This window comes from Acinetobacter rathckeae, from assembly GCF_015627125.1.
Lineage (GTDB): Bacteria > Pseudomonadota > Gammaproteobacteria > Pseudomonadales > Moraxellaceae > Acinetobacter > Acinetobacter rathckeae.
Genome location: NZ_VTDO01000007.1, coordinates 1 through 57,671, shown reverse-complemented (window position 1 = coordinate 57,671; position 57,671 = coordinate 1). Strand labels below are relative to the sequence as shown.

The window sequence follows — 57,671 nt, the reverse complement described above, 5'->3', positions numbered from 1 at the left end:
AATTCTGGAATACCAAAAGTCAGCAAGCCACCAATTTCTGGGCGCTTATCAAAGACAGTCGGTTTAACACCACTACGAATTAAAATATCGGCACAGCCTAGACCTGCAGGGCCTGCACCAATAATAGCAACTTTTTTATTGGTCCATTGCACATGTGACATGTCTGGTCGCCAACCAAGTGCAAAGGCAGTATCGTTAATGTATTTCTCTGCATTACCAATGGTCACTGCACCAAAACCGTCATTTAAGGTACACGCCCCTTCACACAAACGGTCTTGTGGACACACACGACCACACACTTCAGGCAGTGTGTTTGTTTGGTGACACAGTTCAGCCGCTTGAAAAATACGCCCTTCAGAAATGAGTTTCAACCAGTTTGGAATGTAGTTGTGTACAGGACACTTCCATTCACAGTAAGGGTTACCACAACCTAAACAGCGGTGTGTCTGGTTTTGTGCTGTATCTGTACCAAATGGTTTATAAATTTCTACAAACTCAGATTTACGTACATCAATTTGTTTTTTTTCAGGGTCTTGGCGTGCGACATCGAGAAACTGGAAGTCGTTACTTAGGCGTTCTGCCATATTGTTCTCCGTGGGTCAGTGCAAAATGATTGGCTAACCATTTTGCACCTGCCTGTTCATATCAAGATTCGAGTTACTGTGGGTCGGCCTGTGTTGCTTTTAACAACGTGAGTAAGTTTGCTGCTTTAGGTTTAACCAACCAAAATTTTCGGCTATAGAAGTCAAACTCATGGCGAATCTTATATGCCCACGCACTTCCTGTTTCTTTGATGTGTTCATCTAAAATGCGTAGCAAGTTAGTTTGGTGTTCTTCCATAGATTCCGTTGAAATACGCGTCAAATCAATTAACTCATGGTTATAACGATCAACAAATTCATTTTCCAAGTCTAGAACGTAAGCAAAACCACCTGTCATACCTGCACCGAAGTTATAGCCCACTTTGCCCAAAATGGTCACCACACCACCAGTCATATATTCACAACAGTGATCACCTGCCCCTTCAATGACCGCAAATGCACCTGAGTTACGCACGGCAAAACGCTCGCCTGCTGTACCTGCCGCGTAGACTTTACCACCCGTTGCACCATATAAACACGTGTTACCAATAATGGCTGTGGTTTGCGTTTGGAATGGTGAACCTTTTGGTGGGAAGATCGCCAGTTTACCACCTGCCATACCCTTACCGACGTAATCGTTTGCATCACCCTCTAAGCGAATGTGTAAACCACCTGCATTCCACACACCGAGTGACTGCCCTGCTGTACCATTTAAGTTCACAACCACTGGGTTACTTTCCATACCCAAGTTACCATGACGGCTCGCGATTTCACCAGAAATTCGAGCACCAATAGAGCGGTCACAGTTACCTACATTAAAGAAGAACTCACCGCCTGTTGCTGCTTCAATGGTTGGCTTCATTTCTTCAACCATTCTTTCAGCCAACAAACCTTGGTCAAATGGTGGATTACCCTGTTGTACGCAGTACTGCGCCTTACCTTCGGCTGCAGGGTGTGACTGTAACAGTGGGCTCAGGTCAATATGACGATGCTTCTGTGTTTCACCCGGTAGCATTTCTAGTAAATCTACGCGACCAATCAGATCTTTCAGTTGGCTCACCCCAAGTGTGGCCAACCACTCACGCGTCTCTTCTGCAATAAATTTGAAGAAGTTAATCAGCATTTCCGGCTCACCAATATAGTGATCTTTACGTAAGTGGTCTTGTTGCGTTGCAACACCTGTTGCACAGTTGTTTAAGTGACAAATACGTAGGTATTTACAGCCTAAAGCGATCATTGGTGTAGAACCAAAACCAAAGCTTTCTGCACCTAAAATGGCGGCTTTCACCACATCTAGACCCGTTTTTAAACCACCATCGGTTTGTACACGTACTTTGCCACGCAGGTCATTAATACGTAATGCTTGATGTGCTTCTGCAAGACCAAGTTCCCACGGTGAACCAGCATGATGAATAGAAGACAACGGCGATGCAGCTGTACCACCGTCATAACCTGACACGGTAATAAAGTCAGCATAGGCTTTTGCCACGCCTGCAGCAATCGTACCCACACCCGGCTCAGACACCAGCTTTACCGACACCATCGCTTTCGGATTAACTTGCTTTAAGTCAAAGATAAGCTGTGATAAATCTTCAATTGAATAAATATCGTGATGCGGTGGTGGTGAAATCAGGGTTACACCCGGCACTGCATAACGTAAACGAGCGATTAATGGGTTTACTTTACCACCAGGTAACTGACCACCCTCACCTGGTTTTGCCCCTTGTGCGACTTTAATTTGTAGTACTTCAGCCGACATAAGGTATTCTGGTGTGACACCAAAACGGCCTGATGCAATTTGTTTAATTTTTGAGTTTCGAATCGTGCCATAACGTGCAGGATCTTCACCACCCTCACCAGAGTTTGAACGTCCACCCATGGTGTTCATGGCTGTCGCAATCGCCTCATGTGCTTCTGGTGACAATGCACCTATCGACATGCCTGCAGAGTCAAAACGAGGTAAGATTTGACTAATATCTTCCACTTCATCAATTGAAATTGGATGATCTGTTTTTACTTTTAGCAAATCGCGAATGGTCGCAACAGGACGATTATTCACCAATTCTGCATACGCTTTGAAGTCTTGGTAATCTCCAGAACGTACAGCACGATGTAATGCATTAATCACATCTGGATTAAAGGCGTGATATTCCTTACCAAATACAAATTTCAGCATACCCCCTTGGTCAATTGGCTTACGGGTTTTCCATGCCAATTCTGCCAAGATTTTTTGGTCATTTTCTAAATCTGTAAAAGTCGCACCTTGTATACGGCTTGGTACACCAGTAAAGCACATATCAACCACTTCACTCGACAAACCAACGGCTTCAAACAACTGCCCACCACGATAAGAGGCAACGGTTGAAATTCCCATTTTAGATAAAACTTTGAGCAAGCCTTTATCTATACCTTTACGGAAGTTGCTTTGTGCTTGTAGTGGATCACCCAACAGCTCACCTTTCGCCACAAGATCATTAATCACGTCATAAGCAAGGTAAGGATAAACTGCTGTCGCACCAAAGCCTAAAATCACTGCAAATTGATGTGGGTCACGTGCAAGTCCAGTTTCTACAATAATGTTAGCATCTGCACGCAAGCCGACTTTAATGAGGTAGTGATGAATTGCACCTGTTACCATTGCAGCATTTGCAGGTAAATAGCCTGCTCGGATTTTTTTATCTGAAATAATCAGTAAAGTTTTACCATCACGAATGGCCTGTGCCGACTCTTCACAAATGCGTTGAATCGCAACTTGCAACCCTTCAGAAGCTTCATAGTTTAAGTCTATTTCAGCCGCTTCATAGCCTGTACGACCAATGGTTCTGAGTTGGTGCATTTTTGAATTAGACAATACAGGGCTTGAAATAATCAAGCGGTCTGCATGTTCTGGCCCTTGCTCAAATACGTTTTGCTCACGGCCTAAACAGGTTTCAAGTGACATCACAATCGACTCACGCAACGGGTCAATTGGTGGATTGGTCACCTGTGCAAATTGCTGTCTGAAATAGTCAGTTACATGACGTACTTGTTTTGACAGCACTGCCATTGGCGTGTCATCGCCCATTGAGCCAACAGCTTCTTGGCCATTTTCAGCAATTGGACGTAACACTTGATCACGTTCTTCAAAAGTGACCATAAACATTTTTTGTGCAACTTTCAGCTGCTCACCACTTAAACCTTTATCAATCAAATGTTCTTCAAGCTGTGGACTGACTTGTAAACGTAAGGCATTTTCACGCAACCATTGGCGATATGGACGCATACGTTTCAGATGGTTACTCACATCTTCTGTTTCAAGAAGTTTTCCTGTAAACGTGTCGACCACTAAAATCTGACCAGGACCTACACGACCTTTAGACACAACATCTTCAGGCTTGTAATCCCACACACCAATTTCTGAGGCAAGGGTAATATAATCATTTTTGGTAATGACCCAACGTGCAGGGCGTAAACCATTACGGTCGAGCATACAAATGGCATGACGACCATCTTGAATCACTAAACCTGCTGGGCCATCCCATGCTTCCATGTGTTTTGAGTTAAACTCATAAAACGCACGTAAGTCTGCATCTAGGTTTTCAACATTTTGCCATGCAGGTGGTACCAGCATGCGTAAAGCACGGAACAAGTCCATACCACCGCCAATCAGAATCTCAAGCATATTGTCTAGGCTTGATGAGTCAGAACCTGTACGGTTGACAATGGGGTCTAGCTCAGACAACCCCGGTAGCAATGGGTTTTCAAATTTTGGAGTACGTGCACTCGCCCAATTACGGTTTGCCGTAATGGTATTAATCTCACCATTATGTGCTAAATAACGAAATGGCTGTGCCAATGGCCAACGTGGCAATGTATTGGTCGAAAAACGTTGGTGAAATACTGCAATATGTGACTTTAAGTCTTCGTTTGCTAAATCTGTATAAAAGTCAGCAATCGCTGCAGGCATCATTAAGCCTTTATAGCTAATGACCGTAGAGCATAATGTGGTGACGTAAAATTCTGTATCTTGACGTAACAGTTGCTCTGCTCTTCGGCGAGCTAAAAAGAGTTTACGGTTAAATTCAGGTTCAGTCACACCCATTGGGCAGTTCACAAAAACTTGCTCAAAACGCGGTAATGATTGTAGGGCAATTTCACCCAGCACATCTAGATTAACAGGCACTTCACGCCAGCCAATCACACGTAAGCCGTCTGATTCAATTTCTTTAGCAAGGATGTGGCGTGCATGTGCTGCAGTTGCTTCATCTAGACTTAAAAACACTGAACCCACAGCAAAAATTTCGCTGAGTGTAATATCACTCACTTTTTTGGCTTCACTACGGAAGAAGTCTTTTGGCATCGCCAAAAGTAAACCACAGCCGTCACCAGTTTTACCATCTGCGGCAATACCACCACGGTGTGTCATACAGCTTAAACTATGTATTGCTGTTTTTACTAAGTCATGACTTTCATTGCCTTTCATATGGGCAATTAAACCAAAACCACAATTATCCTTGAACTCATCAGGTTGATATAAACCTTGAGCGGGGGCTACAGTGTTTAGCGATGGCATATGCATAGCGGACCCTTTTTGTCAATTCGCTCTAAAGAGCAATACACTTAAGAAATTTTTTTGCGACTTTTATCGGCAGCTTGTGGCTTGTGAGAACAAACGTGGGCTAAATTTTAAAGCTCGTTTAAATAGCATATCTTGTTTTGAGCGCCACTCCATACATAAAATTGCAAGAATGTATGTAGTGAATCATGTTAACCGCAAAAAACGATGCTTATTTTTTTGGTTTCAATTTGGACCATACATCACCAAATTGAGGCTTCATGCACCAATATAAGCAAAATATATGCCAAACAATAAGATTTATTATATTCAAAATAAAAAAATAAATATCAAACACTTAAAAAACCATATAAACAGCTCAATTGTTTTAAGTTGGGTCTATTTTGGTGCAAAAATGGTTTTCCATGTTCAATTTATGAACATGTAATATATATGCTTTTTTAGCAGATCATCTGCCTTTAAATTTGCCAAAAGATGCGACTAAAGTTGTAGTGATTATGAGGCTATTTACATGTTTCACTGTATTGTTTTGATTTTAATTTCCACTCAAAGGCGTTATTTTTTGTACACTTGCTTCACTTATACTGCTTGGCAATTGTGTCTCTGGTTCAGGGTCCAATACAGGTAATACCACCTTAGGCAATGGTGCATTGGTCAAACGTATGTCATAAAGTTTGCCAGCATCTGAACCCTCATCTGCCCCCATATCGTTCACATATGCCGCATAATTTGCAATCTTTTCAACATTTGGCTTAATCGACGTAGGAAGGTTTAAATTCAGTCTAGACAACACTGCTTTCGCCTCTTGCTCTCCGTCATAAATACCATATAACAGTACATAACGTTCAGATTGGTTTTCACCACTGAGGCGAATATAAGTAAATTTCTTGCGATCTGCTCTGAGTTGTAGGAAGTTTTTAATAATATCTTCCTTACTCACTTGTGCAATTTGAATACTATAACGGTTACGATATTCATTAATAAATTTTGTGCCCCTAAATTCAGATTCATGAGCACCTGATGTCACCACACGTGTCGTTTGCTGTAATGGGCGTACTTGCTCTGTAAGTACCCCCAAATTGGGCACAGCTGCTACCTGTTCTACCTGAAATGTAGGATAAACCACATCTTCATCATCATGCGAGTGTGCAACAGGTGTAGGGGGGGGTGTTAATGACATAACCAATAAAGCACCCGCTAGACACACGCCACCTACAATGAACAATGACCACGGTTTTAAACGAGATTTTGTAGTCGCGTGATGACTAGACATATATGCGTCTCTATTGTTCTAAATGATTAAGAATAGCCTGTTTCATCATACCCAACTCAAAATCATTGGTAATAAATGCTTGGCCTACACTTTTCAGTAAAATTAAACGGATTGACCCATTAAGCACCTTCTTATCATGTGCCATATAGCTCAAAAAGTCATCTATTGGAATATTTGGGCACTGAATTGGCAGTCGAGCACGCTGAAAAATCACCTTAATACGCTCAACATCTTCTGCTGAAATAAATCCCATTTGATGAGATAGATCGGCAGCCATGACCATACCAACAGCAATCGCTTCACCATGTAGCCATGTACCATAGCCTAAATAAGATTCAATGGCATGACCAAAAGTATGACCTAAGTTTAAAAGCGCTCTTTCACCATGTTCTTTTTCATCATTGGCGACAATACGTGCTTTATGTGCGCAAGAGCGATAGACAGCTTCTGCTAACTTCTGCTCATTACCCATCACCAACTCATCCATATTTTGTTCTAGCCATGCTAAGAACTCAATATCACCCAATAAAGCATACTTAATGACTTCGGCAAGACCTGCAGATAACTCACGTGGAGGCAATGTTTTGAGTTGTGCCATATCTGCAAATACAATATTAGGCTGTTTAAATGCCCCAATCATATTTTTACCAAGCGCATGGTTAATGCCTGTTTTTCCGCCCACACTTGAATCTACTTGAGACAATAATGTGGTTGGCACTTGAATAAAGTCAACACCTCGCTGAAAACTGGCTGCAGCAAAACCAGCCATATCACCAATCACACCACCACCTAATGCAAGTACAGTACAGTCTCTATTAAACCCTTCTCTTAGCAACGCATCAAAAATAAGATTTAAACATTCAATATTTTTATACCGCTCGCCGTCTGGTAAAACACATGTAGCCGCTGTTTTACCCAACTGTGTCAATGCATCCTCATAGGTTTTTGCATATAGTGGTGCAACAGTATCATTGGTTACAATCATCACTTGTTTATTAGGTAAATATGGCGACAGCAACGGCGCAATATCAAGCTGACTACCAATGTATATAGGATAGCGACGTTCACCAAGTTCAACATATAATGTTTGCATCATTTCAACCAATTACTATTCATTATTAAATTCGTGGAGTTTCAAGAATTTTACTCAAGATTTGATAGGCCAAATCTCGAGCTGCTCCATTGTGGGTATCAACAATATGATGAGCAACTTCTTTATACAGAGGGTCTCTTATTTCTAAAAGCGCTTGCAGGCGTTTTTCAGGATAATCCACTTGTAGCAGTGGACGATTTTTGTCTCTATATGTACGTTGCAACTGTATTTCAACAGGTGCAAATAAATAAATCACAATTCCTGTTGATCGTAGCACATGACGATTTTCAGGTTGCGTAATCGCACCACCACCCGTTGCAAGGACTAAATTACCAAGCTGTGTAAGTTCACTTAAAACGTGTTGTTCTCGTTGACGAAAGCCTATTTCACCTTCTTTTTCAAAAATCCATGGAATTGAAGCACCTGTTTTCGCCTCAATTTCATGATCACTATCTACAAAATCCCGACCAAGAATTTCGGCAAGATGACGCCCAACTGTGGTTTTTCCAGCTCCCATAGGCCCTACCAAATAGATATTTGGTAGGGTGTCAATTGCTTGTTTTGGCAAGACGCCACCTATTGTTTTAGATCTATAACACTTATATTAATGATTTCTTTAAAATGTGTCATTAACAATTCGTGGTGTAATGAAAATCAATAGCTCTCGTTTGATATCAGACTTGGTATTGTTTTTAAATAAATGTCCAACGCCTGGCAAGTCACCTAATAAAGGAACTTTATTGGTTTGATTAATAGACGTATTTTCATACAGACCACCAAGTACAACCGTTTCACCATCTGCAACAAGTACATTCGTTTTCAACTCATTGGTATCTATGGCATAACCTGCTGTTGTTAGCACACCCAATGAGTCTTTAGAAATATTCAACTGCATCTGTATTTTTCCATCTGGCGTAATACTTGGCGTCACTTTTAGTTCAAGTACAGCATCTTGGAAAGTAATGGTTGTACCATTATTACCACTGGTGGTTGCATAAGGGACTTTCTGTCCTGAACGGATGGTTGCTTCTTGGTTATCACCAGTCATTACTTTAGGCGTAGATAATATTTCACTTTGACCATCACTTTGAGAGGCTGCGAGTTTCAAATCAAGCATATTACTCCCCAAGCGAAGTAAGCCTAAGGACAATGAACCGTAGTTTGTCGTTGTACCTAAATCTACACCCGCCGAAATAGAACGTGTAATTTTACCGTTATCCCAACCAGAAGTAGAGGTTTGTTGAGACAAACTCCAATTGACACCAAGGTCTTTACTGAAATTTGTTTCAGTACGTACAATACGTGCTTCTACCATCACTTGTTTAACCGCAGTATCTAACTGTTTAAACAATTTTCTGACTTCCTGAATCTTCTCAGGTGTATCTGTTAAAACAATAGTATTGGTTCTCGGGTCGAGAACAGCTGAACCTCTTGGTGTGAGCAAAGGGTTATTTTCTTTACGGTCTTGGCCTTTATTTTTTAAGTCAAAAATATCTTCAAGTTGTTTGACTTTAATGTAGTTTAATTGAATAAACTCTGTTTGTAGCGCAACATCTTTACGTTGTTGTGCTTTAAGTTTTGCTTCTTCTTCATCAGCTTTGATCATATCCATCGTTGGCATCACCCAAATCACTTCTCCAATTTGCTTCTTAGATAAGTTCTTGGCTTTTAAAATTAAGTCTAAAGCCTGATCTGATGGCACATCTTTGAGCCGTAAAGTAATATTACCTTGCACACTATCAGCAGCAATAATATTTACACCAGAAAAATCTGATAAAACCTGCAGTACACGACGAACTTCGATGTCTTGGAAATCTAAAGATAGTTTACGACCGGTATACTTTGATTCATTGAGTGATTTATTTTCTGTACTGTCTTTTCGAGCCACATTAATGGTCAGTTTTTTCTCAGTTTGGTAAGCTTTGTAATCGAAGGCACCTACATTTTTAATTTCAATAATGCCGTTTGCACCATCATTAAAACTATCTATGGTACTTACAGGTGTGGCAAAATCATTGACATCCATTCTCTGAATCAAATGTGTTGGAATTTTATTTCCAATCAGCCGAATCACAACATAATTACTGCGTTGTTGAATATCGACAGGTGTATGGCCATCTAATAAGTCAATGACAATTTGACCATCACCTTTTTCACTACGTTGAAAACCAATATTTGCAACACCTTGTGTCAATTGCTTAGCCGATGCTTGTGGCTGTTGTACCGTGTTTGTTGGTTGTTTTTCTACACTTGTGCTTACACTGACATTCGGGCTTTTAGGTGTAACACTTAAAATATACGTTGAACCTTCTATACGAGAAGAGAATTGTGCATTTTCTTTAAGGTCTAGACTTAAACGAGACTGTTGATTCTGTGAAAGCAATGCCACACGTTCTAGTTGGCTTGTATGTATTTTTGCGAGCTGTGCTGCTGTTACCTTCATTTCCGTTTTCGGAAAGTCTAGAATGAGCTTAGGCATTTGCCCAATTTGGTAGGCTTTAGGATCTACTGGTTTACCATCAAATACAATACGAACTTCACTGTTTTGGTTGCCTTGATCATTGGCAGTTACACTTGTAATTGCCAGTGCTTGTGCCAATTGCATCGCAGATAAACTACTGCTAAAAAGAACCGCCCCTAATACAAGTCGGCACACTCTTGAATACGTCATGCGTTTATTCCCCACAATATTTCGTTCTGTCCAATACGTTTACCTAACTTGCTAAGCATTTTGGCCAACTAAAACTAATGTTCTTGGTCGCTCTACATAGCCACCTTGGCCATCAGATACGATCTCAATTAACTGTATACGCTCTGGCGTTAATGCCACAACACGCCCTTGATTTAAGCCCATATAGCTACCCACAGTAATACGATAAACTTGCTTATCTGGTGCTTGTATTAAAGCAGACACCTTACCACCATCTTGTAATACACCACGCATAAGTAAAGACTCGAGTGGATATGCTTCAAGGGGCTGTGCAATATGTGCAAAGTTAGGCGACACTTTTTTACCAGCACGTACCTTAAGTTCGGTATATAACGAATTTTGTAAAAAAGGGCTTCTTAACGCCTGTGCTGCATATTCAAACTGTGGCACTTTTTCAAATACAGGGGCTGCGGGTAATGCCAATGCTGGTTCTTGTTGTATACGGCTCATTTCAGCTTCGACATGACTCACCCGTGAGTCACAACCAGATACCAACAACACAGCCACAGTAGCATAAATTAAGCGATGGTTCATTAGAAGTGGTCTCCCGCTTTCTGATTCGTCACTGGCTGTGTGCCACCTAAATAACGGTATGTCTTTGCTTTAATGACATAATTTAGTTCAGGTACATCCACCTTACCATTTTTATTTCCAACTGCAGTAATTGAAAAATCGCTGATCGTGACAATACGAGATAACACTGCAATATCACTTACAAAACGAGCAAAAGCGTGATAATCACCAATAGCTTCAATGGTAATTGGTTGTTCAACAAAGAAGTTTTGTTTAATTTCGCCCTCTAGACGAATATTTTTAAGTTTGAGCCCAGCCTTTAAGCCTGTGGTATTAATATCTTCAACCAATCCTGCAATTTCAGACTCTTTGGGCAATTGCTGTAATTGCTGTTCAAAGCCTGCTTGCATGGCAGTTAATTGTTTTTTATAACTTTGTGAGTTACGTAACTTAGAGTCTTTTTGTTGGTATTCATTGAGTAAATTCGCCTCTTGTGCCTGTGCAGTCGATGTATCTTCCATCACAGAGACAATCAATACGAAGTAGCCCAATATACAAATAAAGATGACAATAAATGTCCAGCTAGTAACCTTCACTGCTGTTGGCCAAGCACCGTAATTATTCGCATCTAATGACTTAAACTGATCAAGAAAACCTTGTAGAGAGCGTTTTTTCTTGATTTCTTTATCATCAAAGTCCACTAAAAAATCTTGATCAGACATTTTACTTTCCTCCCTTTGATGCATTGGCAGAAGTTGGCTGTGCAATACTTCCAATATTTGCAGTCACAACAAAGCTGCCATATTTTTCTTCAGCCCGAGGTAAAATAGACACTTGCTGGTTTGCCGCCATATCTTTGTCATTCGCAATAAATGAACTCATAAAAACGTTACGAAACCATACTGAGTTATCCATATTGCGAATTAACTCTGCAACAGTATTAGGGCTCTCTGCCTTACCTTCAATCACCAGTGATTCCCCTGTCCGAGAAAAACGGGTCAAATAAACTTGTGTCGGAATCACACGAACCAACTCATCGACTAAACGCACTGCAACAGGACGCTGAGCTTGTAAGTTTTGAATCAGCCCCATACGATCAACAATGGCTTGTCTTTGCTCTTGTAAACCATTCAAGGATTTCAGTTGCTCATCAATTTGTTGATTTTTTGCTAAAATGAGCTGATTAGCCTGCTCTTGATCAACTCTTTGTTGATTTAAAAAGAACCAAGTGACTGCAACAAGACTTAGGCCCACACACACCATCAGTACAGACACTAAAATAAACGCTTTTCTCTTTTGCTCACGAACGTCATCACGCCAAGGTAATAGATTTATCTTTGACATCAATCGAAACTCCGAAGGGCTACGCCTAATGCAAGCATTAATGCAGGTGAATCTTGTTCAAATTGCTGTACGTTCACTTGAGGAGAAAACGCCATATTTAAAAAAGGGTACGCGACAGTGACCCTATAACTTAACTCAGCTTGTAAATATTGTGCTAATCCAGTTAAATTCGCCACGCCACCTGCCAATAGCATATGATCAACTTGATGATAAGACGAACTAGAGAAAAATAACTGTAGTGCACGTGAGGTTTGATCCAAAACAGCTTTTTTAAACGGTGTTAAAATTGCATCTTCATAATCAGCATAACCACTATGGTCTGAAATTAATGCTGTTGCATCTGCATCTGATAGACCACCATAATGGTACTGTGCATCTAAGATAAGTTGTTTTCCACCCAACATTTGTTCTTTGGTATAGATCACACGCCCATGATTTAATACCGTAAAGTTTGTTGTTGTATGCCCGACATCCAGCACAGCAACAAGCTTGGCAGAAACAGGTAAAGTACTTGAAAAAATAGAAAATGCACGTTCTAAAACCAAATTTTCTACGTCAGCAACTTTCGGCGTTAAACCCGCATATATCAATGCATCAGTAATTGCATCTACATGCTCAGTTCTGGTCGCAACTAAGCGAACGTAGACTTGATCGGGTTGTTTTTTATTAGTGCCTAGTATCTCAAAATCTAAACTTACTTCATCTAAAGGAAATGGAATATATTGCTCGGCATCTAAACGAATTTGTACTTCTCTTTCTTCATCCGTTAGATCTTTATCCATTTCCAAAGTTTTATAAATAACTTGTGCATTCGGCAAAGAAAAAGCCACTAAATCAGCCGAAGGATTACCCACATCAACGGCTTCTTGCAAAGCATTTGAAAGTGCTTCAGCATCAAGAATATTATTATCTACAACAACGCCATCGGCTAAAGCAATATTGGCATAGCTTTCTACCTTATAACGCCCACCTTTTTGAGAGAGTTCCAACAATTTTACAGAGGAGCAACCAATATCTACTCCCACTAACCCCTTTTTTCGCTTACCATTCAATTTAAGCACAACACATCCTCATGATTTCTATGAGCGTAATAACTTTTGACGATACACTACTTTCAATATGATTTGCACAATAATCGTATATAATACGCCATAATATAACGACATAGATTATACTTTCACTTCGCCATCCCATTTTTTAACTATAGCTACAGCTAATATGAAAAAAACTTCTTGTTCTGGTCGAATTTACCCATTTTTCCTATTTATCTTGATGATTCTTGTCGCTATTCCGATGGGATTTTATGGCATGTATTTGTACATTGCACCATCACTACCAGACATGAGTACCATTAGAAAAGCACCATTACTAAAACCAATTCAAATTTATACTGCAGATCATAAACTCATTGCAGAATATGGCGGTAAACTTTCAATTCCAGTTGAATACAACCAAATTCCACCTCAATTTATTCATGCATTTTTGGCAGCAGAAGACTCCTCTTTCTTTGAACATAGTGGTATTAGTTTTAAAGGTCTTGGGCGCGCAGTCAGTGAAAGCGTGACCGGTTCAGATGTGCAAACAGGTGGCTCAACCATTACCATGCAAGTGGCAAAAAACTACTATTTAAGCCCCGAAAGAACCCTCAAGCGTAAACTTACAGAAGTATTTTTAGCACGAAAATTAGAAGAAAACCTAAGTAAGCAAGAAATTTTAATGCTGTATGTCAATAAAATTTTCTTAGGTAAAAATGCTTATGGCATTGCTGCCGCTGCAAAAATCTACTACAACAAAGACCGTTTAGATCAGCTCAGCATTGCACAAATGGCAATGATTGCTGGCCTACCCAAAGCACCTTCAAAATATAACCCTGTAGCAAACCCAGACCGAGCACTTGAACGTAGAAACTGGATTTTAGGTCGCATGTTACAATTAGGCTATATTAGTTCACAAGAATACCAAAAATCTGTGACAGAACCATTAAATTTAGATATGCAAGACCGCGGTGTCAATACCCAGTTTCCATATGTCGGTGAAATGGTTCGATCTGAAATTGTAAATAAGTTCGGAGAACAAGCCGTTGACTCTGGTTTTAAAATTTATACAACGATTAATAGTCAACGTCAGAAATATGCTGAAGAAGCTGTACAAGCGGGCCTAGAAGACTATGACCGTCGTCATGGCTGGCGTGGTGCGGAAGCCAATAATAAGCCACTTTCTCAGTTTTTCCCAATTGCAGATGCCTACCCTGCCAAAGTAACAAAAGTATTAAACACCACCTTTGATGCCGAATTGAAAGATGGCACAACGGTCACTGTTCCTTGGTCAAGTATGGCGTGGGCACACCCTTACAGAAATGCCAATAGCGTTGGGCCAATGCCAACGCGCGCAAACCAAATTGTCAAAGTAAATGATATTGTACGTTTAAGACCGAGCAATGCTAAAGACTCTTGGCTTTTGGTACAACTTCCAAAAGTTCAAGGGCAACTTATTGCACTGAACCCTAATAACGGTGCAATTGAAGCTGTCGTGGGTGGCTATAACTACTACCAATCTACATTTAATCGTGCATTACAAGGTTGGAGACAACCTGGTTCTACCATTAAACCATTTATTTATGCATTGGCATTAGAACGTGGCATGACTCCGTATACGATGGTCGATGATGCACCGATCACCATTGGGAAATGGTCACCGAAAAACTCTGATGGACGCTATTTAGGACTCATTCCCCTACGTAGAGCACTTTATTTGTCTCGTAATACAGTCTCTGTACGTTTACTACAAAGTGTTGGTGTAGAACATGCACGACAACTACTCATGGACTTTGGCCTACAAGAAAACCAAATTCCTCGTAATTTCACCATTGCTCTCGGTACACCTCAAGTGTTGCCTATACAAATGGCAACAGGCTATGCAACATTTGCCAATGGCGGTTATCGTATCGAACCTTATTTTATAGACCATATTGAAGATGCTTACGGTAAAACAATTTATCAGGCTAACCCTGAGTATGCCTGTATCTCTTGTATAGAGACACCATCTACTACTCCATCAAAGGTAGAAGGTACAAGCGATGATGCTGCATTCAGACAAAATATAGCCAACATTAATCAACCAGCCCTAAAACGTAGTGATTACCGCCAAGCACAGCGTATTATTAAGTCTGAATCTGCCTTTGATATGGCAAGTATTTTACGTGACGTGATTCAAGTCGGTACAGGTCGTGCCGCCCTTACTATTGGCCGTGATGATATCGGCGGAAAAACAGGGACAACCAACGATGCTAGAGATGCGTGGTTCTCTGGTTTCAATGGTAAATTGGTGGCTGTGGCATGGGTCGGCTTTGACCAACCCACCACATTAGGACGACGTGAATATGGTGGCGTTGCAGCACTACCGATTTGGTCAGGCTTTATGAAAAATGCATTAGCAGGCACACCATATGCATGGATCAACATAGATAGTAATGATCCAGTACCATCTCTCAGTAAAGACAAAAATACTGGTCGTATTGTGCCACCTACTGCAAAACCAATCTACAAGCCTGTAACCATTCAACCGATAGAAAATAACAGTGATTTTAGTGATCTGCCTCAACAAAATGACACAGACCATTCAGACAACATGCCTGCTCAACCAAGCACACAAAATACAGGCAAACGTGCAAACAATGGTGATGATATTGAAAATTTAATTAATCAAGTGCAATAAAATGACAGCAACATCTGCCCTTAATCTTTGCTAGGGCAGATTTCTAAATGAAGTTTACGGCGTTGGAACAAATAAATTTGAAAACTTGCAGTCACTTCAAATTGCTCAACCTGTTCTAATGTACAACGTCTGTCTAACTTCGCTTTGTAAGCATAAGGTGTCATCGCAATCAAATTTTTGAGTGCATCTTGTGTCAGATTAATTGTGTATTCAAGCTGTTGTTGCTTTACCAAATCAAAATAAGGCTCAAATTGTGCCAATATTTTATCAGGCTCATGCAGTGTCACTTGCTCAAAAAGAGCCTCTCGCATGGCATACAAATGATTCTTTGCAGGAGTGACCACCAAACAATATCCATCATCTTGTAACACTCGGCACATCTCATCTATGGGCAATGGGCTAAACAGACTACTACACAAGTCAATACTGCTGTCCATCACAGGTAGTACCGCTCCTGTACCAACAACCCAAGTCACTTCACGATTGGTTTTTGCGGCCCTTTGTACCGCATTTTTTGCAATATCTACCCCTATACACTGCTTTACATTTGGTTGCATTGCACTGGTGTAATAACCTTCACCACAGCCAATATCTAACACTGAATTGATTTTATGTTTTGTTATAATTTCAGTGACCGCTTGCTGTAAAGGTGCATAATGACCCTCTGCCAAAAATGCACGACGGGCCGTTACCGATTCTACAGTATCACCTGGGGTTTTACTGTGTTTATGCTGTACAACGTGTAAATTTACATACCCTTGCTTGGCCACATCAAAACTATGTTTTTGTTCGCACTGCCACGTTTGCTCAGATAAGTGAAGTTGATGCCGACACACAGGACACATCAAAGGTAAAGCTTTGGCTGTTTTCACAAGATTCTCCCATATAAAAAGCTGGCAATCGCCAGCTTTTAAGCAACACACATAATTAACGCAGTTTTAATGTCATGAGACCAATCACCACAAGGAAAATCGTGACAATCCAAAAACGTATCACCACTTGAGTCTCTTTCCAGCCACGTTTTTCATAATGATGATGCAGTGGTGCCATTAAAAACACCCGCTTATTTCGCATACGTAATGAGCCAATTTGTAAGAACACAGACACAGCTTCCATTACAAATACACCACCCATAATCGCAAAGACAATTTCTTGGCGTACCATCACTGCAATTGTACCGAGCATTGCACCAAGTGCTAAAGCCCCCACATCACCCATAAAAATTTGTGCAGGGTGAGCATTAAACCATAAAAAGGCTAAACCTGCGCCCACCATAGCAGAACAAATCACCACCAGCTCTGAGGTATATTTCACATACGGAATATGTAGATAACCCGCAAAACGTACATCACCAGACAAGTAAGCAAACACACCTAAACCTGCTGCAACCAATACCACTGGCATAATGGCCAAACCATCTAAACCATCGGTTAAATTCACGGCATTGGATGCCCCATTAATCACCAAATAGGTAAATGCAATAAATGCCAAGCCAAAAGGCACAGCAGACAACGGAATACTTAAGTGTTTAAAAAATGGAATCAGCAAGTCCAACATGTTATGTGTTGTGGTCATTGAAGGTTGTGCTTGAGCAATGCAATACAATGCAATCCCTGCACCCAACGAGCCCACAGAAGTCCAAAAGAATTTTTTACGTGCAGGAAGACCAGCATTGTCTTTATAACGGATTTTAATCCAGTCATCTGCCCAACCCACTGCACCAAAAATCACCATAACCGCCAAAACAATCCATACATAGGGGTTGGATAAATCGGCCCATAGTAAAGTACTGATTCCAATTGACATTAAAATGAGCACCCCTCCCATAGTGGGTGTACCCATTTTTTGTGCATGGTTTTCTGGGGCAAAGGTACTTACTGCTTGACCATATTTCAAAGCACGGAGTTTTTTAATCATGATTGGCCCTAAGCCCAACCCGATTAACAGTGAAGTGATTACACTCAAGAGTGTACGCAGGGTCAGATAGCGTACCACCAAAAAGCTACTATCAATCCCACCTAATCGTTCAAATAACCATAACAACATTTAAAGCGTCTCCATCAAATCAGCCATCAACGTCTCCATATGGGTAAATCGAGAACCTTTAAATAGGAAACTCATGGTCTGAGGTTGATGTTTTTTTATCATTTCAATTAAATACGGTAGTGCCTGTGCCTGTGTTTCAAAATGTGCGACAGGTACAGGCCCTGTGGCAGCAACACTCACGGCCTGTGCATACTCACCTACAGCCACAATCTGATCTATCGCAAAGTGTGACAACTGTTCACCCAGTTTCTGATGTTCAGAAGTTGCTGTGTCGCCCAACTCACCAATATCCCCCATCACCAAGACTTTTATGCCTTGTTGTTGGCTTAACACATGGCTTGCTGCCAGCATAGATGTGGGGTTGGCATTATACGTATCATCTATGCATAAGTATTGTTTTTTACGAATAAAATTCAAACGCCCTTTGGCTGCAACAGCAGAGGCTAAACCCTGTGCGATCACCTGTAAAGGCACATCAAGCGCTAAAGCAAATGCTGTGGCTGCCAAGGCATTATCCACATTATGAGCCCCTGCAAAAGGCAAATCTATTTGCGTAATACCTTTGGGGGTATGCAGTAAAAATATAGTCGATTCAGATTGTAGCTGTATGTCTGTTGCATAAACATCACCGCCTTCACCAAAACTTAAACACTGAAAAGATTGTGTTTTTTGTTCAATTTTAACAGTAAAGTCATCATTTTTAGGAACAATGGCACAACCACTTGCTTTTAAGTGCTGATAAATTTCCGACTTGGCTTGGCAAATACCTTCTCGGCCACCAAACTCACCTAAATGTGCTGTACCAATATTTAAAATACCTGCCACATCTGGTGCAACTAAGTGAGATGTGTAGTCAATTTCACCCTGATGATTTGCCCCCAACTCCATGACTGCATAACGATGCTGTTCAGTCAGTTCAAGTAACATCATCGGTACACCTAAATCATTATTTAGATTACCTCGTGTCACCAATGTGGGAGCTAATTGGCTAAAAATACTGCCTAACATTTCTTTGGTGGTGGTTTTACCACTGCTACCAGTCAGTGCCACCACTTTTAAGTCGTGGCATGACTTTCGACGAAACGCACCTAAGAGACCTAAAGCCAAACGTGTATCGGCCACCACCAGCTGATAAATCTCTACATCGTCTATTGGTCGCTCTACAATCGCAACCTCACAACCTTGGGTTTGCACTTGGGCGACAAATGTATGTGCATCAAAGCGTTCACCTTTGAGTGCTAAAAAAGCATCACCTGATTCTGCATGACGTGAGTTGGTTAAAATACGTTTAATTTGTGTATTTGGGGTACGTTCTTTATACCAACTGCCTTGCGTGGCTTGTGCCAAATCTTGTGCTGACCAAGGCATGAGTGCGTTGGTACTCGTGGTTGATGTATGCATATTATTATCCCAATGCCACGTATTTTTTTGAAAGAGATTCTTTTTGCTCTAAAGCAGTTTTGATTTCAACGGTATCATCAAAAAAATGTTTTACACCCTGTATATCTTGATAATTTTCATGGCCTTTTCCTGCAATAACAACCACATCTCCCGCCTGTGCATGTTGTGTAATATATGCAATCGCATCACGGCGATTATCAATTTTATAGGCCGTATGCGAGGTAAAGTCTAAGCCTTGAATCATGTCGTTAAAAATTTGCTCTAGACTCTCAGTTCTTGGGTTATCTGATGTGAGTACCACAACATCGGCTTGTGACAATGCAATTTTGGTCATGATCGGGCGTTTTGTACGGTCACGGTCTCCACCACAGCCAAACGCTACCCAAAGCTTGCCTGCCACATGTTTTTTAACACTACTTAATGCTTGCTCTAAAGCATCGGGGGTATGGGCATAATCAACAATAAATACTCTATTGCTGTCTGCAATCATTTGCATACGCCCCGGTGCACCCACCAATTCAGGAAGTCGAGAAATCACCTGATTGATATCAAAACCTAGAGCATATACTGTCGCTAAACTGGCCAATAAGTTATCAATATTAAACTGACCAAGCAATGGACTAGACACAGCCTTAACTCCTTGTGGGCTATGTAAATCAAAATTCACACCATGTAAAACAAATTCAACATTCGTCACGTAAAAATCTGCATCACTACGGTTTTCAGCATATGTAATAATTTTAGGCTGTGCAGGATTATTTTTTGCTGCCGTAAGCATCACATCGGCATAAGCATCATCTAGATTTATGACTGCCGCCTTGAGTGTAGAGAACTCAAAAAGTTTTGCTTTTGCTGCAGCATATTGCTCAAAAGTATGATGATAATCTAAGTGATCATGGCTTAAGTTGCTATAAATAGCCACTTCAATGTCACACCCAACCAAACGCCCTTGCTCTAAACCATGCGAGCTGGCCTCTAAAGAGACATACTCAGCACCTTGTTGTTTATATTGTGCTAGATATTTCTGGAGTTGCAAGGCATCAAGCGTGGTATGTGTCGATGGGGTTAAATTCGGCAAAATACCATGCCCTGTTGTCCCCATGATCGCAACTGTATGGCCCACAAACGTTAAAATTTCGGCCACCAACCGTGAAATCGTAGTTTTACCATTGGTACCTGTGACTGCAACCACTTTCGGGGGGGGCATATTTAAACTGTGTTGTAAATATTGTTGTTGCCACTGCCCTATTTTTTGGCGTACATCTGTAATGACCAAGCTACCCACTTGATCAAGTACAGATTCAGAAATCACACCTAAAGCCCCTTGTTGTCTTGCCTTTTGGGCAAATAAAACCGTTTTTTCTGGCTGTGAATAACTGTTGAGTGCAATAAAAATTTGCCCTTCTTTTAACTCACGACTGTCTAAACAAAAGCCTGTAAATGGCTGTGTGAGCCAAACTTGATCACTCGGTACATCACAGAGATCTTTAAAGCAAATCGACATAAAAGCACCTTATTTTTTAAAATTTGTGGGTTGCAATGGTTTATCTAAAGGTACATTTAACAAGCGTAAAGTTTCTTGCATAATGCGTGTAAATACAGGTGCTGCCACAACCCCCCCATAGTAAGCCCCTTGTGGATTTTCAACCACAACAATCATGGCAACACGAGGGTTACTAATCGGTGCAATCCCTGCAAATAAAGCACGGTATTCTGAGGTAGAGTAACTTTTACGGTCTGGGTTCAGTTTATGTGCTGTCCCTGTTTTCCCACCAACACGATACCCTGGGATTTGAGCTTGTGTTGCTGTACCACCGGGCTGTGTCACTTGCTCTAGCATGCCTACAATTTGGTCTGCAATCTTTGGAGACAACACTTGTTCACCCTCAGGTGGCTTATCTAAGCGATACAATGACAGTGGCATTTCTTTACCATGATTGGCCAACATGGCATAGCCTTGAGCCAACTGTAAAACTGTGGCATTTAAGCCATAACCATATGCCATGGTGCCAATTTCAGACACGTTTAAATATTTTTGTGGCAAAATCAAACCACCACTTTCGCCAGGAAAATGGACTGCCGATTTTGAACCAAAACCAAAGCGTTTAAACGTCGTTGGTAAAGTGGTCGGTGGCAAGGACAATGCAATTTTTGCAGCCCCGACATTGGATGACTTAATAATCACCCCTGCCAGTGTTAAAACACCATGGTCATGGGTGTCTCGAATGGTATGTGAACCAATACGCATTGAACCTGGGTGCGTATCTATAATTGACGCAGGTGTATATTTATTACTTTCTAAAGCTGCAGCAATGGTAAATGGCTTCATGGTTGAACCAGGTTCAAACATATCAATCGCACCACGGTTACGCATTGCATCTTTATTAGTTAAATCATTTTTATCATTTGGATTATAAGAAGGCCAACTGGTCATGGCTAAAATTTCACCTGTTTTGACATCTACCGCAATGGCAGTGGCAGAACGTGCATTATTGGCCACCCCTGCTGCAGTCAGCTCTCTATACATTACATACTGAATGCGTGAGTCGATACTTAAAGTAAAGTTTTTACCATTTGTCACAGGTCGAATAATTTCAGGGTCACGCACCCGATTACCAAATTTATCTCGAATGGTGGTTTGTAAGCCCGATGTACCTGCAAGCTCGGTATTGAGCTTCATTTCTAAGCCCTCTACCCCTTTGCTGTCATTATTGGTTAAACCAATAATCTGTGCATTTGGCTGTGGCTGCGGGTAGTAACGCTTATATGATTTTTCGGTATATACCCCTTGAAAGTTGTGTGCCATAATGACATCAGCTTCAGGTGGTGGTACTTCAGTTTTTAAAACCAAATATCTAGACTTCGGATGTGCCTGCATACGTTGCTTTAGATCTGTGGCATCTATACCTACAGCTTCAGCAAGTTCATCTAAGTTAAAGTCTTTATCTGGCAACTTTTGTTTAGCTTTATGTTTTTTACCATCCGCCGAAGGTGCAGTCATTTTTTCATATAGTTTTTTATTGTCATAATAGTCTGCGGTATCCATGACAATTTTCATAATTGGCGAACTAATGGCAAGTGGTACACCATTGCGATCACTAATCACACCACGCATGGGCTCCACCGTTTGGTCTCGCTGAATCACGGCATTGGCTTTATCTTGTAAAAAATCTTTATTAATGATTTGCACATAAAAAGCACGACCAATCAGTAGTAGAAAACAGGCCACGACAATCAGCCAAATAAAATAAAATCGCCCCTGACTCATGAAAGGGACTTTAGGTGTCACCGAAGGTGTGACTTTATTTTGATGCGTTGTTTTTTTATCAGCCATACCACAACCTTATTTTTTCTGCTCTAACGGCGGTAGAGCAATCACCACTGTTTCTGCTGCTGGTGGTGAGAACATACGTAACTGCGTCACTGCACGTGTGCCGATTTGAGACGTAGAGCCAAAGGTCTGTTGCTCAATCAGCAACCGTGTCCATTCGGCATTTAAATCATCTTGCTCTTTTAAGTAACCGGTCATTTGTCGGTAGTCGTGGCGGTATTCAAACACTTCAAATACCACCATAATTGCACTCACGCAAATCAAAAGTGCTAAAAACCCGTACAGCATGGTTTTTTTATAACCTTGGCTGAGTTGAGTCTCTACATTCACGTCTGCAAGATTTTTCTTCATACTTATTCTTCTATATCGTATTTCAACCCTGCCGCCACGCGTAACCATGCACTGCGTGAACGTGGATTCGCTTTAACTTCTTCTGGGCTTGCACAAATACGAGCGATTTTCTTTAAACGGCGAGTATCTTTAGGTACCACAGGTAGCCCCCAGCCATTATCTTCAGGCAAAGTTGACTCTTTTTGTATAAACTGTTTAATCATGCGATCTTCTAACGAATGAAAGCTGATCACTGCAAGTCTTGCCTCAGGCTTGAGCATATTTACCGCTTGGGGTAAAAATGTTTCCACATCTTCTAATTCTTTATTAATTGCAATACGAATGGCCTGAAAAGTACGGGTGGCCGCATGCTTATTTTTTTCCCACTTCGGATGTGCTCGCTTCACCAGTTCAGCAAGCTCGGCCGTGGTTTCTATATCCCCTGCCATTTTAATCGCTTTCGCAATACGACGACTATAACGCTCCTCGCCATATTTATAAATGGTGTTAGCAAGCGTTTCTTCATCAACCTCAAGTAGCCACTGTCTTGCAGTTTGTCCTTTAGAGTTATCCATACGCATATCTAAAGGCCCATTATTCATAAAGCTAAAGCCACGCTCGGCTTGGTCAAGCTGTGGTGAAGACACACCAAGGTCAGCCATAATACCATCGACTTTATAAATACCTTTACGCTGTAATTCAGCTTCTAAGTCTGCAAAACTGGCATGAATAATATGAAAACGTGCATCTTGTTGTGCCAACTCAGCTGCGGTTTGTAATGCTTGTGGGTCTTTGTCAAATGCATACACTTGGCTATGCTCATCTAACTTAGAGAGCAGTAAACGTGTATGTCCACCCCGACCAAATGTTGCATCCACATATATTCCTGTTTGACGATTCGCCAAAAGTGCATCTATTGTTTCGTTAAGCAGTACAGAAATATGTGACATAAAGTGGCATCAGAAAAAATGAATGATAGATTTTACTATTATCACCATGATCTTTGGCGCTGCCAAACAACTTTTTGTAGGAAAATATTAATTTTTAATATTTATTTCCATTTTTTTCATCTTTTTGTTCAAAAATGGCACATCAATGGCAAAATAGTCCGAAAATAATATAAAAAAACCATCACCTTGAATTAAAAAGTGACTTTAATTCATGATTACAACATACTTAAATCAATAAAATAAGATACAATATCTGTATAAAATCACTACATATAATATCACAAAGCATCTTCGTACATGTTTTTGTCGATTGCTGGAGCATTGAACATGTCTTTTGTACGTCCTGTCATCCTTACTCTTTCTTGTTTTGGCATGTGTGTGAATATTGCACAAGCCACAAACACTGCTGGCCAAGCAGAAGTAGATCATGGACTACAATCCCGTGTTTTGTTCATTCATCAAGACCTACTCAATCGACCACAGTTGAAAATTTCAGAACATGCCTTAGAAAAGCAAAAAGAAAATTTAAACAGCCAAGTATCAGATCATGACGATCTAGTCATGCTCAACACCATTCATGCTGCACCGACGCAAAACTTCTTTGCAGCACAACAGCAACGCTTTTCTCGTTTTTTACAAAACTTACTTGCACTGTGTAATTCATAAGCATATCGCAAGCAAGACAACTCACCCTATCGTCACAGTTATTTTTCGTTATAATGCATGTTAACTAAAAAAGCTTTAGACATGATTATGACCACTGTTCGTACACGTATTGCTCCTTCTCCAACAGGTTTTCCACATGTTGGTACAGCATATATTGCATTATTTAATTTATGTTTTGCCAAACAACATGGCGGTGAATTTATTCTTCGTATAGAAGATACAGACCAACAACGCTCAACCCCTGAATCTGAAAAAATGATTTTAGATTCAATGCGTTGGTTAGGTCTAACATGGAGCGAAGGTCCAGATGTTGGTGGCCCACATGCACCTTACCGTCAGTCTGAACGTATGGATATCTACAAGCAATATGCTTTAGAACTTGTAGAAAAAGGCCATGCATTTTATTGCTTTGCAACAGCAGCAGAGTTAGATGAAATGCGTGCAGCACAGCAAGCACGTGGTGAAACACCAAAATACGACGGTCGTGGTTTAAAGTTAAGCGATGCGGAAGTGCAACAACGTCTTGCCGCAGGTGAACCACACGTTATACGTATGAAAGTGCCTGAAGAAGGCATCTGTAAATTTAACGATTTACTGCGTGGTGAAGTTGAAATCCCTTGGGCACAAGTAGACATGCAAATTTTGCTAAAAACTGATGGCCTACCTACCTACCACTTAGCCAATGTGGTCGATGACCATTTAATGCAAATCACCCACGTATTACGTGGTGAAGAATGGCTACCATCTGCACCAAAGCACCAACTCCTGTACCAATATTTTGGTTGGGAGATGCCAACACTGTGCCACATGCCACTGCTTCGTAACCCAGATAAATCAAAACTCTCTAAACGTAAAAACCCAACGTCAATTAACTACTACAAAGACATTGGTGTACTGCCTGAAGCACTATTAAACTACTTAGGTCGTATGGGTTGGTCTATGCCAGACGAGCGTGAAGTATTTACCCTACAAGAGATGATGGATCATTTTGATGTAAAACGTGTGTCTTTAGGTGGCCCTGTGTTTGATGTAGACAAACTCAATTGGCTCAATGGGCAATGGATCAAGTCTTTAACCCCTGTACAGCTATTAGAACGTTTACTGGCTTGGCAAAATAACCCTGCCAAGTTGCAAGAGATCGCTCAAGCCATTCAACCACGTATTAACTTACTCTCTGAAGCCGTGAACTGGTCTAGTTTATACTTCAACCATATGCCAAGCTTAAATGCAGATATGTTTGTACATAAAAAACTCACACCTGAGCAAGTACGCCAAAGCCTGCAATTTGCAATTTGGCGTTTAGAAAAAACCTTTACATGGAATAATGACACAGTCAGTCAAATTCTCATGGACTTGGCTAACCAAATGGGCATTAAACTACGTGACTTCATGCCAACATTCTTTATTGCCATTGCCGGTTCAACCAGTGCCACGCCAATTATGCAAGCAATGGTCACCATTGGACCTGACTTAACCTATGCTCGCTTACGCAACGCACTAGAAACTGTAGGCTCACCAAGTAAAAAAGAGCTAAAAGTGTGGGAAAAACTCAATGAATCACTACAATTGCCGAAAAATAATGCAATTGATTCATAATGCTATATTTTTCACTTGACGTAACAGCAACTTCACCCTAATATAGCGCTCACACAGCAACTGGGGTCATAGCTCAGTTGGTAGAGCGCTACAATGGCATTGTAGAGGTCAGCAGTTCGATCCTGCTTGACTCCACCAAATCGCTTGTTCGTGTATATATGTCCCTATCGTCTAGAGGCCTAGGACATCGCCCTTTCACGGCGGTAACCGGGGTTCGAATCCCCGTAGGGACGCCAAGTTTACTCTCTCAAATACTCACCGTAGCGATGCACAAATTATAATTAAAAATGGTGCAAGTATACTCAAAATAAACCCACTGAAAATTGCAATTTGCACATCACTCGCAGTACAGTTCTTTTTTACAAATGGTAATGTTGAATCCATTGCAGTTGCACCACACACACCTAAAGCACTTAAAGAAAAACGACGACCAAATAAGTAAATAAAAATAATCGAAAATATTTCTCTAAATAAATCTGTAAGTAATGCAAAGCCCCCCAATTGATTACTTTGAGTCAACTCTGCAACCAATGAACCAGACAAACTAAACCAGCCCAATCCACCACCAAGCATCATAAGTGTTAAAGTGTCTTGCGAATAAAAAAAACTTAAAAACCATGCAACAACAGGCCAAACCAATAAAGCCATAAAAGGTACATAGAGGTGCTGTTTTGTTATTCTTTCAATTTTTACAGTTGAAAGCTCTGCCCCAATCATAAAAATGACTAAATATAACAAGTGCCCCGAAACATTCACTGAACGAATATCGTTGGGCAGTAAAAAATATAAAATTCCACCAATCACAACCATTAAAACAGCCAAACAACAGGCTTTTATTGGTGCAACAATATCTTTAAATGATGCTGTTGAGTCATCAGATGCATGCTTATCAAAAGACTGAAATGGTATAAGCACCACAAATGTAACCACAGATAATAGCCCTGCATATAACATAGCAGAGCCGACAAGACTTAAACCTGTTTTAGGATTAGCTAAAACCTCCCCAAACTGCATACCCACAGAAACCAATAACAACCAAATAAAATAACCAATGCTTTTAGAAAAATATTGATGTATACGTGTATTTATAGTTTTCCCAATCAGCCAACCCAGTAATAATGCACACGTAATCGGCCAAACGGCATTAAGAAGTAAAATCAACATAAATAAAAAGCCACGTTCATAGAAAATATATTTTGTAATCCGACATATAATTATAGCATTGCCAAGATTGAGATATAATTCTTATACAAAATCAATGCTGTAAAACGGTAGCTTTATCGGCTCAAATCTATAAAGTCACATATAATCAAATCACACTCTAGATAATGTCTTTAAGAAAAAATGAAAGTTATTTTTATTCATGGTATTAATCAACAAAACTTAGATGCGCATCGTTTTAAAAAGCATTGGCAAGAGGTGTTTTCACTCGGCCTAGATAAAAATAACCTTAAACTAGATAACGCTCAAATAACCCTCGAATTTCCATTCTACGGTGACATTTTAACCGAGTATAATTTTAAAAATGCGATTAATTTAGACACAATGAAACCACATTGGCATTTCCTAGATAAACTTAGACACTTACAGCCACAGAAGACCAGTACGCCTACACTGCCCATACTCCCGCACTACCAATACAATACCAAAATGACTTTACGAGAAAAATTTTTCCAATTTTCTCAAATTACAAAAGACCGTGCATTAAAGGAAATGGTAATTTTACTCAACCATTTTCCAGATTTACATGAATCACTGGTTGAAAAATTTATTGCTGAAGCGTACTTATATTGGTATCAGGCAACCTTTAAACAGGCAATTCACCAACGAATTAAATCATGCTTTGAACCAGATAAAAAACATATTGTAGTTGCTCACTCTCTTGGTACTGTAGTTGCTTATAACTTACTACATGAACTGTCTGGCGACTATCATATCGAGCGATTCATTACCTTAGCATCGCCCCTGCCTTTTAATGTGGTACAAAAACATATTGAACAACCTATGTCTCGACCTCATGGCTTACAAGGTGACTGGTATAACTTTTATTCTAAAGATGACTACTTAACCACCTTTCCAATGTCTGCTCCTTTATTTGACTTTGAACCAAATATTCATAACAAGCTGATTACAACTTTTGTAGATAAACCCCATGAAATTATTGGTTATCTACAACACCCCAGTGTAATTCGTTGCATTTTTGACCAAAATTTAATATTAGCCACCAGTTGACACATTTTTTAAGCAACCAAACCAAATTAGTACTAAAAAGGTTTGACAGCTTGAGCAAACACCAATAATATATGCCCACCTTCTGATGTGTCCCTATCGTCTAGAGGCCTAGGACATCGCCCTTTCACGGCGGTAACCGGGGTTCGAATCCCCGTAGGGACGCCAAATTATTGAATTTCATCAGACAGATACTCTAAATGTCCCTATCGTCTAGAGGCCTAGGACATCGCCCTTTCACGGCGGTAACCGGGGTTCGAATCCCCGTAGGGACGCCAAATTCTAAAAAGCCACAACAAATAATGTTGTGGCTTTTTTTATGCCTATTTATTATTTTTGGCAATAAAAAAGGCACGGCGAACCGTACCTTCTACATTTAACCGAATAGATTAAAAATCAAATGAGGTTTGAACAAAAATCGTTCTTGGTTGACCCTCAAACTTACCACCGTTTGCATCAGATGAGCGGGTGAAATAGTTTTGATCAAATATATTTTTAACCCCTACAGCCGCTTTTAAGCCTTTCACCTGTTGACTAAAGTCATAAGCAACGCGCATAGACATGGTGTGATACCCTGCAATATTGCCATACATACCTGCAGCATCCTCAATCACCAGATCATTTTTATTTGGTGCAACTTGTTTGGATTGAGCAAAGAAGTCTGTGTTTACCGTCCATTGCTCATATTTATAGCCAAAACCTAAATTTGCCACCCATCTAGAGTAAAATGAAATATCTTTACCCTTTCTAACACCCGCAGCTGCCGTTGCATGCGTATAAGTTAAGTTTCCATGTGCAGACAAACCATCAAGTTGCTCTGAAAGCTGACCAAAGTCATAGCTTGTACCAAACTCAAAACCAACGTGCTTGGTTGCACCTAAGTTTGTCCAACCTTCTGTACCTGCAACATTATAGCGTAGTAACTCTTGATCAAAGTCAATATAAAATGCGGTCAACTCAGCAGTAACACCTTGCCCTAAGTAGTGTGTACCTATTTCATAGTTTTTGGCTTTCTCAGGGCTTAAACCTGCTGTTTGTGATACTGCTTTACCTGCATCATCAATTTTAGCCATTTGACTATACTGCTGTGGCCCAAAAGACACACCATAGTTGGCAAAAATATTCCATTGCTCATTGGCTTTATATGAAATAGACAAGTTCGGTAAAACTTCATTTGAATTGACATGCGTCGCAACTGAATTTTTTACGCTATTATTGGCATTCAGCTTATAGTAATTTTCTCTACTTTTAATCGACTCAAAACGTACACCAGGAGTAATTGACCAATCATTCCACTGTGTTTTGTGGTCTAAATACACCGCATGTGCTGTCGTGTCTCCGTCTGCAGCACTATAACCATCTACAGATAGCGGCGTTGCCCCACTCTTATACCATGCACTACGGCCAATATACTCTTGACTATCTTCATGTAAATAACGGTAACCAACAGATACTTCATTACTGGTATTTCCCCATGCATATGCATGTGAGAAACGAGGCTCAAATGCTGTCACTTTATAACTACGTGGTGCATTTCTAAGCTGTGTTTTGTTTTTATCGGTGTCGTTAATTTTTTCCATTACCGCATTACGGTAAGTGTCTGTGTGATAAGCCAATAACTCAAACTGGTTTACATCATCACTATAGGTATATTTCAATGAACCATCGGTGCGATGACCTGAGAAAAAGTCATAAGGTCGTGTCGACTGATTTGGGTCTAGGCTGTATTGCTGTACAGTTAACCCACCTGGCATACCTGCTTTTGCATCATAACGATGTACGTTAAATTCAATATTATTGTGCGGATTAATACGGTATGCCGTTTTAAGTACCACATCATTAATATTGTTATGGTCATTTCTTTCTCTATAGCCGTCACCCTGCGTACCAGAGTACAACAATGCCAAACCTAAACCATTTTCAAATGTGGTGCCTAAGAACACGTTAGGACTCATTTTTACATGGCCATTTTTGGCAATTTCATTGGTTAATGCCACATTACCTTGAAATTTTTCGGGAATGGCACGGGTATTAAAGTTAATAATCCCACCCACATTTTGTGGCCCAAAACGTACCGAACCTGCACCACGAATCACATCAATCGACTCAATGTTCCCTAAACTTGTGGGTGCAAGTGATAGCTGTGGCTGACCATACGGTGCAAAAGCCAATGGTACACCATCAATTAACACGGTTGAACGTGGTGAAAAACGTGAGCTTAAACCACGCACCCCAAAACTTAATGATAAGTCACTGCCTGCTGTACCCGCATTGTCTTGTACCTGTACCCCAGGTATTTGCTTTAATGTATCTTTAATGGTGGTTGATGCCATATCATCCATGCGTTGGCGATCAATAATCGTTCTCGCCCCTGCATGGTCAAGTACTTTTTTTGCCGTCACATCATCTAACCAGTTACCTTGTGCTTGTACAGCAATGGTATCTAGCGTGACATCATTCGATGTGGCATAGCTAAACGATGACCCCAAGCCTACACAGGCAACCGATAATGCAATTTTTGTTAAACGTGTTGTAGTGAAATACATATTTTTTGTCTTTCTTTACATTAAATTACATAAATAATAACAAATGAATTATATTAAACAATAATTATTCTCAAATAATTATATGACATATTGTTTTTTAGTCGTTTATTTAGAGTACAAAGACATCAAATCATTTATATTTTTTACTTTTCTATACAGACTGCTAAAATAAAGCCACTGTGTTTTTTTCGGAATATATATGCAATACCGTTGCCCTAAATGCCAAAGTGCGAAACTCATGCCTGTTGCTCAAGGTAATGGTGTTCGACCTGATGTACCTAAAAGCCTCATCACTCTCATTTTTTCGATCTTTTTGCTGCTATTATTGGTCATTTCTAGTATTGTGATGTGGATTTTTAGCAATGGCGCAGGCACTAACTTACAAGTTGCCACGGTGATTGTATTTGTAATTACTGTGGGTTCTGGCTTCATGTTTTGGCGTGATTTACCTAAATTTAAAGCATCTATGCAAACCTTCATGCAGTCACAAAAAATGTGGAAGTGCCGTGAATGTCAGCACCAATGGCAAAACTAACCGCCTCATTTCATATAGAGCGTGTTCGATCAACTCGTTGACGCTCTGCCTTTTATATATAAAACAACAATTTTCGCTGAGATAATACTATTCAAACAGCGACTTTTATTTATAATAATGATTCTCAATTCTATTTACAGCACAAATTTACTTCGTCAGGACTCCCCCATGAAAAAATTACTCCTTGTTGCAGCATTGACTGCTTCTGCAACCGTATCTGCACATCAGCCTTATGTTTCAACATTGGTTGGACAAACTGAAAACTCACGTACACCAATTATTGCAGGTTATGCAGAAGAAGCACTGAGTAGCGAAGCAGCACTAAAAAAAGCCGTTTTTTCTGTGGTTGACCCAGAGTCTCAAGTCAGCCAAGTCACTCCTGAAACACAGCTTAAATCAGCCACAGTATTTGACTTAAGCCTACCTAAAGAAGGGACATATAAAGTCAACTCAACCATTTCATACAACCTAAAATACGCATTCCAAGACAAAGCATGGCAGATGTTTTTAGATATGCCTACAGACAAAGCCCCTGCCAAAGCAAGCCGTCATTACTTGATTCCAAGTGACTTCAAAAAAACACCTGAAACGGTTGATGTGACACGTGAATGGACTATTCAAAGTTATATCAGTAAAAAGCATACCTCAGCGATTAAAGACGTTGAGCTCGCACCAATTGATTTAACATTTAGCATTCATCCAAATGAAATTAAAGCCAATCAAGATGTGGTTGTATACGCTCATAATCACAGCAAAAATGAACACTTAGGTGAAATTGAAGTGTCTGTTCGTAAACTGGGTGAGTCGGATGAACAAGCCAAACTATTTAGTGCCAATAAAGAGGGTGAAACGACCATTCGTTTTGCAACAGCAGGACAATACCTTGTGGTCGCAACACCAAAATTTAACCCTCAAGTGAAACCAACCACACAGTACTTCACCATTGTTAGCTTGCATGTAAATCATTAAGTCTTAACACAATAAAAAACCAGCGTTTTACGCTGGTTTTTTATTTATGGAAGAATTAACCACCAATTTTTTTATACTTCGCACGTTTTGGTCGTGCTTCATCACCCAGCTTTTTCTTACGATAAGCTTCGTATTCAGTATAGTTACCATCGAAGAATTCAGGGCCTTCATCTTCAAATGCTAAGATATGCGTTGCAATACGGTCTAAGAACCAACGGTCATGCGAGACCACCATCACCGTACCAGGGAAGACCAAAATTGCATCTTCTAACGCACGTAAGGTTTCTACGTCAAGGTCGTTTGATGGTTCATCGAGTAAGATGACATTAGCACCTTGCTGCAAGATTTTAGCCAGTTGTAAACGGTTACGTTCACCACCAGAGAGTTCACCGACACGTTTTTGTTGATCTGAGCCTTTAAAGTTAAAACGACCAATATATGCACGAGATGCAATTTCATAGTCGCCCACTCTTAAAATATCTAGGCCACCAGATACTTCTTCCCACACTGTTTTATTGTCATCTAAAGTATCACGAATCTGACCGACATAAGCAACTTTCACCGACTCACCGACGGTCACGCTACCTGTCGTTGGCTCTTGCTCGCCTGTCATCATACGAAATAGTGTGGTTTTACCTGCACCATTTGGCCCAACAATACCTACAATAGACACAGGTGGTACAGAAAAGCTTAGGTTTTCATACAGTAAACGATCACCGAATGATTTACTGATGTTTTCCACTTCAACCACTTTATTACCTAAACGTGGGCCAGGTGGAATATAAATTTCAGAGGTTTCATTACGCTCTTGGAATTCTTTTGAGTTCAGCTCTTCAAAGCGTTCCATACGGGCTTTGTTTTTCTTTTGCTGACCTTTTGCATTAGAACGCACCCACTCAAGCTCTTTTTTCAATGCTTTAGCAAATGATTCTTCTTGCTTGTTTTCTTGCTCTAAACGGGCATTTTTCTGCTCTAACCATGTTGTATAGTTTCCTTGGTAAGGAATACCATGCCCACGGTCAAGTTCCAAAATCCACTCAGCCACGTTATCTAAGAAATAACGGTCATGGGTAATGGCAACAATTGTACCTGCAAAGTCTTTTAAGAAACGCTCTAACCAAGATACAGATTCTGCATCTAAATGGTTGGTTGGTTCGTCAAGTAACAGCATGTCTGGTTTAGACAACAACAAACGGCACAGTGCCACACGGCGACGCTCACCACCAGAGAGTTTATTTACATCTGCATCCCATGCAGGTAAACGCAATGCATCTGCTGCTTGTTCCATTTGGTTTGCTAAGTTGTGTGCATCCCATGCATGAATCACAGCTTCGAGTTTTTCTTGCTCTTTTGCAAGGGCATCAAAGTCTGCATCTTCTGCTGCATATTCTGCAAACACTTCATCTAAGCGTGCAAGTGCATCAAGTGGTTCTCTTAAACCATCTTCAACATTACCACGTACATCTTTATTTGGGTCAAGTGGTGGCTCTTGCTCTAGATAACCAATTTTAATGCCAGGCTGTGCACGTGCTTCACCCGAAAAGTCTTTATCTACACCCGCCATAATACGAAGTAGCGTAGATTTACCCGCACCATTTAGACCTAGAACACCAATTTTAGCACCCGGGAAAAATGAAAGTGAGATGTCTTTTAAGATTTCACGCTTTGGTGGAACCATTTTAGACACTCGATTCATTGTATAAATATATTGGGCCACAAAGACTCCTCAATGAAAATAGTGATCATAATATTGCTTTAAATACTGCCCCTATTATACCGCAAAGCCATCAAAATATAAGGGACGATTGTTTCTAATCATGTACATCTCGGTAAGTTTCAAGGCAAAGTGGCTGTTAGCATTCCTCTAAATTGCTTGTTTGTTGGTCTGCCAGTAATACAAGTACTTTTTGTCATTATTTTAATGCAATATTTTGCTATGATTTAACTTCAGTGAAAGACGTTGTTTTCAACTAAACAGAACAGCCTACTACCACTCCTTTTTCAGATAGACAGACTCAAGCTAGGTAACATCTCGTGAAGAAAAAATTAGAGCACCTTTTTCAGAGCCAAGTTCAAGGTAAAGTGGCACTTATTACAGGTGCATCTAGCGGTATAGGTCTCACTATTGCAAAGCGATTGGCTCGTGCAGGGGCTCATGTATTGTTGCTTTCTCGCACCGAAGAAGATTTACTTAAAGTGAAGGCTGAAATTGAACATGATGGTGGACAAGCCTCTGTTTATCCGTGTGACCTTAACGACATGAATGCCATAGATGCCTGCACCACACAGATTTTAGCTGACGTTGAATATATTGATATTTTAATTAACAATGCAGGGCGTTCTATTCGCCGTGCTGTTGAAGAGTCTTTAGACAGATTTCACGACTTTGAACGCACCATGCAACTCAACTACTTTGGTGCAGTGCGTTTGGTGTTGAATTTACTACCACACATGATTAAACGTAAACATGGGCATATTATTAATATCAGCTCAATTGGTGTATTGGCCAATGCCACACGTTTTTCTGCTTATGTGGCTTCAAAAGCCGCCCTTGATGCATTTAGTCGTTGTTTAGCGGCAGAGGTTCATCGGCATAAAATTGCCATTACCTCTGTGTATATGCCTCTTGTTCGCACGCCTATGATTGCACCGACCAAAATCTACAATTACGTGCCAACACTCTCTACCGACCAAGCTGCCGACTTAATTGCCGAAGCGATTGTAAAGCGTCCTAAAAGTGTAGCAACGCACTTAGGGCGTTTGGCTTCCATTAGCTATGCCATTGCACCCAGTGTAAATAACACCCTGATGTCTATTGGATTTCATCTATTTCCAAGCTCAAGTGCATCTCGTGGCGAAAAAGAAATGCTCAATCTGATTCAGCGAGCGTATGCAAAACTTTTTCCGGGCGAGCACTGGTAAAAAGATACAAAAAACCAGCAATATTGCTGGTTTTTTATTGGATTAAAAACAACTCTTACTTGTTGTTTTTAATCCCCGCTTGTAATAACAGTGCACCTAAACCACCAATTTTTTGCTCTTGTGGTTTGTCTTGCTTAGGGCGTTGTTTGTTTTGAGGTGTCGCATTTGCACGTGGTGTACGTTTAGTAGATGCTTTATTTGCAGGCACATCGCTTGGCTTTTCACGGCGTGTGTTTGCACGTTGTTGCTTCGCTTCCGCTTGTGAGCCTTCCGGACGCATACTCAAATTGACACGCTTACGCTCTACATCTACATGAATCACACGTACTTTAACAATTTGTCCCGGCTTGACAATTTTTTGTGGGTCAGCAACAAATTCATTTGCCAACTCAGAAATATGTACTAAGCCATCTTGATGTACACCGACATCAACAAATGCACCAAAGTTCGTCACATTTGTCACGACACCTTCAAGCTCAAGGCCTTCAGTTAAGTGTTTTACTTCAGTAATATCATCACGGAACTTCACAGTACGAAACTCAGGACGTGGATCTCGGCCTGGTTTTTCAAGCTCAGCCAATACATCTTTAACCGTGATTTCACCCACTTGGTCATCAACAAACTGTTCAACATTCACATTGCGAATAATTTCAGTTTTACCCATTAAGTCTTGTACAGATACACTTTGTGCTTGAGCAATACGTTCAACCAATGCATAGCTCTCAGGATGTACCGCTGAAGCATCAAGGGCATGCTCACCTGCATGAATACGTAAAAAGCCTGCTGCTTGCTCAAACGTACGCTCACCCAAACGAGGCACATTTTTCAGCGTTTGACGATTTGCAAACTGACCGTGTGCTTTACGGTATTCTACAATTTGTTGTGCAATGGCTTTATTTAAACCTGCAATATGTGCCAAAATCGCAGGCGATGCCGTATTTACATCAACACCCACAGCATTCACACAGTCTTCAATTACTGCATCTAAGGCAGTCGCAAGACCTGTTTGGTTGACATCATGTTGGTACTGACCCACACCAATTGACTTTGGATCAATTTTAACCAATTCAGCCAATGGGTCTTGTAAGCGGCGTGCAATAGATACCGCACCACGAATAGACACATCTAAATCAGGCAATTCTTGGCTTGCAAGTTCACTGGCAGAATACACAGATGCACCTGCTTCACTGACCGTCACACGCGTTAAATTTAAATCTGTATTTTCAGCCATCATTTCTGCAATGACACTTTCTGTTTCACGGCTTGCTGTTCCATTACCAATCGCAACAAGTTCTACAGCAAACTCACGGCATAAACGTGCCAATTCTTGCTTCGCACCTGCTTTATCTTCTTTTGGTGCAAATGGATACACTGTACTGTGTGCAACCACATCGCCCGATGCATTCACTACAGCCAACTTCACGCCTGTACGTACACCAGGGTCTACCCCTAAAGTGCAACGACTACCTGCAGGTGCAGACAACAATAAGTGGCGTAAGTTTTCAGAGAAGACATCCACCGCTTCAGCTTCTGCAGCCAAACGCTTTTCTGTCAATAAACTGTGTTCAATTTGCGGGCGAATTTTAGCAGCCCAAAACAATTTTGCTGTATCTTGTAAAAAGCTTTGCTTTGCAGCAGGTTGTAGCTGATCTAAAGCATACGCCTGTGAAATGGTTGCTAATGGTGCTTCATTTTCACCATCTACTTTTAAACCCAATACGTTTTCTTGACGACCACGTAACATGGCCAATAAACGGTGCGATGGTACTTTATTTAGCGTTTCTGAAAACTCAAAATAATCTCTAAATTTCTTGCCAACTTCTTTCTTTTCATCTGAAGCCACTGTACTTTTTAACACAGCCGTTTTAGCAAAAATTTGTTTTAGCTCAACCGTGAGTGCAATGTTTTGTGCCCACTCATCAATCACAATATGCTGAATGGCATCAAGCTGACTTTCTAGGTCGGCATAATCTGCATGGCTAAAGCCTGCCAAAGCCTCTTTCGGGTCAATTTCTTGGGTTAAAATTTGTGTGGCAATCGGGCCTAAACCAGCCTCTTTTGCTTTAAACGACTTACTGCTACGTTTTGGACGATATGGCGCATAAATTTCTTCTAATGCATTTTTAGTCGCCACTGCATTCACACGTGCCAGTAAATCATCATTCAGTTTGCCTTGCTCAGTCAACGATTGAATGACTTTTTCACGACGCTCGTTTAAATCACGTAAATAGCTCAAACGGGTATCAAGCTGACGCAACTGCACATCATCAAGCCCCTGTGTAACCTCTTTACGGTAACGTGCAATAAATGGCACGCTTGCACCTTCATCAATTAAACGAATTGCAGCTTCTACTTGGTTCGGACGTGCGGCAATCTCACTTGCCAACTGCTGAACGAGGTCAGTCATCGTATGGAATCCTACTTAAGGAACATAAACTAAAGGCCAAGATTATAAAGGCCATGCTTGTAAAATCTACAGTTAGAGCAATAAAATTTGTGTTTTATCGCAATAATTTGAGTTAAACAGGCTTTTGATCGTATCAATAGATGTATTTTACACCACAAAAACCGTGGTTCATCTGGTTTTAAAGCAGAATTAAAGCACTAAACCCCGATCTACATTGTCTATTTTTATACAATTCACTGCATTAATACATAGCCATAGCTAGGGTTATCGCATTATACTCAAAACATCTCACATGAAATAAACATATAAAAAGGGAGCACTGTATGAGTTTAGTGGTACCTGCTGAACACACCGAAAACAGCACACACGAAACGGACCGTGTTGAACGGATTTTAGTTGTTGATGACGATGTACGACTACGCACACTGCTACAACGCTTTTTAGAAGATAAAGGCTTTGTGGTCAAAACAGCACATGATGCAACACAAATGGATCGCCTACTACAACGTGAATTATTCTCACTAATCGTACTCGACTTTATGTTGCCTGTTGAAGATGGTTTAAGTATTTGTCGTCGTTTACGTCAGTCTAATTTAGACACACCGATTATTATGCTCACGGCACGTGGTAGCGATGCAGACCGCATAGCAGGGCTAGATGCAGGAGCAGATGATTACTTACCAAAACCATTTAACCCAAATGAGCTTCTTGCACGTATTCGTGCCATTTTACGCCGTCAAGTCCGTGAAGTCCCTGGTGCACCAAGCCAGCAAATGGAAGTGATTAGTTTTGGTTCTTGGTCACTTGACTTATCTACCCGTACACTGACACGTGAAGGCCAAGTGGTAACACTCACCACAGGTGAATTTGCAGTACTTAAAGCGTTGGTACAGCACCCTCGTGAACCACTGACACGTGACAAACTTATGAACCTCGCTCGTGGCCGTGAATGGGGTGCAATGGAACGCTCAATTGACGTACAAGTCTCTCGTTTACGCCGTTTGATTGAAGATAACCCTGCACGTGCACGTTACATTCAAACTGTATGGGGTATTGGTTATGTATTTGTACCCGATGGTTCTGAATAACACCTCATATGAATAGTCCTGCACCACAACCATCAGACCACCCACAGCAACAGGAGCGTACGTCTTTCGACCGCTTCTTAGACCGTATTAAGCCTAAATCTGCGGCTGTTCGCACCACAGTCTTGGTCACGGTAGTGGTCTGTTTTAGTTTATTTACCTCTATTTTGTTTTTTTGGCGGACACTCTATTTACCTGAAATTCAACAACATGCACGTTATCTTGCCATTCAGTTAGATGTCATTCACAACCCCAATTTTCATATTTCTTATAAAAATCAAAACATTGATACAGATGAGTGGTTAAAGCACCGATTAGGGGTTGAATATATTACCGACCCTACACAATACCCCGATGTACAAAGAAAATGGATTGCAGATATCTTTACCAGTCGCATTGAAAACCGACTGGCCCAAGAGATACAAGTTAAACGTGATGATGTCACGGTGTACTTCAAATTTAAACCATCGCCGACCATTTGGGTACAAACGCCAGACATGCATGGTAACTGGTTAAAAGAACCTCTCAACACCTATGCCAATTACAGTATAGAGCTGATAATTGCTTGGCTTGTCGGTATACCTTTGTTTTCTGCCATGATTATTTTAACCTTGGTCAGACAGCTCAACCGCCCCTTAAAACGGCTACAAAATGCCGCACGTGCCTATAGCCAAACAGGACGCGCGCCCTACTTAGAAATCAATCATGGCCCGCTTGAAATTCGACAAGTGAATCAAGCCTTTAATCATATGGTATTAACCCTAGAACAAGCTGAAAAAGACCGAAAAATCATGCTTGCAGGGATTTCACATGACCTAAGAACACCGCTTACTCGTATTCGACTCACCGCAGAAATGCTACCCGATGAGTTTTTACGAGAAGGTCTAGTCTATGATGTCGATGACATGGATGCCATTTTAAGCCAATTTATTTCATACATGAGAGATGGCTCAGATGAAGATATTTCTGAAACCAATATCAATAGCCTACTACAAGAGCTGATTATACAATTTCAACCCTTAGATATTCGCTTTGAACCACAACACCTACCCAACATTATGGCCAGAAGCCTGTCACTCAAAAGACTGGTCGGGAACCTCATTAACAATGCCAAACGCTATGGTGCAGAGCCCATAGACATTCATGCATCCATTCAAGCAAACCAACTGCATATTTGTGTGTCTGATCATGGCGAAGGTGTACCTGAGGAACAGATCCATGAGTTATTGCAACCCTTTGTTCGTGGTAATGCTGCACGTACCATACAAGGCAGTGGTTTAGGGCTGGCGATTGTGAAACGTATTGTCGATTTACACCAAGGCAAAATTAAGTTAAAAAATAAAACAACAGGTGGCTTTGAAGTCACTATTATTTTACCTGTGACCATGCCAGAGCATGATTAAGCAATCGCCCTATTAGACTTAGCACAAAAGATCGCTTGCATCACGTAGGATAAAATAACCACATGCACCATTATTTATAACAGTACCGAGATCACTTACCATGCCATACCCACGTATTCGATTCGCACAACTTCAAGACAAAGTTATTTCCGCTGAACAAGCAGCCATGTGTGTAAAAGATCAGATGGTGGTCGGCATGAGTGGCTTTACCCGCGCAGGTGAGGCCAAAGCCATTCCATTGGCATTGGTTGCTCGTGCGACAAAAGAACCTTTAAAAATCACACTGGTTACAGGTGCAAGTTTAGGTAACGATCTCGACAAAAAGCTGACTGAAGGTGGCGTATTGGCAAGACGCATGCCCTTTCAAGTCGACAGCACCTTACGTAAAGCCATCAACCAAGGTGAGGTCATGTTTATAGACCAACACCTGTCTGAAACAGTCGAGCAAATGCGAAACCTGACGCTCAAAAAACCAGACATTGCCATTATTGAAGCCGTGGCCATTACAGAAGATGGCCTGATCATACCGACGACATCTGTAGGGAACTCAGCCAGTTTTATTGAATTTGCAGATCAAATCTTAATTGAAATCAATACCAGTGTCAGTACTGCTCTTGAAGGGTTACATGACATTTATACCCCAACACACAGACCCAACCGTGAGCCCATTCCGCTCACGCAAGTCAAAGACCGCATAGGTACACGAGGCATTCCCTTTGATGCCAATAAAGTGATTGGTATTGTATTTAATGATACCCCTGACTCCGCGTCAAACATTACCGACCCTGACCTAGACACTCAAGCGATTGCCGACCACCTCATTCATTTTTTTGAAGATGAAGTGAAACAAGGTCGCCTTCCTGCGAACTTAGGCCCAATTCAAGCAGGTATTGGCTCTATTGCCAATGCAGTCCTTTCAGGCTTTAAAACATCACCCTTTAATGATTTAGTCATGTACTCAGAAGTACTACAAGATTCAGCATTTGAGCTGATTGATGCGGGAAAAATGTCTTTTGCATCGGCATCTTCTGTTACATTATCAAAAGCTTGCGGGCAACGTGTTTTTGAAAATATAGAACACTACAAAGATAAATTTATGCTCCGCCCACAAGAAATCTCTAACCATCCTGAGGTGATTCGTAGACTCGGTATTATTAGTATCAATACTGCATTAGAGTTTGATATTTACGGCAATGTCAATTCAACACACGTAAGTGGCAGTAAAATGATGAATGGCATTGGGGGATCTGGTGACTTTGCTCGAAATGCACACCTTGCCATTTTCGTGACCAAATCGATTGCCAAAAACGGTCTGATTTCATCGGTTGTGCCTATGGTCAGTCACGTAGACCATACTGAACATGACACCGATATTTTAGTCACAGAACAAGGTCTTGCCGACTTACGTGGGCTTGCACCAAGAGAGCGAGCAATACAAGTGATTGAGCACTGTGTTCACCCTGACTATAAAGAGGCTATTTTAGACTACTTTAACCGAGCATGTGCCAAAGGTGGCCACACCCCTCACCTGCTACAAGAAGCCATTGCATGGCATACCAACTTTGAAAGCTATGGCACAATGAAACCTTAATACTGTAATGACAGCGATGGGCCTAATGCATCGCTGTCTCACATATTTCACCATGAGTGATTCACTATGTTTATTATTCGGCCGACTGAAGATAAAGACTTAGACCCTATTTTGGAATTGTGGGAGAGCTGTGGCATTACTCGACCATGGAACCACCCCGAAACAGATTTTTTCAGAAAAATGGCTCAAAAAGACAATCTATTTTTAGTGGCTGAAAAAGACAACACCGTGATTGGTTCAATTATGGGGGGCTACGATGGTCATCGGGGCTGGATTCATTACTTGGCTGTACACCCAAACCATCAACGGATTGGCATTGCCACAGCACTGATGCAAAATATAGAAAGACGTTTAATTGCAGTCGGTTGCCCTAAAGTACAACTCATGGTTCGAGCAGATAATACATCTGTCATCGATTTTTACGAGCAACTCGACTTTGAAAAAATTGAAAGCGTCAGCCTTGGCAAACGCCTAATCAAAGATTAATACTAACTCAAAAACTTCGTTGCAGTTTCTATAATCAGTTGTAGATTCAAAGCCACCAACAAAACAGTGGCCAAGACGCCAGTCATCATGGTGAGTTTTGAGTTTACAAACTCACCCATCCATTTTTTCTGAGATGTCATCCAAATTAAAGGAATCATCGACACAGGAAGAGCAATACTTAAAAAAACCTGAGAATAGATCAGTAGCCCTTCCACCACATCTTCACGATCACCCCAAAAATAAATCGCCACTAAAATAGGTAATGTTGCCAAACCGCGCGTAATAAAACGGCGTAACCATGCAGGTACTTTTAACGCGACAAAGCCTTCCATGACAATTTGACCTGTGAGTGTACCTGTAATGGTCGAGTTTTGCCCTGAAGCTAACAATGCCACTGCAAACAAGGTTGCCAATAAGCCACTGGCAATACTTCCTACAACATGAGGGTTTTCTAAAGCATGATATAACTGAGAAAAACGTCCAAATTGTTCCGGGTCATGACCAAAAAACAAGGCCGCCCCCAACACCAACAATAAGCAATTAATGATAAAAGAAAAGCTCAGTTGTAAATTAGAATCAAAAATTGAAAATCTAATCGCGTCTTTCATGCCTTGGACAGAGCGTTCATATTTTCTAGACTGCACCAACGATGAATGCAAGTATAGATTATGTGGCATAACCGTTGCACCAACAATGCCAAGGGCAATGAGAAGTGCTGAATCTTGGCCTGAAAGGTGTGCCGTAAAAATTTCTTTTTGCGGTACAAAACCACGAACAACATCTCCCCAATGTGGTGATGCCAACATGACTTCATACGCAAAAATAAAAAATACCGTTAAAATGAGGGTAAATACAAACGCTTCTATTTTTCGAATGCCGAGTGACAAGAAAAATAGCAGTAGAAAAACATCTAGCAAGGTAATTAAAACCCCGAGCATGAGTGGCAAACCAAACAATAAGTTCAGCGCAATCGCTGTACCAATCACCTCTGCAATATCAGTCGCCATAATTGCAAGTTCGGCAACAATCCAAAGTACAACAGACCACTTCTTACCCGCCAAAACACGTGTTGCTTGAGCAAGATCCATACCTGTGACAATGCCCAATTTACTACACATGGCCTGCAAGAGCATAGCAATGAGGCTTGACAGTAAAATCACACTTAATAGTAAATAGCCATATAATGCCCCACCTTGAATTGAAGTGATCCAATTACCAGGGTCCATATACCCTACAGCAACCAGTGCTCCAGGGCCTGAAAAAGCAAACAACTTGCGTAAAAAGGACGCATTTTTCGGTATTGGCACCGTATTGTTCACTTCTTGTAGACTAATATCGGTTTTATATTTCATAGATAAGCCAAATGCCTTGCGGATACAATCAAGTATATGAAAATGATTATCATTTAATCAAGCACAAAAGTAAAATTAATCACATGATCACTTTGAATTTAAATTATAAAATAAAATGATTTGATTCCTTGCCACTATAGACGAATGAAAACTTCAGAGTCATGTCATATGTGAGCTATAACAACACACTTTAAGCCAATAATATATGTATATTTTATATTGTTTTTAACAGAAATTTTATGATTTGACCAAATGGCTCTGGGATAAAAAACCAATTTAGAAAGAAATCAGTTTGTTATTGACTAAACTTACAACATCTATATTAAGCCTTTCTATAAAAATAAATTTTATCCGTATAAGACTAATCCCCCCCTTAACAGGAAATTATTTTAAATATATAATTTATAAAATATTTTATGTCTTAGCTATGATCTCAAATACACTTCTTTTAAAACGATTAAACAATTATTTTCTTATTTTTTTCACTTTAATATTTTTGATTGCTCTCGTTGGGTTTATTGACAGCAACATTAGCCAATTTGTACTGCATGATTATAAAACATTTATCATCATTGTCTATATTGCATCGCTATCCATCTTTTTATTTGATTTAATTACAAAGATGACTCATCGCTTAATACAAAATAAATCACTTCATAAAGAAAATACTCAATTCATTCACCAAGTAAAAAACTTAAAAGAACAAGAAAAGCTATTTTTATCACTCTTCATTGACAAAAATGCATTAGAGCTTCCTTTTTCAGATAAAGAACCTGCATTAGGTTTATTAGAGAGTAAAAAGCTACTTATAAGCACATATCAAAAAGACACACATGGAAAAATACTATACCGCATAGATCCTATGATTTTTGATGAGCTAAAAAGAAACCCAAACTTGTTGTTTTAAAAGAACAAGTGAATTACTAAAGAGCATCGAAGGAATCCGTGACCAAATAATAAATTAGAATCTTATTTTGAGAATCACTATACTTTATAGAAACAATATCATCAGCTCAACGAGTTCAAGCATATCGAAAAATAAATAAAGCATATGATGATGTATTAATGGTTCCTAGAGTGAATAACTTTCATTAAGCCATTAATCTATAATATTTGCCACAAAACCCAATTCGTTTATAAATGGCATAAAAAAAGCCCTTACTATATTCAATAGTAAGGGCTTTTGGAATATGGTGGCGAGACCCAGGATCGAACTGGGGACACACGGATTTTCAATCCGTTGCTCTACCGACTGAGCTATCACGCCAATGGGTGTATTAAGCCTGAATTATGCCATTGAGTCAATAAAAAACTTTAACATTTCAAATGATTGAGCAATGTTTAGACAAAAAAAATCTCTGATGAGATCAGAGATATAAAAACACAAATTTATGGTGGCGAGACCCAGGATCGAACTGGGGACACACGGATTTTCAATCCGTTGCTCTACCGACTGAGCTATCACGCCAATGTGGAGCGTATTAAACACGTTTCAAAGCATTTCGTCAAGAGATAAATCTAAATTTATCTCTTCATATGTTATAAAAGACCTGTTTATTCACAAAAACTTCCAATCATCCGTGCATCATACAGATGCAAGATAATTTATAAATACAGCCAACATGGTATAATGCTAATGGGCATTAAACCTGCCAAGCCATCCAAGATGGCAACATGAAACAGCCATAGTTATTTAGAATTAGCCATTTTGAGGAATGTGTTTATGACACAACGTATCAGTGAAGTAGTGAGAAACACCAACGAAACTAAAATTAAAGTGCGTGTCAATCTCGATGGTACAGGTCAAGGCACACTCAATACAGGTGTTCCATTTTTGGATCATATGATTGATCAAATCAAACGTCATGGCTTATTTGATATAGATATTCACTGTGATGGCGACTTAGAAATTGACGATCACCATACTGTTGAAGACTGTGGTATTACCCTAGGGCAAGCATTTGCACAAGCACTGGGTGACAAAAAAGGTATTCGCCGTTATGGGCATTTTTATGCACCACTTGATGAATCTTTATCTCGTGTTGTAGTTGATATTTCAGGTCGCCCGGGTTTGTTTATGGATATTCCTTTTACCCGTGCTCGTATTGGTACATTTGATGTTGACTTATTTTCAGAATTCTTCCAAGGTTTTGTTAATCACTCACTCATGACCTTACATATAGATAATATTAAAGGGAAAAATAGCCATCACCAAATTGAAAGTACCTTTAAAGCCTTCGCTCGTGCATTACGTATGGCATGTGAGCAAGACCCACGTGCTGCAGGCACAATCGCATCAACTAAAGGAAGTTTATAATGACTCGTATTGCGCTACTTGACTATGGCATGGGCAACTTGCATTCAGCAGCAAAAGCACTTGAACATGTTGGTGCAACTGTTGATGTCACCAATGATCCTAAAGTGGTTGCACGTGCAGATAAAATTGTATTTCCTGGCGTAGGTGCAATGCGTGACTGCATTCAAGGCATGCAAGATGCAGGCATTGATGATGTCATTAAGCAAATGGCATTAAATAAACCTGTCTTAGCCATTTGTGTAGGCATGCAAGCACTGATGAACCGTTCAGAGGAAAATGGCGGTAGCGATGCTTTAGGTATTTTTGATGGTGTGGTTAAGCAGTTTCCTGAACAACCCAACCTTAAAGTCCCTCACATGGGTTGGAATCAAGTACAACAAGTTGACCCAAGCCATCCCATGTGGAATAACATTGCTCAAAACAGTCGTTTTTATTTTGTGCATAGTTTTTATGTCGAGCCTACAGAGCAAGCTCTCATTGCTGCTCACTGTGATTATGGCGTTAACTTTTGTGCAGCAATTCATAAAGAAAACTTATTTGCAACGCAATTTCACCCTGAAAAAAGCCACACTGCAGGGTTGCAATTACTCAAAAACTTTGTTGAATGGCAAATATAATATTGCCTATAATAAAAAACCAGCAACATTGCTGGTTTTTTTTTATTAAGCTAATTCACATTTATTCATTTTGAGAACAATAATGACTCAACCTTTTGAACAGCAACAAAACCGTTCACCTTCAATATTTAGTGCCAATGGCCGCTTAGGGCGTCTTTCATATGCAGCTTGGAGTCTTTTCACCCTATTTATCATTGCTGTAGTCGCTGGAGGCGGTTTTAGCATTTTAGAGCCTATGAGACATGGTGACTCATCAAACGCACAACTTACTGTTTTAGTTTTAATTTTAATTGCAATACCCATTTTTTATGTAACAGTTGTATTGGGGATCAAACGCTTACATGACATCAATAAAGTCGGCTGGCTCTTTCTACTGAATTTTGTACCTTTAGTCAGCTTCTTTTTTACATTTTACTTACTGTATGCCAAAGGTACTCAAGGCCCAAACACCTACGGCCCAGTTCCTACAACCAAAACATGGCACAAAGTTCTAGGTTGGCCAACGCTCGCTATGCCTATAGTTATAGGCTTTGCAGCGATTGCAAGTATTATTTACAGTAGTACTATGACTCCAACATCTGTTACAGAAATTTCAAAGGAAACGACTTATATTGAGCAAAAAATTGCATCTGAACCTGTTGCAAGCTTAGTCAAAGGCTCTTAAAACCATTGTTTTCGTCTAAATTATTCTACGATCGGACATAATTTACTTTAGTGATGTTTCAATAATTTGTTACTATCATGCTTCATTTTATGATGTGATGTTAAAGGTGTTTAACTATGCTGATCATTCCAGCGATTGACTTAAAAGATGGCAAATGCGTACGACTCAAACAAGGTCGTATGGAAGACGATACTGTATTTTCAGATGACCCTGTTGCAACAGCAACCCATTGGGTCAATGAAGGTGCTCGCCGTTTGCATTTAGTTGATTTAAATGGTGCATTTGCTGGAACACCCATTCATAAAAATGTCGTTGAAGCGATTGCAAAAGCACACCCTACACTTCCTATTCAAATTGGCGGTGGTATACGCTCACTCGAAACCATTGAACATTATTTAGATGCAGGCGTATCTTATGTCATTATTGGTACCAAAGCCGCTAAAGAGCCTGAATTTGTAGAAGAAGCATGTAAAGCGTTTGCAGGTAAAATTATTGTAGGTATTGATGCTAAAGATGGCTTTGTCGCAACCGATGGTTGGGCCAATGTACTTGACATCAAAGCCACTGATTTAGCGAAACGTTTTGCTGATGCGGGCGTATCAAGTATTGTTTATACAGATATTGCACGCGATGGCATGATGCAAGGTGTAAACGTTGAACAAACTGTGGCTTTAGCACAATACTGTGGCTTACCGATTATTGCATCGGGTGGTGTGACTAATTTAGACGATGTAAAACATTTAAAAGGCCAAACAGGTATTTTAGGTGCGATTACAGGCCGTGCAATTTATGAAGGTACATTACAACTTGCCGAAGCACAGGCTTTGCTTGATGCCTAATCAAGATTAAATACAAAAAGGAGCAAGTCATGCTCCTTTTTTTTATTATAGAATAATATCGTCATTTTAAGGTTATGCTATATTTTATCTAAACCACACCACTTCGATATACACGCTCTGTATTGCAAAAGACTTAACACTGCAAAAAGGTTAACAAGAACATATGAAAGGTACAATTTTAGATTTTTCGATACAGCAAGGGAGCGGTTTAATTGCTGCCGAAGATGATCAACGCTATGAATTTAAAAAGGAAAGCTGGAAAGATCACTCAGCACCACAAAAAGGGATGACTGTAGATTTTTCTGCACAATATGGCCAAGCACAAGATATTTATATTATTTCCACACCAACAACGATCGTTTACCAACAGATTGGTACAAAAAATCGTATTGTGGCCGCTTTACTCGCTTTCTTCTTAGGTGGCTTTGGTGCTCACAAGTTTTATTTAGGTCAAATTGGTTGGGGATTTGTCTATTTACTTTTTTGCTGGACATTCATTCCTGCTTTTGTTGCATTTATTGAATTTATTATTTATCTGTGTACTTCAGATGAAAAATTCGCTGCCAAATATGGCTAATCATCCAGTTCCCCCTAATATCTACACAAGACATTAGGGGTGATCTTATTTATTTGGCAGGTTGACCCCATTTATTATTTTCTTGTTTTGTATCTGAAGCCCAAAAAACAACCAGCGGAATAATACCAATAATGGTAAAAACAAGAAGCTGCCACCAACCTGAACGGCCAGTATCATGTAAGCGACGCGTACCTGCAGCAAGTATAGGAATAAATGTTGCTAAATTCCATAATAGGTTAACAATCCCCATATTTGAATGTATAAGAAGATCTATGATTTGGGCTACTATACCCACAATAATCAAAGCTAAATAAAATAACCAAAACTCTTTTCGACGTGCTCGCCCACTAAAATTTGCATAGTTTTCAAAGCATTTTTTTGTCCAGTCTATAATCGTATATTGCTCTTCTGGATTATCAATCTTTGGTGTAAAAGGTGTTTGTGTTTGTAAGGCCAAGTACACACCTACTGCAGTTCCTGTAGTTGGTTCAATGGCAAAGTCAACATACATTCCTTTTTGTGGTGCTGCTTGTTCCCTCCATTGCTGTCCCGAAAACTCATAACGATTGCCATCTTCTGCAGCAATTACCCCAACCCCTTGCTGTATCGAAAAATCTAAAATATTACCTTTCATTTTTACCTCAAAATATTTATATGTTGTTATCTATCTACGTTCACAATAGACGTATTTTTCATAATATATATTATCTTGATGACATTGGTAATATATTGCTATATATCGAAAACTTTATCTTAAAGTGAGATACACTATTTTAACTACTCAACGCAGTATTCTAACGCTTTTTATTGAGTACCCATATGGATTTAAACCGTCTAAATTGGAATGATCTTAGAATTTTTTTAACTGTGGCCCGCAGTAAAACTTTATCTTCTGCCGCAAAACAGTTAGCAGTTGATGACTCCACTGTGAGCAGAAGAATTACGCATTTAGAATATCATCTCAATAGCGCCTTACTTGAAAGAGATCATCAAGGTATTCACTTAACACCTCAAGGCGAACAACTACTACAACATGTTGAAGAGATGGAGCGAGCAGCCCTTTCTCTGATTGAGAGTGTGAGCAATACAGTATCTGAACCACATGGTCGGGTAAGAGTTGCATCTATGGAAGGTATTGCAACACTCTATCTTGCAGGTCAGTTTTCGACCTTAAAAACACGTCACCCCTCGTTACAGATTGAACTCGTCACATCATCAACCATGATTCATGTTAACAGACGTGAAGCAGATATTTTCTTAAGCTTTTTTCCTTTAGAAGCCAGGGGGCTTGATGCTTTACCTATTGGTGAGTTTGCATTGTATTTATATGCATCTGAATCGTATTTAGCACAGAAGGGTTGCCCAAAATCTAAAGCAGATTTAGTGAACCATGATTTTGTTTCATATATTAATGATCTCATACAACTCGATACTGTACGATGGTTAGACGAAGCCATTAGCCAGCCGAACATTGTCTTTTGTTCGACCAGTATGCTTTCTCAAATGTATGCTGCCGCAGCTGGTATGGGCATTGTGATGCTACCTAACTTTGCACATGCAGAAAGTTTAGGTTTAGTCAGAATCTTAGATGACCAAATAGATGTCTCTAGAACCTTATGGATGTCTGTACACCAAGACCTCAGATATACTCGTAGAATAAAAACCACCATGTCTTTTCTGTATGAAATATTCAAACAGGACTACCCTTGCCCACCAAATATTATTATGAAAGAGCTCTAATATTTGATGGGACATTCAATCACTCAATTAGTCATTCAATAGTGTTGAGTCTAACGGAGCAAAATCAACTTTAGATGTATCATCTATAAACTTCGCAGGCGTATCACGTTGACGAGTGACCGTTAAATCAAACACATCGTAACGATTATAATATCCAACAATATCGTGATATTGCTTCGGCTCTACACATGTATTAAGATCAAATGTTGCATAAGCAATCCCTTCTTCATTTTGTAAAGTATCACCAATAACTTCGCTTGTCGGGGTAATAAATTGCGTTGCAGCTCTTGGCGTATTTAACAATACATCAATTGCATCTTGGTCTGCATTTTTTGATAAGCAATCAATCATGGTTTGATCCATAAACCCGGCACTAATAATGCCAAATACTTTTGCTTCAAAACAATGGCTACTTGCTCGAATACGGTTAGCCTCTAAATTATTAAAATTCTGCACCCCAGGTTTACGTGTCGGCCAAATTGCAGGCCATGCAGAAATATGAATTTGTTCACCTTGAGCCGCTAAACTGTACTTAGCCAGTGGGTTGGTATTCTCACCACAAATAAGTGCACCAATTTTACCAATTTTTGTATCTACTACCTGCAATCCTTTGCCGTCACCTGCAGCCCACACCATTTTTTCATAAAAGGTAGGAACAAGTTTTCGATGATGATTTAATACCTCACCATCATCACCAATAATAATATTACTGTTCCAAATACAACCAACACTAACCTCAGTGGCTTCGCTGAAACCAAGTGAAATGAACACACCATGACGTTTTGCAGCAGCACGAATTGCACATATCTCTGGGCCATTCACTAACAAGCTATTTTCCACCATAATTTTAAACCAGTCATGGTTATAAATAGGTGCCCACAGTGCAGCCCAGACTGGAAAACCGGGTATAAATGATTCTGGAAATACAACCAGTTCTGCACCATTTTTTGCAGCTTCATCAATAATTGAAAGTGCCTTTTGAACAGTTGCAGCTTTGTTCATATAAATAGGGGCGACATGTGCTGCTGCAACTTTTGTAACAGGTAATTTAATCATAAGGAAATACTCAAAATATTGAATTTAATCTGAGTAAAATCAAAAGGCTTTTACTCAGATTGATCATTAATGTTGAACAGGTTTATGTACACCTAAGCCAGACTCTCTACGTACAGAGAATTCTTTCCATGAATTTTGTGAATAACGGCTAGGAAATAATAAAGAGAAAATAATGACCAATAAAAATCCAACAGGAATAGAAATAATGCCAGGATTCTTTAAGCTGATAAGCGGTTTTTCTAAACCAACCAAACTCGTTGCTTGATCTGGTGTACTGGTAATTTTCTCTACTGCTGTAGTACGAGATTTTTTCCACTCAGCAAGTTCACTTTCAGATGCTTTTAATACACCACTTTCAGCTTGGCTAATTTTTGTATCTAAAGTTTTTACAGTGATTACCGCAGCCTCTTTTTGCAATACGGGATAAGTCATATTCGGTGAAATTAAAACTAAACCAATTGAAAGGACTGTTCCACCAATCACACCTACAAGTACGCCTGCGGTACTACATCTTTTCCAATACAAAGTCATGAGTAATGCAGGTAAATTGGCAGAAGCTGCAACGGCGTAACCTAAACCAACCAAGTGAGCAACATTTTGTCCTTTGGCTGAAATTCCCACACCAATCGCAATAAGTACCATAATAATCGTTGCCACTCTGGCAGCATTTCTTTGCTCAAGCTCAGTCGCTTGACCATTCTTAATTGCCCCCACATAAACATCATGTGCCAAAGAAGAGGCTGCAGCCAAAGTTAAGCCAGCAACCACTGCCACAATCGTTGCAAAAGATACCGCTGCAACCAATGCCAATAAGAAGTTACCCATCATGCTATCGGCCCCACCACCCAAATACTGTGCAAGCATAGGTGCAGCAAGGTTGCCACCTTTATCTATTTTAGAAATTGCAAGTGGACCAATATTGAGTGCCGATGAGAAGCCAATGACAATAATAAATAGATGACAAACACCAATTGCTAACATTGCCCATAAAGCAGATGCTCTAGCCGCTTGCGCATTTGCTACTGTAAAAAATCGCATTAAAATATGTGGCATGGCCGCTGTACCTAGCACAAGTGCAAGGCTTAAAGAGAATTGCTCTAAAGGGCTTTTTAAATATAAACCGGGTTCTAAAAAACGTTGTCCTGCTTCAGTCGCAGATAGCGTTGACGAAGAACCTAACAAAGATAAAACATGCTGTTGAATAAAGGGATTACTCACAACTGACTTAAAGAAACCATTAATATTAAAACCGTATGGCACCCAAGTTAAAATCACAAGTAAAAAACAAAATGATATTAAAACCAATGCTTTAAAGAGCTGAATGGCTGTTGTCGCACGCATTCCCCCAAACAATACGTAGCTCAACATTAATCCCCCAACAACAACTACAGATGTTTCGTATGGAATATCAATCAAAGCTTTAATAATGACAGCACCACCTACAATTTGTGGAACCATATAAAACAGCGCAACCAAAATACTAGAGATCGCAACAACAAACTTTGTAGACCTAAAATGATTTCTTAAGGATAAAATATCACCTAAAGTATACTTTCCTAAATTACGGCACGGTTCTGCAACCAAGAGTAATACAGGAATAAAAGAAACAAAGAAGCCAACCAGATAGATACTTCCATCAAGCCCATACAGTGCAATCAAACCAGACACACCTAAAAAGGCAGCAGCAGACAAATAATCTCCTGCAATGGCTATGCCATTAGTACGGCCTGAGATACTGCCACCCCCAGTATAAAAGTCACCGGTAGTGGTATTTTTCTTTGCGGCTAAATAAATCACAGCAAAGGTTAAGACAAACAATAATGCAAAAATAAAAAAGGTAAAATTACGACTACTATCCGATACTAAAGTCGACTGTGCTAAAGTATATTGGCTGACTAAGCTAATGCTCAAGACACCCAATATACGACGTATATTGATGCTTAAATGATTCATAATATAACCGTATAAAAAGGAAATGAGAGGAAACTAGCTATTTTCAGCATGAGTAGAAATGAGTTGTTTTGACATCTCATCTATTTTCTTTAATTCAATGACATAACGCCATGCGATTAATCCACCAACAACATATTGAGCAACCACCAATAATAGTCCGACATTAATCGCACCCATCACTTGAATACGTAAAAAACTTGGAGAGACAACAGAAAAAAACGGGATAGAGAAAAAGAAAATCATGCAAATTAAAAATAATTTGAGTGTGACTTTTCTTCTTTTGACAACAAGTTGATTAAACTGAGGATCTGCATAAATACGATCCCATGCATGTGCCTGATTCATAATTACTCCTAGACGATACACCCCAAATAACGACGACACAGCAATTAACAAAATACAATTAAAACAATCTATTAAGGAAAATAATTCATCACTACAGAACTTAAAGAACCATTGCTGTTAAAACTAGTGTACTGAAGTAAATTTATGCGTAAAAGCTGAGTTTTTTCAAAGGCTCTTGCAAAAATACCTGAACTATAAAAAGACATTCTTTTTTAATATGCACTTATTATGTACAATAAAAAACGGAGTATCTTTCAAAGATACTCCGCTCAAATATGAATAAAAAACCTATCGTTAATTTCCGTATCACTTTGCTCAAAATGGCATACCACTACGCCTTTAAATACTTTTTATTGCCACTTTAGCTTTCAAAAGATGCCTTGTACTGCCTTTAAAATAAAATAACTACCTATACCTAACAGCAAAAAACTAAAACAGATTTTTAGTCGTTGAGGAGATAATTGATGTGCAACTTTCGCACCTATTTTTGCTGTTAAAAAACTCATACTACTAATACCGATAAAGGCATAAATATGTACATAGCCTAGTGTATGAGGTAATTCTACCACCTGACTTTTACCAAACCACATAAAACCTAAAGCACCTGCTAAAGCAATTGGAAAGCCACATGCTGCTGATGTTGCTACGGCTTTTTGCATAACAATACCGCACCGATTTAAATAAGGGACCGTAAGAGAGCCTCCACCAATACCAAATATTGCAGAAGCAATACCAATCACAGCACCTGCCCCTAACTGATTTTTTAGAGAAGGAAGCGTCTTTGTCTTTCTTTCATCTACAATCGTTTTTCTTGCATTAAACATAGTGTATGCAATGGTTAGTGCAAAAATTCCAACTAAAAACTGTAAGACATAACCTGAGAGTATGCCCGCAATCCCTGCTCCAAAAAAAGAGCCAAGACAAAGACCAAAACTTAAATTTTTAACTACTGGCCAAAGTACTGCATTTTTTTTATGGTGCGCTAAGATTGAGCTTATAGACGTCACAAGAATTGTGGCTAAAGATGTACCTAAAGCCAGATGCATAATCACATTTAGAGGATAGCCTTGTTGCTGAAATACCACATATAAAATAGGTACAATAATTAAACCACCACCTACACCAAACAGACCTGCAGTAAACCCTGCAATGCCCCCAATTAAAAAATAAATAAGTATATCCATACTTGATGCTCAGTTTTGCAAAATTTGATCTATGTGCAAAATCGATACCAAAGCAAATACTACTGACCTACCGATAAAACCATTTTTGTGATAACACTATAATTATAGGCGTAAATATTATTATTTATTTCAGTTTACTACATGGCTCAAATCCACCTATAAATCACACATCGTGACTAGATTTGAACCATGGATTATTATCAATTTATAAATTCCACACAGCTTAAAATGAAATCATTTTTCCAGGTTGTAAAGCAATTTGTGCACTATACATACATTTTGCTAGTGGAATAGCCACGGGTGCAAACATACGGCCTAGCGGAATGTTTTTATGTTCAATTTGGGTCAAAATTTCATAATCTTTGTTATGACCAAAAACATCATCTGCAATCGCTTTACCAATACGTACAGTTTGAGCAACCCCATGACCACTCCAACCATGCACCGCATAAACAGGCACTTTTGCTGTAGTTTTTCGGCTATCTACAGCCCCATTTACCGTCAAATCTGTTGTACCACTCCACACAAAATCAAATGCAGTTTCAACCTGTGGAAATACAGCAGAAATACGCCCAAGTAAATATTCAGAAGTTTTATCTACCTGCCAACATGACCCTGTGCCCTGTCCACCAAATAACAACCTATTTTTAGACACCCCCCGGTAGTAATCAATCTGTAGTTGTGTGTCATATACAGGGTAACTTTTAGGTAAAATGTCTTCAAGATTAATATCTAAAGGCTTTGTTACCCCAACATAGGTAAAAAATGGAATGGTTGTCTCTGCATTTTGTTCTAAAAGCTGAAATGATGCATGATGTACAGCCATGACAACTGCTTTACGTGCTTTAATGACCCCTTGTGCTGTTTCTACAATGGTACAATCTTCTTGTTCTGTAATTGCTGTAACCTCTGTATTTTCATACACTGCACCCTTATTTTTTAAAAAGCCAGATACTAAGCCTCTATTCAAAGCAAGTGGATGAATCTGTCCACCTAAGGCATCAATCAGACCGCCGTGATAACTTTCTGAATTTACATACTCAAGCAATTCATGCTTACCCACAATTTTAGTATTTGACTCTCCTAAAAAAATACGAGCATCTGCCCCTTTTGTAAGTGACAATACATGCCCAGGATGCACAGCAGCGGTAATATGACCATAGCTACGGGCTAGATTTAACTCATATTTAGCACTAATATCATCAATCAATTGCATGGCTTCAGTAGAGGTAAAATGCCACAATTTTTTTGCTTCTTCATGGCTTAGGTGCTGAATCATATCTTCAGCCTCCCAACGTGCTAAGCCTGGTGTGAGCTGCCCGCCATTACGACCAGATGCCGCACTACCAACCCGATCTTTCTCAACCAATACTACCTCAAGCCCCTGCTCTGCCAAATGTAATGCAGATGATGCACCTAACAAACCCGCACCCACCACAACAACATCACAGGTCAAATCTTTTTCCAGTGCATCGAATGTAAGCCAAGGAGCAAGAGAGCTTTCATAGTAGTTGGCAGGTATTTCACCATCTGCATGAGGATAAGAACTCCAGTTCCAGTCTTGGCCATTTAAACGATTTTTACTGGGTTTAAATTCAATATCATCTAAAATAATAGGTTTACTCATGATCATCACTCCAAAATTTTCTTTATACGCCACTAATACGTAAGGTCTGTTTTGTCAGTTTCTTATATACAAAGAAGATCACGCCAACAGCGAACCATAACCCACCAAAAATCATGGCTTCACGATCTAAATTGAACCAAAGACAAACAATCGCTAGTACCGAAATAAGTGGTAAAACCAAGTTTAAAAACATATTTTTTATGCCTGTTCTTTGTGATTCTTTCACATAAAAACGCATAAATACCGAAAAGTTTACCGCAGTAAAAGCAATCAATGCACCAAAGCTTATTAGACTGACCACTTGTGCAAGATCTAAAAACATTGCAGCCAAAGACACAGCACCAACAAAAAGTGTAGAAAATAATGGTGTGCCCCATTTTTCACTCAAATGACCAAAGGTTTTTTGATTAAAGATACCATCTTTACCCATAATAAAAAGCAATCGTGAAGCACTAGCATGACTGGCTAACCCCGATGCGACGGTATTCATAATTTGTCCGACCAAAAATACAGATTGAAATAAAGCCCCTCCAACAATCAGTACAATTTCAGGCAATGCCTCGTCTGGATTTTTAAACAAGCGATTACTTGGAAAATACAGCTGAATAAACCATGATGCAGTAAAAAATATAATACCGCCAATGAGCGTGGTTAAAATAATCGCCTTAGGAATATTCACTTTTGGGTTATTTGTTTCGTGTGCTAAAGTCGTTACCGCATCAAAACCTAAAAATGAAAAACACAAAATAGATGCACCCGCAATTAAAGGTAAAAGTGCCGTGTGTTCACTGAATAAAGGGGTTAAAGTCCATAGCGTCTGATAATCTGGTGATTTACCTACACCCATAATTACTAAATAAACAAAAACCAGCATTAGCACCACAGGGGCAAGCACAAAAATAAGACTGAGATTTGCAAGTAATTTCACTCTAAAGCAATTAATCAAAGTGACAAAACCTGCAGATAACATGACCCAAAACCAATAAGGTAGGCTTGGAAATAAAGCAGACAAGTAAATACCGCATAACAACGCATTAATTAAAGGCAATAACAAATAATCAAGTAACGTACACCAACCAATAAAGAAACCAGCAGATGCACCACAGCTTTCTGCGGTATAGGTG

At 39.9% G+C, this 57,671-nt stretch carries 47 protein-coding genes and 6 tRNA genes (1 of these 53 running past the window's edge); 22 read left to right on the top strand and 31 right to left on the bottom strand.

The window, feature by feature from the left end; genetic code table 11:
- The 10 genes from I2F31_RS10940 to pilM form a co-directional block, all read right to left on the bottom strand.
- Positions 1-584, bottom strand: partial view of an FAD-dependent oxidoreductase gene (locus I2F31_RS10940; RefSeq protein ID WP_195769526.1) — the 5' portion only. The gene continues 838 nt to the left of window position 1, outside the view; 584 of the gene's 1,422 nt are visible here — the first part of the coding sequence; the start codon lies at positions 582-584; its stop codon lies beyond the left edge, outside the window.
- A 73-nt stretch (positions 585-657) separates the two neighbouring features.
- The gene (gltB, locus tag I2F31_RS10935; protein WP_195769564.1) at positions 658-5,133 is read right to left on the bottom strand and encodes a glutamate synthase large subunit; all 4,476 of its coding nucleotides are present in this window, start codon (positions 5,131-5,133) and stop codon (positions 658-660) included.
- A gap of 538 nt (positions 5,134-5,671) precedes the next feature.
- The gene (locus I2F31_RS10930; protein WP_195769525.1) at positions 5,672-6,409 is read right to left on the bottom strand and encodes an SPOR domain-containing protein; all 738 of its coding nucleotides are present in this window, start codon (positions 6,407-6,409) and stop codon (positions 5,672-5,674) included.
- A 10-nt stretch (positions 6,410-6,419) separates the two neighbouring features.
- On the bottom strand, positions 6,420-7,502 hold the full coding sequence (aroB, locus tag I2F31_RS10925) for a 3-dehydroquinate synthase (protein WP_195773896.1): 1,083 nt from the start codon (positions 7,500-7,502) through the stop codon (positions 6,420-6,422).
- A 25-nt stretch (positions 7,503-7,527) separates the two neighbouring features.
- A complete protein-coding gene (aroK, locus tag I2F31_RS10920; protein WP_407647884.1) occupies positions 7,528-8,082 on the bottom strand; it encodes a shikimate kinase AroK in 555 nt (184 codons plus the stop codon).
- A 36-nt stretch (positions 8,083-8,118) separates the two neighbouring features.
- Positions 8,119-10,173, bottom strand: coding sequence for a type IV pilus secretin PilQ (locus tag I2F31_RS10915; RefSeq protein WP_195769522.1), 2,055 nt, complete (start codon positions 10,171-10,173; stop codon positions 8,119-8,121).
- Between the two features lie 51 nt (positions 10,174-10,224).
- A complete protein-coding gene (locus tag I2F31_RS10910) occupies positions 10,225-10,746 on the bottom strand; it encodes a pilus assembly protein PilP (RefSeq protein WP_195769521.1) in 522 nt (173 codons plus the stop codon).
- The gene (locus I2F31_RS10905; RefSeq protein WP_195769520.1) at positions 10,746-11,447 is read right to left on the bottom strand and encodes a type IV pilus inner membrane component PilO; all 702 of its coding nucleotides are present in this window, start codon (positions 11,445-11,447) and stop codon (positions 10,746-10,748) included. Before I2F31_RS10905 ends, I2F31_RS10910 begins: the two co-directional genes overlap by 1 nt.
- A 1-nt stretch (position 11,448) precedes the next feature.
- The gene (locus tag I2F31_RS10900; RefSeq protein WP_195769519.1) at positions 11,449-12,069 is read right to left on the bottom strand and encodes a PilN domain-containing protein; all 621 of its coding nucleotides are present in this window, start codon (positions 12,067-12,069) and stop codon (positions 11,449-11,451) included.
- On the bottom strand, positions 12,069-13,130 hold the full coding sequence (pilM, locus tag I2F31_RS10895) for a type IV pilus assembly protein PilM (protein ID WP_195769518.1): 1,062 nt from the start codon (positions 13,128-13,130) through the stop codon (positions 12,069-12,071). The genes I2F31_RS10900 and pilM overlap by 1 nt, the downstream gene beginning before the upstream one ends.
- A 157-nt stretch (positions 13,131-13,287) precedes the next feature.
- Here pilM and I2F31_RS10890 point away from each other — a divergent pair, with 157 nt between their 5' ends.
- Positions 13,288-15,783, top strand: coding sequence for a penicillin-binding protein 1A (locus I2F31_RS10890; protein ID WP_195769517.1), 2,496 nt, complete (start codon positions 13,288-13,290; stop codon positions 15,781-15,783).
- A gap of 20 nt (positions 15,784-15,803) precedes the next feature.
- On the opposite strand, the gene I2F31_RS10885 is transcribed toward I2F31_RS10890, so the two are convergent.
- The 7 genes from I2F31_RS10885 to rsmH form a co-directional block, all read right to left on the bottom strand.
- Positions 15,804-16,628 carry a putative RNA methyltransferase gene (locus tag I2F31_RS10885; protein WP_195769563.1) on the bottom strand — a complete coding sequence of 275 codons (825 nt, stop codon included), beginning with the start codon at positions 16,626-16,628 and terminating at the stop codon, positions 15,804-15,806.
- An 82-nt stretch (positions 16,629-16,710) separates the two neighbouring features.
- The gene (gene mraY / locus I2F31_RS10880; RefSeq protein WP_195769516.1) at positions 16,711-17,829 is read right to left on the bottom strand and encodes a phospho-N-acetylmuramoyl-pentapeptide-transferase; all 1,119 of its coding nucleotides are present in this window, start codon (positions 17,827-17,829) and stop codon (positions 16,711-16,713) included.
- A complete protein-coding gene (locus I2F31_RS10875) occupies positions 17,830-19,230 on the bottom strand; it encodes a UDP-N-acetylmuramoyl-tripeptide--D-alanyl-D-alanine ligase (RefSeq protein WP_195769515.1) in 1,401 nt (466 codons plus the stop codon).
- A 4-nt stretch (positions 19,231-19,234) separates the two neighbouring features.
- On the bottom strand, positions 19,235-20,734 hold the full coding sequence (locus I2F31_RS10870) for a UDP-N-acetylmuramoyl-L-alanyl-D-glutamate--2,6-diaminopimelate ligase (RefSeq protein ID WP_195773895.1): 1,500 nt from the start codon (positions 20,732-20,734) through the stop codon (positions 19,235-19,237).
- Positions 20,735-20,743: 9 nt separating this feature from the next.
- Positions 20,744-22,564 carry a penicillin-binding protein PBP3 gene (gene ftsI, locus I2F31_RS10865; protein WP_195773894.1) on the bottom strand — a complete coding sequence of 607 codons (1,821 nt, stop codon included), beginning with the start codon at positions 22,562-22,564 and terminating at the stop codon, positions 20,744-20,746.
- A gap of 9 nt (positions 22,565-22,573) precedes the next feature.
- Entirely contained in the window at positions 22,574-22,849 is a 276-nt protein-coding gene (ftsL, locus tag I2F31_RS10860) for a cell division protein FtsL (RefSeq protein ID WP_407647883.1), read from the bottom strand.
- A gap of 65 nt (positions 22,850-22,914) precedes the next feature.
- Complete coding sequence (gene rsmH, locus I2F31_RS10855; protein WP_195769511.1) at positions 22,915-23,841, bottom strand: 16S rRNA (cytosine(1402)-N(4))-methyltransferase RsmH; 927 nt, start codon at positions 23,839-23,841, stop codon at positions 22,915-22,917.
- A 327-nt stretch (positions 23,842-24,168) separates the two neighbouring features.
- Here rsmH and I2F31_RS10850 point away from each other — a divergent pair, with 327 nt between their 5' ends.
- The 4 genes from I2F31_RS10850 (at position 24,169) to I2F31_RS10835 (ending at position 26,339) form a co-directional block, all read left to right on the top strand.
- Positions 24,169-24,507 (top strand): hypothetical protein, encoded by a 339-nt coding sequence (locus I2F31_RS10850; RefSeq protein ID WP_195769510.1) that lies wholly within the window; start codon positions 24,169-24,171, stop codon positions 24,505-24,507.
- 87 nt (positions 24,508-24,594) lie between these two features.
- On the top strand, positions 24,595-26,103 hold the full coding sequence (gene gltX / locus I2F31_RS10845; RefSeq protein WP_195769509.1) for a glutamate--tRNA ligase: 1,509 nt from the start codon (positions 24,595-24,597) through the stop codon (positions 26,101-26,103).
- Between the two features lie 62 nt (positions 26,104-26,165).
- Positions 26,166-26,241 (top strand) — tRNA-Ala (locus I2F31_RS10840).
- Positions 26,242-26,263: 22 nt separating this feature from the next.
- Positions 26,264-26,339: transfer RNA gene (locus I2F31_RS10835), tRNA-Glu, on the top strand.
- 19 nt (positions 26,340-26,358) lie between these two features.
- Here I2F31_RS10835 and I2F31_RS10830 read toward each other — a convergent pair.
- Positions 26,359-27,267 carry a lysine exporter LysO family protein gene (locus I2F31_RS10830; protein WP_195769508.1) on the bottom strand — a complete coding sequence of 303 codons (909 nt, stop codon included), beginning with the start codon at positions 27,265-27,267 and terminating at the stop codon, positions 26,359-26,361.
- Positions 27,268-27,447: 180 nt separating this feature from the next.
- Here I2F31_RS10830 and I2F31_RS10825 point away from each other — a divergent pair, with 180 nt between their 5' ends.
- The 3 genes from I2F31_RS10825 (at position 27,448) to I2F31_RS10815 (ending at position 28,610) form a co-directional block, all read left to right on the top strand.
- On the top strand, positions 27,448-28,335 hold the full coding sequence (locus I2F31_RS10825) for a lipase family protein (protein WP_195769507.1): 888 nt from the start codon (positions 27,448-27,450) through the stop codon (positions 28,333-28,335).
- Between the two features lie 89 nt (positions 28,336-28,424).
- Positions 28,425-28,500: transfer RNA gene (locus I2F31_RS10820), tRNA-Glu, on the top strand.
- A 34-nt stretch (positions 28,501-28,534) separates the two neighbouring features.
- Positions 28,535-28,610 (top strand) — tRNA-Glu (locus tag I2F31_RS10815).
- Between the two features lie 111 nt (positions 28,611-28,721).
- On the opposite strand, the gene I2F31_RS10810 is transcribed toward I2F31_RS10815, so the two are convergent.
- Complete coding sequence (locus I2F31_RS10810) at positions 28,722-30,878, bottom strand: TonB-dependent receptor family protein (RefSeq protein WP_195773893.1); 2,157 nt, start codon at positions 30,876-30,878, stop codon at positions 28,722-28,724.
- A 199-nt stretch (positions 30,879-31,077) separates the two neighbouring features.
- Between I2F31_RS10810 and I2F31_RS10805 the strand changes: the two genes are divergently transcribed.
- Entirely contained in the window at positions 31,078-31,413 is a 336-nt protein-coding gene (locus tag I2F31_RS10805; protein WP_195769505.1) for a hypothetical protein, read from the top strand.
- Between the two features lie 168 nt (positions 31,414-31,581).
- Complete coding sequence (locus I2F31_RS10800; RefSeq protein WP_195769504.1) at positions 31,582-32,382, top strand: DUF4198 domain-containing protein; 801 nt, start codon at positions 31,582-31,584, stop codon at positions 32,380-32,382.
- A gap of 55 nt (positions 32,383-32,437) precedes the next feature.
- On the opposite strand, the gene ettA is transcribed toward I2F31_RS10800, so the two are convergent.
- Entirely contained in the window at positions 32,438-34,099 is a 1,662-nt protein-coding gene (gene ettA / locus I2F31_RS10795) for an energy-dependent translational throttle protein EttA (RefSeq protein ID WP_195769503.1), read from the bottom strand.
- Positions 34,100-34,416: 317 nt separating this feature from the next.
- Here ettA and I2F31_RS10790 point away from each other — a divergent pair, with 317 nt between their 5' ends.
- On the top strand, positions 34,417-35,304 hold the full coding sequence (locus I2F31_RS10790) for an SDR family NAD(P)-dependent oxidoreductase (protein WP_195769502.1): 888 nt from the start codon (positions 34,417-34,419) through the stop codon (positions 35,302-35,304).
- 55 nt (positions 35,305-35,359) lie between these two features.
- On the opposite strand, the gene I2F31_RS10785 is transcribed toward I2F31_RS10790, so the two are convergent.
- Positions 35,360-37,711 (bottom strand): Tex family protein, encoded by a 2,352-nt coding sequence (locus I2F31_RS10785; RefSeq protein WP_195773892.1) that lies wholly within the window; start codon positions 37,709-37,711, stop codon positions 35,360-35,362.
- A 323-nt stretch (positions 37,712-38,034) separates the two neighbouring features.
- On the opposite strand from I2F31_RS10785, the gene ompR reads away from it, so the two are divergent.
- The 4 genes from ompR to I2F31_RS10765 all read left to right on the top strand — a co-directional run bounded on the left by ompR (position 38,035) and on the right by I2F31_RS10765 (position 42,276).
- Complete coding sequence (gene ompR, locus I2F31_RS10780; protein ID WP_195769500.1) at positions 38,035-38,799, top strand: osmolarity response regulator transcription factor OmpR; 765 nt, start codon at positions 38,035-38,037, stop codon at positions 38,797-38,799.
- Between the two features lie 8 nt (positions 38,800-38,807).
- Positions 38,808-40,199 carry an ATP-binding protein gene (locus I2F31_RS10775; protein ID WP_195769499.1) on the top strand — a complete coding sequence of 464 codons (1,392 nt, stop codon included), beginning with the start codon at positions 38,808-38,810 and terminating at the stop codon, positions 40,197-40,199.
- A 100-nt stretch (positions 40,200-40,299) separates the two neighbouring features.
- Positions 40,300-41,790 (top strand): acetyl-CoA hydrolase/transferase family protein, encoded by a 1,491-nt coding sequence (locus tag I2F31_RS10770; RefSeq protein ID WP_195769498.1) that lies wholly within the window; start codon positions 40,300-40,302, stop codon positions 41,788-41,790.
- 66 nt (positions 41,791-41,856) lie between these two features.
- Positions 41,857-42,276: a GNAT family acetyltransferase gene (locus I2F31_RS10765; protein WP_195769497.1), complete on the top strand. Its 420-nt coding sequence runs from the start codon at positions 41,857-41,859 to the stop codon at positions 42,274-42,276.
- 2 nt (positions 42,277-42,278) lie between these two features.
- On the opposite strand, the gene I2F31_RS10760 is transcribed toward I2F31_RS10765, so the two are convergent.
- Positions 42,279-43,628, bottom strand: coding sequence for an Nramp family divalent metal transporter (locus I2F31_RS10760; RefSeq protein WP_195769496.1), 1,350 nt, complete (start codon positions 43,626-43,628; stop codon positions 42,279-42,281).
- 427 nt (positions 43,629-44,055) lie between these two features.
- Here I2F31_RS10760 and I2F31_RS10755 point away from each other — a divergent pair, with 427 nt between their 5' ends.
- Complete coding sequence (locus tag I2F31_RS10755) at positions 44,056-44,535, top strand: super-infection exclusion protein B (RefSeq protein WP_195769495.1); 480 nt, start codon at positions 44,056-44,058, stop codon at positions 44,533-44,535.
- A 284-nt stretch (positions 44,536-44,819) separates the two neighbouring features.
- Here I2F31_RS10755 and I2F31_RS10750 read toward each other — a convergent pair.
- Together I2F31_RS10750 and I2F31_RS10745 are read right to left on the bottom strand one after the other, a co-directional pair.
- Positions 44,820-44,895 (bottom strand) — tRNA-Phe (locus I2F31_RS10750).
- Between the two features lie 125 nt (positions 44,896-45,020).
- Positions 45,021-45,096 (bottom strand) — tRNA-Phe (locus I2F31_RS10745).
- Between the two features lie 255 nt (positions 45,097-45,351).
- Between I2F31_RS10745 and hisB the strand changes: the two genes are divergently transcribed.
- From hisB to I2F31_RS10720, 5 genes are all read left to right on the top strand, one after another.
- Complete coding sequence (hisB, locus tag I2F31_RS10740; protein ID WP_195769494.1) at positions 45,352-45,945, top strand: imidazoleglycerol-phosphate dehydratase HisB; 594 nt, start codon at positions 45,352-45,354, stop codon at positions 45,943-45,945.
- Positions 45,945-46,562, top strand: coding sequence for an imidazole glycerol phosphate synthase subunit HisH (gene hisH / locus I2F31_RS10735; protein ID WP_195769493.1), 618 nt, complete (start codon positions 45,945-45,947; stop codon positions 46,560-46,562). Before hisB ends, hisH begins: the two co-directional genes overlap by 1 nt.
- A gap of 82 nt (positions 46,563-46,644) precedes the next feature.
- Entirely contained in the window at positions 46,645-47,226 is a 582-nt protein-coding gene (locus tag I2F31_RS10730; protein WP_195773891.1) for a DUF805 domain-containing protein, read from the top strand.
- 116 nt (positions 47,227-47,342) lie between these two features.
- Entirely contained in the window at positions 47,343-48,065 is a 723-nt protein-coding gene (gene hisA, locus I2F31_RS10725; RefSeq protein WP_195769491.1) for a 1-(5-phosphoribosyl)-5-[(5-phosphoribosylamino)methylideneamino]imidazole-4-carboxamide isomerase, read from the top strand.
- A 163-nt stretch (positions 48,066-48,228) separates the two neighbouring features.
- A complete protein-coding gene (locus I2F31_RS10720; RefSeq protein ID WP_195769490.1) occupies positions 48,229-48,642 on the top strand; it encodes a TM2 domain-containing protein in 414 nt (137 codons plus the stop codon).
- Between the two features lie 49 nt (positions 48,643-48,691).
- Here I2F31_RS10720 and I2F31_RS10715 read toward each other — a convergent pair whose 3' ends face one another.
- Positions 48,692-49,276 carry a DUF805 domain-containing protein gene (locus I2F31_RS10715; protein WP_195769489.1) on the bottom strand — a complete coding sequence of 195 codons (585 nt, stop codon included), beginning with the start codon at positions 49,274-49,276 and terminating at the stop codon, positions 48,692-48,694.
- Positions 49,277-49,461: 185 nt separating this feature from the next.
- On the opposite strand from I2F31_RS10715, the gene I2F31_RS10710 reads away from it, so the two are divergent.
- Positions 49,462-50,382, top strand: coding sequence for a LysR family transcriptional regulator (locus I2F31_RS10710; RefSeq protein WP_195769488.1), 921 nt, complete (start codon positions 49,462-49,464; stop codon positions 50,380-50,382).
- A 27-nt stretch (positions 50,383-50,409) separates the two neighbouring features.
- Here I2F31_RS10710 and I2F31_RS10705 read toward each other — a convergent pair whose 3' ends face one another.
- The 6 genes from I2F31_RS10705 to I2F31_RS10680 all read right to left on the bottom strand — a co-directional run.
- Positions 50,410-51,438, bottom strand: coding sequence for a carbon-nitrogen hydrolase family protein (locus I2F31_RS10705; RefSeq protein WP_213014873.1), 1,029 nt, complete (start codon positions 51,436-51,438; stop codon positions 50,410-50,412).
- Between the two features lie 66 nt (positions 51,439-51,504).
- A complete protein-coding gene (locus tag I2F31_RS10700) occupies positions 51,505-53,391 on the bottom strand; it encodes a solute symporter family protein (RefSeq protein WP_195769487.1) in 1,887 nt (628 codons plus the stop codon).
- 33 nt (positions 53,392-53,424) lie between these two features.
- Positions 53,425-53,736, bottom strand: coding sequence for a DUF485 domain-containing protein (locus I2F31_RS10695; protein ID WP_195769486.1), 312 nt, complete (start codon positions 53,734-53,736; stop codon positions 53,425-53,427).
- A gap of 368 nt (positions 53,737-54,104) precedes the next feature.
- On the bottom strand, positions 54,105-54,920 hold the full coding sequence (locus I2F31_RS10690) for a sulfite exporter TauE/SafE family protein (RefSeq protein ID WP_195773890.1): 816 nt from the start codon (positions 54,918-54,920) through the stop codon (positions 54,105-54,107).
- 223 nt (positions 54,921-55,143) lie between these two features.
- Positions 55,144-56,556: an NAD(P)/FAD-dependent oxidoreductase gene (locus tag I2F31_RS10685; protein WP_323127579.1), complete on the bottom strand. Its 1,413-nt coding sequence runs from the start codon at positions 56,554-56,556 to the stop codon at positions 55,144-55,146.
- A 13-nt stretch (positions 56,557-56,569) separates the two neighbouring features.
- Positions 56,570-57,671: APC family permease (locus I2F31_RS10680; RefSeq protein ID WP_195773888.1), on the bottom strand; the 1,102-nt coding region annotated here is incomplete at its 5' end.

Bases quoted from the DNA above. Each gene is read 5' to 3' on its own strand.
- gltB (WP_195769564.1), bottom strand. From the start codon at position 5,133: ATGCCATCGCTAAACACTGTAGCCCCCGCTCAAGGTTTATATCAACCT.
- I2F31_RS10930 (WP_195769525.1), bottom strand. From the start codon at position 6,409: ATGTCTAGTCATCACGCGACTACAAAATCTCGTTTAAAACCGTGGTCA.
- aroB (WP_195773896.1), bottom strand. From the start codon at position 7,502: ATGCAAACATTATATGTTGAACTTGGTGAACGTCGCTATCCTATATAC.
- I2F31_RS10915 (WP_195769522.1), bottom strand. From the start codon at position 10,173: ATGACGTATTCAAGAGTGTGCCGACTTGTATTAGGGGCGGTTCTTTTT.
- I2F31_RS10910 (WP_195769521.1), bottom strand. From the start codon at position 10,746: ATGAACCATCGCTTAATTTATGCTACTGTGGCTGTGTTGTTGGTATCT.
- I2F31_RS10905 (WP_195769520.1), bottom strand. From the start codon at position 11,447: ATGTCTGATCAAGATTTTTTAGTGGACTTTGATGATAAAGAAATCAAG.
- I2F31_RS10900 (WP_195769519.1), bottom strand. From the start codon at position 12,069: ATGTCAAAGATAAATCTATTACCTTGGCGTGATGACGTTCGTGAGCAA.
- I2F31_RS10890 (WP_195769517.1), top strand. From the start codon at position 13,288: ATGAAAAAAACTTCTTGTTCTGGTCGAATTTACCCATTTTTCCTATTT.
- I2F31_RS10885 (WP_195769563.1), bottom strand. From the start codon at position 16,628: ATGTGTCCTGTGTGTCGGCATCAACTTCACTTATCTGAGCAAACGTGG.
- mraY (WP_195769516.1), bottom strand. From the start codon at position 17,829: ATGTTGTTATGGTTATTTGAACGATTAGGTGGGATTGATAGTAGCTTT.
- I2F31_RS10875 (WP_195769515.1), bottom strand. From the start codon at position 19,230: ATGCATACATCAACCACGAGTACCAACGCACTCATGCCTTGGTCAGCA.
- I2F31_RS10870 (WP_195773895.1), bottom strand. From the start codon at position 20,734: ATGTCGATTTGCTTTAAAGATCTCTGTGATGTACCGAGTGATCAAGTT.
- ftsI (WP_195773894.1), bottom strand. From the start codon at position 22,564: ATGGCTGATAAAAAAACAACGCATCAAAATAAAGTCACACCTTCGGTG.
- ftsL (WP_407647883.1), bottom strand. From the start codon at position 22,849: ATGCTGTACGGGTTTTTAGCACTTTTGATTTGCGTGAGTGCAATTATG.
- rsmH (WP_195769511.1), bottom strand. From the start codon at position 23,841: ATGTCACATATTTCTGTACTGCTTAACGAAACAATAGATGCACTTTTG.
- I2F31_RS10850 (WP_195769510.1), top strand. From the start codon at position 24,169: ATGTCTTTTGTACGTCCTGTCATCCTTACTCTTTCTTGTTTTGGCATG.
- gltX (WP_195769509.1), top strand. From the start codon at position 24,595: ATGACCACTGTTCGTACACGTATTGCTCCTTCTCCAACAGGTTTTCCA.
- I2F31_RS10830 (WP_195769508.1), bottom strand. From the start codon at position 27,267: ATGTTGATTTTACTTCTTAATGCCGTTTGGCCGATTACGTGTGCATTA.
- I2F31_RS10825 (WP_195769507.1), top strand. From the start codon at position 27,448: ATGAAAGTTATTTTTATTCATGGTATTAATCAACAAAACTTAGATGCG.
- I2F31_RS10810 (WP_195773893.1), bottom strand. From the start codon at position 30,878: ATGTATTTCACTACAACACGTTTAACAAAAATTGCATTATCGGTTGCC.
- I2F31_RS10805 (WP_195769505.1), top strand. From the start codon at position 31,078: ATGCAATACCGTTGCCCTAAATGCCAAAGTGCGAAACTCATGCCTGTT.
- I2F31_RS10800 (WP_195769504.1), top strand. From the start codon at position 31,582: ATGAAAAAATTACTCCTTGTTGCAGCATTGACTGCTTCTGCAACCGTA.
- I2F31_RS10785 (WP_195773892.1), bottom strand. From the start codon at position 37,711: ATGACTGACCTCGTTCAGCAGTTGGCAAGTGAGATTGCCGCACGTCCG.
- ompR (WP_195769500.1), top strand. From the start codon at position 38,035: ATGAGTTTAGTGGTACCTGCTGAACACACCGAAAACAGCACACACGAA.
- I2F31_RS10775 (WP_195769499.1), top strand. From the start codon at position 38,808: ATGAATAGTCCTGCACCACAACCATCAGACCACCCACAGCAACAGGAG.
- I2F31_RS10770 (WP_195769498.1), top strand. From the start codon at position 40,300: ATGCCATACCCACGTATTCGATTCGCACAACTTCAAGACAAAGTTATT.
- I2F31_RS10765 (WP_195769497.1), top strand. From the start codon at position 41,857: ATGTTTATTATTCGGCCGACTGAAGATAAAGACTTAGACCCTATTTTG.
- I2F31_RS10760 (WP_195769496.1), bottom strand. From the start codon at position 43,628: ATGAAATATAAAACCGATATTAGTCTACAAGAAGTGAACAATACGGTG.
- I2F31_RS10755 (WP_195769495.1), top strand. From the start codon at position 44,056: ATGATCTCAAATACACTTCTTTTAAAACGATTAAACAATTATTTTCTT.
- hisB (WP_195769494.1), top strand. From the start codon at position 45,352: ATGACACAACGTATCAGTGAAGTAGTGAGAAACACCAACGAAACTAAA.
- hisH (WP_195769493.1), top strand. From the start codon at position 45,945: ATGACTCGTATTGCGCTACTTGACTATGGCATGGGCAACTTGCATTCA.
- I2F31_RS10730 (WP_195773891.1), top strand. From the start codon at position 46,645: ATGACTCAACCTTTTGAACAGCAACAAAACCGTTCACCTTCAATATTT.
- hisA (WP_195769491.1), top strand. From the start codon at position 47,343: ATGCTGATCATTCCAGCGATTGACTTAAAAGATGGCAAATGCGTACGA.
- I2F31_RS10720 (WP_195769490.1), top strand. From the start codon at position 48,229: ATGAAAGGTACAATTTTAGATTTTTCGATACAGCAAGGGAGCGGTTTA.
- I2F31_RS10715 (WP_195769489.1), bottom strand. From the start codon at position 49,276: ATGAAAGGTAATATTTTAGATTTTTCGATACAGCAAGGGGTTGGGGTA.
- I2F31_RS10710 (WP_195769488.1), top strand. From the start codon at position 49,462: ATGGATTTAAACCGTCTAAATTGGAATGATCTTAGAATTTTTTTAACT.
- I2F31_RS10705 (WP_213014873.1), bottom strand. From the start codon at position 51,438: ATGATTAAATTACCTGTTACAAAAGTTGCAGCAGCACATGTCGCCCCT.
- I2F31_RS10700 (WP_195769487.1), bottom strand. From the start codon at position 53,391: ATGAATCATTTAAGCATCAATATACGTCGTATATTGGGTGTCTTGAGC.
- I2F31_RS10695 (WP_195769486.1), bottom strand. From the start codon at position 53,736: ATGAATCAGGCACATGCATGGGATCGTATTTATGCAGATCCTCAGTTT.
- I2F31_RS10690 (WP_195773890.1), bottom strand. From the start codon at position 54,920: ATGGATATACTTATTTATTTTTTAATTGGGGGCATTGCAGGGTTTACT.